Source organism: Bradyrhizobium sp., from assembly GCF_047605465.1.
Taxonomy (GTDB): domain Bacteria; phylum Pseudomonadota; class Alphaproteobacteria; order Rhizobiales; family Xanthobacteraceae; genus Bradyrhizobium.
Map to the genome: position 1 here is coordinate 1 of NZ_JASGFS010000055.1, position 47,017 is coordinate 47,017.

Here is a 47,017-nt window from a genome sequence, read left to right on the forward strand (position 1 = left end):
GCGCAGATAGTCGAAGCCGTATTCGTTGTTGGTGCCGTAGGTGATGTCGCAGGCATAGGCCGCCTTGCGCTCGGCGTCGTCGAGGCCGTGCACGATCACGCCAGTGGTCATGCCGAGGAAGCCGTAGATCTGGCCCATCCAGCCGGAGTCGCGGCGGGCGAGGTAGTCGTTGACGGTGACGACGTGGACGCCCTTGCCGGCCAGCGCGTTGAGGTAGACCGCGAGCGTCGCCACCAGCGTCTTGCCTTCGCCGGTCTTCATCTCGGCGATGTCACCCTCGTGCAGCACCATGCCGCCGATGAGCTGGACGTCGAAATGCCGCTGGCCGAGCGTACGCTTGGCGGCCTCGCGCACGGTCGCGAAGGCGGGCACGAGGATGTCGTCGAGCGTCTTGCCTTCGGCGAGCTGCTTCTTGAAGTCGGCGGTGCGGGCCTTGAGCGCCTCGTCGGAGAGCTTGGAGAGCTCGGGCTCCAGCGCGTTGATCGCATGGACCCGGGATTGATATCCCTTCACCCGCCGGTCGTTGGCGGAGCCGAAAAACTTGCGGGCGAGCGCGCCGATCATGCCAAATTCCTGTGTTCGCGATTACCGCGTTGCAGCCGAGAGGTTGTCACCCGCTTGCCTATCAACTCACCGTGACGCCTCGTGGAGCCGGTCCCGGCCTGCGGGAGCGATCCGCCATATGGGTGGGAATTGAGCAAGTCTGGGTTCAACGGCCAAAAACGCAGTAAAATAAACGCCATCGCCATTGACGCGACCGGGCAGAGATATGGCCCGGTCGGGGGCTTGTCAACGGCGCCAGCCTTGCGGCTAATTCATCATTTTGACAGACTTTTCGCGTTGCCAAGGCCCCCCGATTGGGCGAGTGTCCGCCCCGCTCGAGCAGCCCCTGCTTCAACATAAGGATTTTGCATGACCACCTCGTTCCCGGCACCCACCGGCCAGCGTTTTCGCCACGCGTCCGCCCTCGCTGGCTGCTTCGCCCTGGCGCTGATCCTGGCGGTCGCGGGCCCCGTCCGGGCCGCCGACGACCCGGTGCTGGCCAAGGTCAATGGCTCGGAAATCCGCAAGAGCGACGTGGCCATGGCCGAAGAGGAACTCGGGCCGAGCCTCGCCCAGATGGACCCGGCGACCAAGGACGAGAACGTCCTGTCGTTCCTGATCGACATGAAGATCGTCTCCAAGGCGGCCGAGGACAAGAAGGTCGGCGACAACGAGGAGTTCAAGAAGCGCCTCGCGTTTGCCCGCAACCGCCTGCTGATGGACAGCCTGCTGGCCAGCGAAGGCAAGGCCGCGACCACCGACGACGCCATGAAGAAGGTCTATGAAGAGGCCTCCAAGCAGATCACCGGCGAGCAGGAGGTGCGCGCCCGCCACATCCTGGTCGAGACCGAGGACGAAGCCAAGGCGGTGAAGGCCGAGCTCGACAAGGGCGCCGATTTCGCCGAACTCGCCAAGAAGAAGTCCAAGGATCCGGGCTCCGCCGACGGCGGCGATCTCGGCTTCTTCACCAAGGAGCAGATGGTGCCGGAGTTCTCCGCCGTCGCCTTCGCGCTCGAGCCCGGCAAGATCTCCGACCCCGTGAAGTCGCAGTTCGGCTGGCACATCATCAAGGTCGAGGAAAAGCGCAACCGCAAGGCGCCGGACTTCGCCCAAGTCAAGCCACAGATCGAGAACTACGTCACCCGCAAGGCCCAGGCCGACTACGTCGCCAAGCTGCGCGCCGAGGCGAAGGTCGAGCGGCTGGACCAGCCGGCAGCGGACGCCGCCAAGCCCGACGCGAAGTTGGACGCCAAGCCGGCCGACGCGGCCAAGCCGTCCGACAGCAAGATGGCGCCGCCCGCGAAGAAGTAAGAATTCGCTGTCACTTCGCTGACGCCAAGAGTATCTAAATCATCGCAATGGCCGGGCATCGCCCGGCCATCTGCATATCCAGACCCCACCAAGGCGCCCCGCGATGTCCTCAACCGTCTCCCCGCTCGCCCCCAAAACCGTGCCCGACCTGCCCGTGATCGCGGGCGTCCGTCTCGCGACCGCCGAAGCCGGCATCCGCTACAAGAACCGCACCGACGTGCTGCTGGCGGTGATGGACAAGGGCACTGCGGTCGCAGGCGTCTTCACCAGGTCGAAGTGCCCGTCCGCGCCGGTCGAGTGGTGCCGCGCCAAGCTGAAAGGCGGCAAGGCCCGCGCACTGGTGGTCAATTCCGGCAATGCCAACGCCTTCACGGGCAAGACCGGCCGCTCCTCCACCGCGCTGACCGCGAAGATCGCGGCCAAGGCCGTCGGCTGCAGCGAGGGCGAAATCTTCCTGGCCTCCACCGGCGTCATCGGCGAGCCGCTGGACGCGACCAAGTTCGACGGTGTGCTGGGCCGGCTGGCCGAGACCGCCGAGCCCGGCGACTATCTCGCCGCCGCCAAGGCGATCATGACCACCGACACCTTCCCCAAGGTCGCGACCGCGACCGTCAGGCTCGGCAAGGCCAAGGTCACCATCAACGGCATGGCCAAGGGTGCCGGCATGATCGCGCCCGACATGGCGACGATGCTGTCCTTCGTCTTCACCGACGCGCCGATCGCGCCCGCGGCCCTGCAGGCGCTGCTCAAGAGCGGCGTCGAGGACACGTTCAACGCGGTGACGATCGACGGTGACACCTCGACCTCCGACACCCTGCTCGCCTTCGCGACGGGCGCGGCCGCCGCGCACGGCGCACCGAAGATCACCCGGGCCAGCGACCCCCGGCTGAAAGCGTTCGTCAAGGCGTTCAACCAGGTGCTCGCCAACCTTGCCGAGCAGGTCGCCCGCGACGGCGAAGGCGCGCGCAAGCTGATCGAGATCACCGTCGACGGCGCCAAGAGCAAGGCGTCGGCGCGCAAGATCGCGATGTCGATCGCCAACTCGCCGCTGGTGAAGACCGCGATCGCGGGCGAGGACGCCAATTGGGGCCGCGTGGTGATGGCGGTCGGCAAGGCCGGCGAGCCGGCCGATCGCGACAAGCTGTCGATCTCGTTCAACGGCATCCGCGTCGCCAAGAGCGGTGCGCGGGACCCATCCTACGACGAGGCGCAGGTGTCGGAAGCGATGAAGGCGCCGGAGATCGCGATCAAGGTCTCACTCGGCCTCGGCAAGGGCCGCGACCGCGTGCTGACCTGCGACCTCACCAAGGAATACGTCGCGATCAACGGCGACTACCGGTCCTGAGTCTGCGGCCTCTCTCCGTTCCTGCGGAGAGAGGCGAGACCAGCCTCATCCCGAAATCCGCGCGTCGGCGACGGCTTTCTTGAACAGCGCGTTCATCGCGTCCGAGATGCCTTGCGTCGGGCTGACCTCGAAATAGAGCCCCGACGAGGCGCAGCTCTGCATGTTCTGCGCGATCTCGCTGTTCGGCGACGGCCCGAACGGCCCCTTGTTGAAGGGATCGATCCAGCTCATGTACCAGGAGTTGGTGGGCAGCTGCAGATAGGTGGTGTAGAGCACCGCGATCTTGATGCCGCGATTCTTCAACGTGGTGCAGAGCGCCGGATTGATCGGCGACTGGCAGCGGGTACCGTTCGTCTTCGGCTTCAGGCAGCTGGCATTGCTCTCGTCGGCGACGCCGTCGGAAACGAAGAAGACGTATTTCAGCGGCGCGCTGGAGGTGCCGGCACCGGGCGCCGCGACGGCGTTGTTGATCTGCGGGAAGATCGCGCTGAACTGCGAGTCCTGATCGGCGGTGTAGGCGTCGTTGTTGCCGTACACGCCCATCAGGTCGATGCCGCCGGCAGCCGTCTTGGCGCTCGACAGGCTCGCCGACAGCGAGAACAGCGCGCGCAGGCCGATGGTCTTGGACGACGCGCCGAAATCGTAGATCGCCATGCGGAACTGGTTCGAATAGGTCTGGGTGGCCGCGGCCGTGTCCATCAGCGACTGCGTCGCACTGCGCAGCACGTCGATCCGCGTCGTCACGCCGAGCTTCTTCGCCAAATTATAGTAGTTGTTGGCGTCGTTATAGTCGTGGCACGCGAAGGCGCATTTGTCGGACGTGTTGTTGACCATGGTGGCGACGTCCGTCGGCGTCGCCGCCACGCCCATCGACGGCGAATTGTCCAGCAGCAGGTAGAAGTCGATGTAGAGCGGCATGTTCGCGGTCGAGGTCGACGTGCCGGTGACGGTCAGCGCGGCCTTGCCGATCAGGCCGAGAAACATCGTGTCGATGTCGGCACTGAAGGTGACGGTGGACGTGACGGTCGAACCGTTCTTGACCACGACCGGCGTGACGCTGTTGAGCCTGTATCCGGTCAGATTGGCCCGGTTCGCATCGAAGATGTTCTGCGCATCGGTGGCGCCGGCCGGGATCGTCCCGTCCGAAAGCATGGCGCCGGCGGCGGCGAAGGCGGGCGAGTTCTTGGCGATCGAGCCGACGCTGGCCGCGTCGGCCGCGGCCTGGAGCTTGGTGCGGGTCTGCGTCGCGCGCGAATAGTCGATCGCGCAGCCGACCGCCGTGATCAGCGGGATGCAGGTGACGGCGAAGATGACAGCGACATTGCCGCGGCGGTCGCGAACGAAGTGCCGAAGAAGGGAGCGAAGCGCGCTGCGCATAAGTCGGGCCCGGAATGGTTTAAGCATTTCCATTCTGGGATCCGCGAATTAAATTTGACTTGCTGCGGTTCCAGAATAACGGACCCCAACGCAGTTAACGGATCGTTGCGCGACACCGACGACAACAATGGACTTTTCCCGGGCATGGCCGAGCTTAAACTGACACTGGTGGTGGCGTGCGCGCTGGTCGATGCTGACAAGCGCGTCCTGATCGCGCAGCGCCCCGAAGGCAAGTCGCTGGCGGGCCTCTGGGAATTTCCGGGCGGCAAGCTCGAGCCCGGCGAGCGCCCGGAGCAGAGCCTGATCCGCGAGCTCCACGAGGAGCTCGGCATCACGGTCGCCGAGCCGTGCCTGGCGCCACTGACCTTCGCAAGCTACGGCTACGAGACCTTCCACCTGCTGATGCCGCTCTACATCTGCCGGCGCTGGGAAGGCCACGTCACGGCGCGCGAAGGCCAGACCCTCGCCTGGGTCCGCGCCAACAAGCTGCGCGACTATCCGATGCCGCCGGCCGACATTCCGCTGATCCCGCATCTGATCGACTTGCTGATGTGAGACGCGCGCCGCTCGCTCGGCGTCATGCCCGGGCTGGTCCCGGGCATCCACGATCTTCGCGCCGCGTCGACAGGCAGGAATGGCCGGGTCAAGCCGGACCATGACGGAGACAATCTACGTCTCTCTCGCCTTCTTCACCGCCTCGGCGAGGCTCGCTTTCGCGGATCCCGGCTTCAGCGGCTGCTGCTGGCTCACATGCGGGGCCCAGCCGGATAGCCAGATGATGTCGAAGGTGGCGCGGATGCGGCCATCCGGATCGGCAAAGCGTTCGGCGTAGATTTCCGCCATGCGCAGCAGCGTCGCGCGCCGGCTCGGGGCGCGCCGCCGTTCGATCAGCACGTTGGCCGCGCCCATGCGACGCAGATCCTGCATCAGCGCGAACGCATTGGCATAGCGCACCACGACGCGGTCGACATCGGTGACCGGCAGCGCGAAGCCCGCCCGCTGCAGTAGCGCGCCGATATCGCGCAGGTCGGCGAAGGGTGCCACCCGCGGCGACACACCGCCCTCGCATTCAGCCTCGGCGGCGGCGAAGGACTGGCGCAGTTCAGTGAGGCTGTCGCCGCCGATCATCGCCGCCAGCAGCAGGCCGTCCGGCTTCAGCGCGCGGCGGATTTGCGCGAGCACGCCCGGCAGATCGTTGACGAATTGCAGCGCCAGCGCGGAGACGACGAGATCGAGCGATTCCGGTGCGAAGGGCAATCGCTCCGCGCCCGCCGCATCGAGCGTGATCCGCTGGATCGAAGGCAGCAGCGCACGCAGGCCCGCAAGCCCCTCGCCGGGGGTCCAGAGATCGGCCGGCGCGTGAAACGCACGCATCACCGCGGCCAGCCGGTCCGACATGTCTTCCGCGACCCGATCCAGCAGGAAGGTCACCTCGCCCTGCGACCGCGCGCGCCGCTGTCGCGCATGCAGCAAAGCGCGATCGAACAAGGCGGGCGGGGTTTGCGGGTTCTGGGCCATGCCGCTGGTTACGCCGATCATGCCGGCCGTGGCAATCGCTCTCGCGTCCGGGCATGCGGGCGGAGCCGCTTGAGCGCCGGCGCATGCGGCGCTAGCCTCCTCGCCATGGACGCCAACGCCGCCGCCCGCACCCGTTCCATCGCCGCACCGATCCGTGCCGCATGGACGGCCGGCCGCGATGCGGTCGCGCGCGTGGGGCGGCTCGCGCTCGACATCGCGCTGCCGACCTTGTGCGTGTCCTGCCGCGAGCCCGTGGACGGCGAGGGCGTCTGCGCGGCATGCTGGGCGAAGCTGTCGTTCATCGAACGGCCCTACTGCCCGCGGCTCGGCACCCCCTTCGTCTACGATCCCGGCCCCGACATGCTGTCGATGGAGGCGATCGCCAGCCCGCCCGCCTACCAGCGGGCGCGGGCGGCGGTGCGCTATGACGACGTCGCGCGCACCCTCGTGCACGCGCTGAAATACCAGGATCGCACCGACCTCGCCCCTGCCATGGGCCGCTGGATGGCGCGCGCTGGCGGCGAATTGCTCGCGGGGGCCGACATGCTCGTGCCCGTTCCCCTGCATTGGCGCAGGGCCTGGCGCCGCCGCTACAACCAGTCCGGGGCGCTGGCGCGGATCGTCGAGCGGCAGAGCGGGGTCAGGGTGAGGAGCGAGGTGCTGCGCCGGGTGCGCGCGACCGAACAGCAGATCGGCCTGTCGCGGGCACAGCGCGCCACCAATGTACAGGGAGCATTCCAGGTATCCCCCGACCGTCAGGCCGACATCCAGGGACGCCGGATCATCCTCGTCGACGACGTCCTGACATCCGGCGCGACGCTGGATGCCTGCGCCCGCGCCCTGCTCCGGGCCAAGGCTGCCCAGGTCGACGTGCTGGTCTTCGCCCGGGTTGTCGAGAGCGGCCCCCGTCCCATATAATTCAATGACTTCATGACATGAAAGCGCTGGACGACATGACCGCTGCTGTCGAGATCTACACGAGGCCGGGGTGCGGCTATTGTTCCGCCGCCAAATCGCTGCTCACCCGGAAGAAGGCGACCTTTTCGGAATTCGACGTCGCCAAGAACCCGTCGTGGCGTGAAGAGATGTACGACCGCGCCGGCGACGGCGCGACCTTTCCGCAGATCTGGATCGGCGGAACCCACATCGGCGGCTGCGACGACCTCTACGCGCTCGATCGCGAGGGCAAGCTCGACGCCATGCTCGAAAGCGTGAAGGCAGTGTCATGAGCGAGGACAGGACCTTCACCGCCGCCATGGTGCAGATGCGCACCGGCCTGATGCCGGAGCCGAGCCTGGCGCAGGCGACGAAGCTGATCCGCGAAGCCGCGGCGAACGGCGCCCGCTACGTGCAGACCCCCGAAGTCAGCAACATGATGCAGCTCAACCGCAAGGCGCTGTTCGAGCATCTGCAGAGCGAAGAGGACGACGCGTCGCTGAAGGCCTACCGGGCGCTCGCGGCGGAGCTCGGGATTCACATTCATGTCGGCTCGCTGGCGCTGCGCTTCTCGCCGGAGAAGGCGGTCAACCGTTCCTTCCTGATCGGGCCCGACGGCAATGTGCTCGCGAGCTACGACAAGATCCACATGTTCGACATCGAGCTGCCGGACGGCGAGAGCTACCGCGAGTCCGCCAACTACCAGCCGGGCGAGACCGCCGTGATCTCCGATCTGCCCTGGGGCCGGCTCGGGCTGACGATCTGCTACGACGTGCGCTTCCCTGCGCTCTACCGGGCGCTCGCCGAGAGCGGCGCGTCCTTCCTCGCGGTGCCGTCGGCCTTCACCCGCAAGACCGGCGAGGCGCACTGGCACATCCTGCTGCGCGCGCGCGCGATCGAGACCGGCTGCTTCGTGTTCGCCGCGGCGCAGGCCGGGCTGCACGAGAACAAGCGCGAGACCTATGGCCACTCGCTCATCATCGATCCCTGGGGCGAGATCCTCGCCGAGGGCGGCGTCGAGCCCGGCATCATCATGGCCAAGATCGACCCGGCCAAGGTCGAGACGGCAAGGAAGGCGATCCCCTCGCTCCAGCACGGCCGCCGCTTCGGCGTCTCCGATCCCAAGGCGGGACCGGACCACCTGCATCTGGTGCGGGGATCGGCATGATCCGCTACGCGCTCCGTTGCGACCGGGACCACACCTTCGAGAGCTGGTTCCAGAGCTCGTCGGCGTATGATTCGCAGGTCAAGCGCAAGCTCGTGGCCTGTCCGATCTGCGGATCGGCCAAGGTCGACAAGGCGATCATGGCTCCGCGCATCGTCGGCAAGAAGGGCCGCGGTGCCGCGACACCGCCGCCGGAGCCCGCCGCCACGACCGCCGCGCCCGAGGCTCCACCATCCGCGCCGACTTCGCTGCTGATGTCCCAGGAGCGCGAGCTCCGCACCAAGCTCAAGGAACTGCGCGATCACATCGTGAAGAACGCCGACAATGTCGGCGAGCGCTTCGCCAACGAAGCCCGCGCGATGCATTACGGCGACAAGGAGCATCGTCCGATCTACGGCGAAGCCTCGCCGGACGAGGCCAAGTCGCTGATCGACGAGGGTATCGAGGTCTCACCGTTGCCGACGTTGCCGGAAGACAGAAACTGACGCGTGAAGCGCGTCATCCCGGAATGGTCCGAAGGACCAGATCCGGGAGTTCGATTCCGGGCTCGCGTCTTCGACGCGCGCCGGAATGACGGCAAGACCAGCTAGGCTCCCACCAGCAGCGCCACGCCGACCACGATCAGCACGATGCCGACGATCTCGCGCGCCGCGATCGGCTGCTTGAACGAATAATACGCCACGCCCTGCGCGAACAGCACCTCGATCAGAGCGAGCGTGCGGACATTGGCGGCGGCCGTCAGCGCGAATGCCAGGAACCAGAATTGCGAGGCGAAGGCGCCCATGAAGCCCGCGAGCAACGAGGGCCGCCACATGCCCAGGATCGATCGCAGGATCTTCGGCGCGCGCCAGAGCAGGTAGATCGTGAGCACCAGTGTCTGCACGAACAGGCCCAGTACCAGCGTGAACGACGAGGCCGTCACGAATGACACGTCTGGCACCGCGATGATGGCGCCGCGGAATCCGACCGCGGAGAGCGCGAAGGCCGCCGCGGCGACGAGGCCGGTGATGGTCGGCCTCAGTTCGGCAAAGCTCTTCTCGCCGCCCGTCCGCAGCGCCGTGATGACGACGCCGACGGTCGCGATCACGATCGCGATCACCTTGAGCGAGGTCAGGTGGTCGCCGAGGAAGACGAATCCGAAGATCGCGGTCTGGATCGCCTCGGTCTTCAGATAGGCCGTCGTCACCACGAAGGAGCGGTCGTTCATGGCGAGCAGCATCAGCCCGGTGGCGACGATCTGGCTCAGCGCGCCCAGCAGCAGCCACGGCCAGAACGCGGCGGGCGGCATGCTGAGATGATCGCCGGAGACGATCAGCACCAGGCCCAGGAACACCAGCGAAAACGGGAAGCCGAACAGGAAACGGATATTGGTCGCGCCCCAGGTGCCGAGCGGCTTCGTCAGCGACCGCTGCATGGCATTGCGCGCGACCTGTCCGAGCGCGGCGACGACGGTGAAGGGAATCCAGAGGCTGGTGACGGTGAGCATGGTTGAGGAGCGGGATGCAGGAGGTTGTCAGGGTCGCCGCAAACTGCCGACGGAGCGGCGGCAGGTCAATCACGCCCACGTCATAGGAGCGATGCTCCCGCCTGCTTTCCGTGTCGTCCCGGCGCCGGTCGGGAGCCATACCTACGGGAAGGCGTTTGGCGAAGACTCGTGGCGGGCGCCGTCATGCCACAACCTCTACCTGGGGTCATGGGTCCCGGCCTGCGCCGGGACGACACCTTTATTGCGACTGCAGCTATTGCGACCGCAGCGCGCCTCTTGCGAACGCTTCAAACCGCTCCACAAGCACTCACACCATGCCTTCCGCCACGACCATGTAGTTCACGTCCATGTCGGACGAGAGGGTCCATTTGTCGGCGAAGGGGCTGTAGACGACGCCGGTCTGCTCGGTGATGACGAGGCGGTTGTCGAGCAGGTATTTCGCCAGCTCGTCGGGGGTGACGAACTTGTTCCATTCGTGGGTGCCGCGCGGCAGCCAGCGCAGGACGTATTCGGCGCCGACGATGGCGAGCGCGAAGCTCTTCCAGTTCCGGTTCAGCGTCGAGACCACCATCAGCCCGTTCGGCTTCAGCATCGAGGCGCAGCGCTTCAGGAACATGCCGACGTCGGTGACGTGCTCGACGACTTCCATCGCCAGCACGATGTCGAAGCGCTCCCGCGGGTCGATCTCCTCGACCGTGGTGCAGCGATAGTCGATCGACAGATGCCCCTTGTCGGCATGCAGCTTCGCCGCGGCGATGTTGCTCTGCGACGGGTCGACGCCGATGACCTGAGCGCCCAGCCGCGACAGCGGCTCGCACAGCAGGCCCGCGCCGCAGCCGATGTCGAGCAGGCGCAGGCCGCCGAGGCAGTTGAGGCTGCGCACGTTGCGCTCGAACTTGCGGCACGCGGCGTCGCGGATGTAGCCGAGCCGCAGCGGATTGATCCGGTGCAGCGGCGCCATCTTGCCCTTGGGATCCCACCACTCCGCGGAGAGTTTGGAGAATTTCGCGATCTCGGCGGCGTCGACGGTCGAGCCCGGCTGGGCGGCGGAAGTTGCGGAAGTATCTTGCTGCATGCTCATGAACAGGCGCGGTCCTACCGCGTGGTGATCGAACTACGGAAGGCGAGCGGCGAGGCGATGGTCCTGATCTTCTCGATTCCCTCGCCGACCCCGCGAATCGTCACGTCGCCATAGTTGAGAATACGTCCAAGAATCGACTGGTTCACGTCGACGCTCTCGACCTTGTCGAGCGCCATTTCGAAGGTCCGGCGCTTGATGAACCCGGTCTTGTGCACGACCCGCAGATTGGTCACGTCGGTCTCGGTGGTGAACCGATGGAACCAGCCCTTCAAGGTCCAGTACAGGGCCGCCAGCGCCACCAGGCCGGAGCCGAACAGGCATACGATCGACACGCTGTAGATATCGACCTGACGGGACACCACGAACAGGACCAAGGCCACGATCCAGGCCGCAATGGCCGGAAAATAGAGGATCCAGTGCGCATTGGTCGAATACAGCACCCGCTCACCCGGCTGCAGGATCTCGTCGATATAACGCGCCATGATCTCGGTTAACCCATTACCCCCGAAGCTGACCTCGCGCCTGCCCCCGCAGGAACCCGCTTGCCCCCGGCCCCGCCCCTCTGTATACGCGCGGACGGTCCCCGCAGGCATCCGTCAGCGCGGGTCACCATACTTATCCTTATGAGGGAATGCACGCGTCGTCATGAGCCGCCTCGTGATGAAATTCGGCGGCACGTCCGTCGCCAACATCGAACGTATCCGCAACGTCGCACGCCATGTGAAGCGTGAGGTCGACGCCGGCCACGAAGTGGCCGTGGTCGTCTCCGCGATGTCCGGCAAGACCAACGAACTGGTCGCCTGGTGCACCGAGGCCTCGCCGATGCACGACGCGCGCGAGTATGACGCCGTCGTCGCCTCCGGCGAACAGGTCACATCGGGCCTGCTCGCCATCGCGCTTCAGGGCATGGGCATCCAGGCCCGCTCGTGGCAGGGCTGGCAGATCCCGATCAAGACCAGCGACGCCCATGCCTCGGCCCGGATCGAGGACATCGACGGCAGCGAGATCATCAAGCGCTTCCAGGAGCGCAAGGAGGTCGCCGTCATCGCCGGCTTCCAGGGCATCAATCCCGAGACCAATCGCATCACCACGCTCGGCCGCGGCGGCTCGGACACGTCCGCCGTCGCCGTCGCCGCCGCCGTCAAGGCGGACCGCTGCGACATCTACACCGACGTCGACGGTGTCTACACCACCGACCCGCGAATCGTGCCGAAGGCGCGCCGCCTCGACAAGATCGCGTTCGAAGACATGCTGGAACTGGCTTCCCAGGGCGCCAAGGTGCTCCAGGTTCGCTCGGTGGAACTCGGCATGGTCCACAACATGCCGATCTTCGTCCGCTCGAGCTTCGATAAGCCCGAGGATATCGACCCGCATGCCAACCAGCCGCCCGGCACGCTGATCTGCAGCGAGGAGGAGATCATGGAAAGCCACGTCGTCACCGGTATCGCATTCTCCAAGGACGAGGCGCAGATCTCGGTGCGCCAGATCGAGGACAAGCCGGGCGTCGCCGCGTCGATCTTCGGCCCGCTCGCCGATGCCAACATCAACGTCGACATGATCGTCCAGAACGTGTCCGAGGACGGCAAGACCACCGATCTCACCTTCACTGTGCCGGCCGCCGACTACGCCCGCGCCAAGGAGACGATCACCGCGGCCAAGGACACGATCCGCTACGTCCGGCTCGACAGCGCCACCGACGTCGCCAAGATATCGGTCATCGGCAGCGGCATGCGCAGCCATGCCGGTGTCGCGGCCAAGGCGTTCTCGGCCCTCGCCGGACGGAATATCAACATCCGGGCGATCACAACCTCCGAGATCAAGTTCTCGGTCTTGATCGACACGGCCTATACCGAGCTTGCGGTGCGGACCCTGCACACGCTCTACGGTCTCGATCAGGCCTAGACGAATTTTCTCTTAGCGGCCGCAGCAAACGCGAAGGTGTCCACACATTCGCGTTTGGCAGGCGTTTTGCTTGGCAAAACAAGCCCCAATTCGCTATACGGCGAACAGGGTGGGCTGCCGCAGACTGTGTCCCAGTTCAGGCGGCGCTGATTCGGCGCAAGCGCTAAATCCAGACAGATTTGGACTTGTGCCTGCGCCGGACAAACATTTGTTTGTTTTTCTGGAGTTTTGGGCCAGCCGCCGGCCGATATCGCCGGGCCAGGCAGACGGAGGAGATTGACGGCACATGCGGAGCGCGTCGGGAGGTCCCCGCGTCTTGTTGAGACGGCTCCGCGAAACCATGGCGGAGCAGGTCTCGGCCCAGGAGCGGCTGGACAAGATCGTGGTGCTGATCGCCGCCAACATGGTGGCGGAGGTGTGCTCGGTCTATGTGCTGCGCATCGACAACACGCTCGAGCTCTACGCCACCGAGGGTCTCAACCGCGAGGCGGTGCACCACACCGTGCTGAGCGCCCATGAGGGCCTGGTCGGCCTCGTCGCCAGCGAGGCGACGCCGCTCAACCTGAACGACGCGCAGAGCCATCCGGCCTTCTCGTTCCGCCCGGAAACCGGCGAAGAAATCTACCACTCCTTCCTCGGCGTGCCGATCCTGCGCGCCGGCAACACGCTCGGCGTGCTGGTGGTGCAGAACCGCGCCAAGCGCACCTATGTCGAGGAAGAGCTGGAGGCACTGCAGACCACCGCGATGGTGCTGGCCGAGCTGATCGCCTCGGGCGAGCTGTCCGCGCTCGCCCAGCCCGGCCTCGAGCCTGCGGCCCGCCACTCGACGCAGAAGGTCGGCGCGATCCTGTCGGAAGGCATCGCGCTCGGCCACGTCGTGCTGCACGAGCCGCGCGTCGTCATCAAGGACTACATCGCCGAGGACCTCCCGAAGGAAATCAAGCGGCTCGACACCGCCCTCGCCAAGTTGCGCGCCGATCTCGACCGCATGCTGGAGCGCGGCGACGTCGCCGACGGCGGCGAGCACCGCGAGGTGCTGGAAGCCTACCGCATGTTCGCCAACGACCAGGGCTGGTCGCACAAGCTGCACGAGGCCGTCGCCACCGGCCTCACGGCGGAGGCCGCCGTCGAGCGCGTCCAGTCGGACACCCGTGCGCGCATGCTGCGCTCGACCGATCCCTATCTGCGCGACCGGCTGCACGATCTGGAAGATCTCGGCTATCGCCTGATGCGGCAGCTCGTCGGCCAGGATCACGCGCCCTCGCGCGAGCAACTGCCCGACAACGCCATCGTCATCGCGCGCGCGATGGGCCCGGCGGCTCTGCTCGATTACGACCGCAAGCGCCTGCGCGGCATCGTGCTGGAGGAAGGCACCGCCAATTCCCACGTCTCGATCGTGGCGCGCGCACTCGGCATTCCCGCGGTGGGCGAGGTGCCGAACGCGCCGGGCATCGCCGATCCCGGCGACGCCATCATCGTCGACGGCACGTCTGGCTCGATCTACGTGCGCCCCTCGCAGGAAGTCGAGGCGGCATTCGCCGAGCGCGTGCGTTTCCGCGCCCGCCGCCAGGCCCAGTACCTTGCGTTGCGCGACCGCCCCTGCGTCACCAGGGACGGTCAGCAGGTGGAGCTGATGATCAACGCGGGTCTGGCCATCGACCTGCCGCATATCGACGACACCGGCAGCGCCGGCATCGGCCTGTTCCGCACCGAGCTGCAATTCATGGTCGGCCAGAGCCTGCCGCGCACCAGCGACCAGCTCGCGCTGTACCGGACCGTGCTGGACGCGGCGGGCAGCAAGCCAGTCACGTTCCGCACCCTCGACATCGGCGGCGACAAGGCGCTGCCCTACATGGAAGCCGTCATCGAGGAAAACCCCGCGCTCGGCTGGCGCGCGATCCGGCTCGGACTCGATCGGCCCGGCCTGCTGCGCGGCCAGATCCGCGCGCTACTGCGCGCCGGCGGCGGGCGCGCCCTGCGCATCATGTTCCCGATGATCTCGGAGGTCGCCGAGTTCGATTCCGCCAAGGCGCTGGTCGAGCGTGAGCTGACCTATCTGCGCCAGCACGGGCATACGCTGCCGGAACGCATCGACATCGGGACCATGGTCGAGGTGCCGGCGCTGCTCTATCAGCTCGACGAGCTGCTGAAGAAGGTCGACTTCATCTCGGTCGGCTCCAACGATTTGTTCCAGTTCCTGTTCGCGGTCGACCGCGGCAACGCCAAGGTCTCCGAGCGCTTCGACACCATGTCGGCGCCGATCCTGCGTGCACTCCGCGAGATCGCACGCAAGGCGCAGGCGGCGAAGAAATCGCTCTCGCTGTGCGGCGAGATGGCCTCGAAGCCGATCGGCGCGCTGGCCCTGATCGCGATGGGCTATCGCTCGCTGTCGCTCTCGGCCACCGCGCTCGGCCCGGTCAAGGCGATGGTGATCGACCTCGACGCGCAGAAGGCCGAGGCGATGCTCGGCCCCTTGCTGGACGCGCCTGCCGGCACGGTCGCGATCCGTCAGAAGCTGATGGAATTCGCCGAGGCCGAAGGGCTGTCGTTGTAGCGGGCCTGTCCGCGCCTGCCCGCTTCGCCCGCCTGTCCGCCATTTGAGACCGAACCGATGTCGTCACTCCCCGAAGCCAAACTCGACGTTCTGCTCGCGCATCACGCCTCGCTCGAGGCCGAGTCGCTCGGCCAGCTCGCCTCGGAGCGCTACGTGCAGATCACGCGCGAGCTTGCCGAGATCACCCCGCTGATCGAGGCGGTGAAGGCCTATCGCTCCGCCGTCAAGGAACTCGCCGACACCGAGGCGCTGATCGCCGACCCCGCGACGGATGCCGAGATGCGCAGCATGGCGGAGGCCGAACGCGGCGAACTGGCGCCCAGGATCGAGGAGCTGGTTCAGCAGATCCGCGTCGCGCTGTTGCCCAAGGACGCCATGGACGACCGCAACGTGGTGCTGGAAATCCGCGCCGGCACCGGCGGCGACGAGGCCTCGCTGTTCGCCGGCGACCTGTTCCGGATGTACGAGCGCTTCGCCAGCCTCCAGGGCTGGAAGGTCGAGGTGATCTCGGCGAGCGAAGGCACGGTCGGCGGCTACAAGGAAATCATCGCGGAAGTCCAGGGCCGCGGCGCGTTCTCGAAGCTGAAATTCGAGTCCGGCGTGCACCGGGTGCAGCGCGTGCCCGACACCGAGACGCAAGGGCGCATCCACACCTCCGCGGCCACGGTCGCCGTGCTGCCGGAAGTGGAGGATGTCGACGTCGACATCAAGAACGACGATCTGCGCATCGAGACCATGCGCGCGCAGGGCGCCGGCGGCCAGCACGTCAACAAGACGGAATCGGCGATCCGCATCACCCACATTCCCACCGGCATCGTCGTGATGATGCAGGACAGCCGCTCGCAGCACAAGAATCGTGCCTCTGCGATGAACATCCTGCGCTCGCGCATCTACGATGCCGAACGGCAGCGGCTGGAAGCGGCGCGCTCGGCCGACCGCAAGGAGAAGGTCGGCTCCGGCGACCGCAGCGAGCGCATCCGCACCTACAACTTCCCGCAAGGTCGCGTCACCGACCACCGCATCAACCTGACGCTCTACAAGCTGCCGCAGGTGGTCGCGGGCGAAGCGCTCGGCGAATTGATCGACGCGCTGACGACCGAGCACCAGGCCGCCCAACTTGCCGCCCAGGGCGCGGCGGCTTGAGCCGCGGCTGCCCGGACTGCTCGCGAAAGCTCTTCGTGGTCAGCTGCCGAGTGCCGCGATCATCCGCCCGGCATGATCGGCCAGCACGGCCACGTCTTCCTTGCGCGTCTGCGCCGGCAGCAGTTCGACGCCGGCCCTGACCGGCATCACGTGCATATGCAGGTGAAACACGACCTGCCCGCTGGCCGGCTCGCTGAATTGCTGCAGGATGATACCGTCGGCGGCGAAAGCCTTCATCGCGGCGACCGCAATCCGCCTGGCGGTGCGAGCGACCGCGGCGAGATCGTCATCCGCGATGTCGAGGATGCCGCGCGCCGGAGCTCTCGGAATGACCAGCGTATGTCCCGGCGAGCGCGGCATGATGTCGAGGAACGCGAAACTGCGGTCATCCCTGAAAACCTCGAAGCAGGGAATCTCGCCGCGCAGGATCCGTGCGAAGACGTTCTGGTCGTCGTAGGCCGGCATGATCCCTCCGTCGCTGCGTGGCGCGATCAGACGCGCTGCTTTCCGTTGACGCAAGCGCGGCTGCCGATCTATCCACGATGCCAGGCAGGATGAATCCCTTGGCGACAGATTCCGATTCCGGGCACAGCATCGAGCACGCGCGGCGGGCGCTCGCGGCGCGGTTGCAATCGGCCGGCATCGAGGATGCCGGACTGGACGCGCGGCTGCTCGTCGGCGCAGCGACCGGGCTCGACCTGACCGGCATGATCGCTCAGGCAGCGCGACCGCTGACGAGCGAAGAGCTTGCACGCCTCGAAGACTATGCGCAGCGCAGGCTCACCTATGAGCCGGTCGCCCGCATTCTCGGCACCCGCGAATTCTGGGGACTGCCGTTCCGGCTGTCCGAGGCGACGCTGGTGCCTCGGCCGGACACCGAGACCGTGGTCGAGCTCGCGCTCGAGATTTTTCGCGGACTGACGATATCGGGACGCCGCCCGCGCATCGCGGATATCGGCGTCGGATCGGGCGCCATCCTGCTCGCATTGCTGCACGAGATTCCCGAGGCATTCGGCATCGGCACCGACGTCAGCCCGACGGCGCTCGAGACGGCGCGCGACAATGCGGCTGCCCTCGGCCTCGCCGATCGCACCGCGTTCGTCGCCTGCTCCTATGCGGCTGCGCTGCACGGCCCGTTCGATCTCATCGTATCGAATCCGCCCTACATCCCCTCCGGGGAAATTCCGAAACTCAGCATCGACGTCCGCGACCACGATCCGCATCTGGCGCTCGACGGCGGCAATGACGGATATGACGCCTATCGCGCCCTGATCCCGCAGGCGGCCGAGCGGCTGGCGCCCGCCGGAGCCTTGATCGTCGAGGCGGGACAGGGCCAGGCCAGGGATATTGAAACCCTGATGACGGCCGCTGCGTTGACGGTGGACAGGCCTCCCAGGGCTGATCTGGCGGGCATTCTGCGAGCCGTTTCGGCCCGGAAAATGCCCCCATAAAAGCCGGATTGGGTTGCAAAAAACCTCTTGGAATATCCCTTGGGAACGACTACGTTCCGGTCAACACATCGGTGCCGGCCCCGTAGACCTACGGGCGACAAGCCGGGCTCTCAGGGCGAGAGCTTTACTGATTAAAGGTTCCAAGCCGCAGGTCCTGTTAAGCGCGATGGCCCGTGGAGCTGCGCTGCTTTCCGACCGCAAAGTGAACGAAAGCCTGATATTGCGCTTGAAGACTTACGCAACACAGCTGGGCCTGTTTCGGCAGGCAAGATGAATGGGTTCGCTGGCGATGAATGCTGGCGGGTGGGGAACGCGTCTTTGTTGAACGCGACGGTCGACGAACATCGGCAGGGCTTGAGCCACTTGCGCGTGCGGCGCGCGCAAGGCGCATGAGCTGACGCCCAACGGATCACTCTCAACCTTCGATATGCGTGCAACTTTCAGGGCTGGAATTAAAGGCAGGACATGAGAAACGGTCAAAACAAGCAGCGGATGCGCAACCGGAACAACAATAACAACAACAACAACCGGCGCGGCCAGAACCCGATGACCCGGGTTTACGAATCGAACGGACCCGACATCAAGATCCGCGGCACCGCCTCGCACATCGCCGAGAAATATCTCCAGCTCGCGCGCGACGCACGCTCCTCCGGCGACCCCGTTGCAGCCGAAAACTACTACCAGCATGCCGAACACTATTTCCGCCTGATCGCCGCGGCCCAGGAGCAGTTCCGGCAGAACCAGCAGCAGCCTCGCGGCGAAGAGGTCGTCAGCGACGACAACGAGGACGACGGCGAGAATTTTTCGAATTTCGGCCAAGAGCCGGGCTTCGTCCCGCAGCCGCAGCAGCAGTCCTTCCAGCGCGATCGCGACGGCCAGCGCGATCATCAGCGTGACCATCAGCAGCGCGACAGCCAGCAGCCCTATCAGCGCGACCAGCAACAGCCGCGCGAGCACCGCGAACGCGACCAGCGTCCGCAGCCGCAATATCAGCCGCAGCCGCAGAACCAGCCGCAGCCCGTCATCGCCGATGGCGGCAGCGTCGATCGCCTGCCCTCCTTCATCACCGGCGCGCAGCCGCAAGTGAATGGCGCCCAGGGCGGCAATTTCGAAGGCGGCAACGGTGGCGGCGAGCGCTATCCGCGGCGGCGCCGTCGGCCGCACGGTCCGCGCGCCGATCGCGAGGCTGCTCCGGCCGCATCGAGCGACGAAGTGGCCTCGGGCGAATAGCCCAACGCTTCCCTGGAGTGCACGAATCACAATCGTCCCGGCGCCGCCGGGACGATTTTTTTGTGCGAGACGCCGAGCACCGCCAGCAGCTTCACTGCAACGGAATTCGAGTGGAGCTCTCTCCCGATCGTGACGCGTTCTGCCCGCGCGCGACGGTGTCCGTCACGCGCGAGACGTTCTAGCCGCGCGTCACGGTCGTCGAGGACGGCACCAGCACCGGCTTCGTCAGCGCGGGAATCAGACGCGCCCGTTCGCGCTTGGCGGGGATTGCGCGATAGACCTGCTTGGTGGCCTCGACGATGTGGACGCCGGCAAAGGGCAGCGACAGCGCCGCGCCGGCGCGCTCCCACATCTGCGCCGATTTCAGCACCCAGCCGCCGGCATAGGGCGGCATGAACAGCGCCTCGCCCCAGGCGGTCGGCGTGAACCATGTCTGCCGCAGCAGATCGGTGATCTGCGAACGCGAATAGGGGCGGCCGTGACCGAACGGCGTGCTGTCGGTGCGGGTCCACACACCACGCCGGTTCGGAATCACCGCGATCACGCGGCCGGACGGCGACAGTACCCGCCACACTTCGCGCAGCAGAGCGGCCGGATCGTCCGACATCTCCAGCGCGTGGACCAGGAGGATGCGGTCGACGGCGGCGTCGGCGAGCGGCAGCGAGAATTCATCGACCAGCGAAGCCAGCGCGGGCCGCCCGGTCGGCCATTTCAGTACGCCCTGGGCCGCCGGCATGAAGGCGATGCAGCGCTCTGCGTCCTCGCGAAACAACCCCAGATAGGGCGTGGGATAGCCGATGCCGAGCACGCGCTGGCCCTCGGCGCCCGGCCAGCGCTCCCTGATGCCGCGATTGATCATCTGCCGCGCCACGATTCCGAGGCGGCGCGAATAAAACTCGCGGAGGTCGACGACGTCGATGCTCATGACGGCAATGTAACATGCACGAGGCGGCCGCCGCGCGCGGAATATTGCATTGCCTGGGCAACGTTAACGCCATATTTGTCTGGCGGGGCTGAGCTCGATGGAGATGTCATGGCTGCCGAAATTCGCACTTTCACCTGTTTAAACGATAATTTCGGCTATCTGATCCACGATGTGGAAACCAAGGCAACCGCGTCGATCGACGCGCCGGAAGCCGGTCCCGTCATCGCCGCGCTGGAGCGCGAGGGCTGGCAGCTCACCGACATCCTGATCACCCATCATCATGGCGATCATGTCGGCGGGGTCGCCGAACTCAAGCAGAAATACAATTGCCGCGTCGTCGCGCCGCACGACAAGACGACCAAGATCGCCGATGTCGACCTGCGCGTCGCCAATGGCGACATTGTCAAGATCGGCAGCTTGCTGGGGCGTGTCGTCGAGACGCCGGGCCACACGCTCGATCACATATCCTACGTGTTCGACACCGAGAAGACGCTGTTCGCCGCCGACACGCTGTTCTCGATCGGCTGCGGCCGCGTGTTCGAGGGCACCTATCCGATGATGTGGGATTCGCTGTTGAAGCTGCGAGCCCTGCCCGACGACTTCAAGCTGTATTGCGGCCACGAATATACCGCCTCCAACGTCAAGTTCGCCCTCACCGTCGAGCCCGACAATGCAGCGCTGCAGGCGCGCGCGGCGGAGGTCACGAAACTGCGGGCCGAGAACAAGCCGACCGTGCCCTCACTGCTTGGTGATGAGAAGCGAGCAAACGTGTTCCTGCGCGCTGATGAACCCTCGGTCGCGGCCAAGCTACACATGAAGGGCGCGGACGCCGCCGCTGTGTTCGGCGAATTGCGCGAGCGCAAGAACAAGTCGTGATGGGGATCTATGCCGACCGCAGCCGAGATCATCGCACGCCTTGAGCTGCGGCCGCATCCTGAAGGCGGGCACTATCGCGAGACGTTTCGCGACCAGACCACGGACGCCAATGGTCGCTCGCGTTCGACGCTGATCTACTTCCTGCTGGCGCGCGGCGAGCGCTCGCATTGGCATCGCATCGATGCGGTCGAGAGCTGGCACTATTACGCCGGCAGCCCGCTGACGCTGCGCATCGCGCATGAAGGCTGCACCCGTCACGAGGTGCGGCTCGGCACCGACCTCATGGCCGGCGAGCGGCCGCAGGCGATCGTGCCGGCGCATGCATGGCAGATGGCGGAAAGCACGGGCGAGTGGACGCTGGTCGGATGCACGGTGGCACCGGCGTTCGAGTTCGCGAAATTCGAGCTCGCGCCGACCGGATGGGAGCCCTAGGCCGACCGTCATTCCGGGCTGCGCAAACGCGCGAGCCGGACGGCCGGATCCTCTCGATCATCCCGCGATCGCGGACAGCAGCCCGTACAGGGAACGTCAGCGCATGATGCCCGGGACAGACCCGGGCATCGCGACCTCGCCAATTTCAAGATGCATGATGCGGGCGCATCACGTCATGTACTGGCCGCCATTGACCGTGAGCGTCGAGCCGGTGATGGCACCGGCTTCGTCCGCGGCGAGGAACACGACCGCGCGCGCGATCTCCTCGGGTTCGCCGAGGCGGCCGATGGGGATGAGCGGCAGGATGGCCTTTTCGAGCACGTCCTTCGGCACCGCCTGCACCATCTCGGTGTTGATGTAGCCCGGGCAGATCGCGTTCACGGTGACGCCGGCCTTGGCGTTCTCCAGCGCGAGTGCCTTGGTGAAACCGATCTCGCCGGCCTTCGCCGCGGAATAGTTCACCTGGCCGAACTGGCCCTTCTGGCCGTTGATCGACGAGATGTTGATGATGCGGCCGAACTTGCGACCGCGCATGCCCTCGATGACCTGGCGCGACATGTTGAACAGCGAGCCGAGATTGGTGCCGATCACGGCATTCCACTGCTCCAGGCTCATCTTGTGGAACGCGCCGTCCTTGGTGATGCCGGCATTGTTGACGAGCACGTCGATCGGTCCGACCTCGGCCTCGGCCTTCTTCACGCCTTCCGCGCACGCATCGAAATTGCTGACGTCCCATTTGAAGACGGCGATCCCGGTCTCGGCCTTGAACTTCTCCGCCGCAGCGTCATTGCCCGCATAGCTCGCCGCGACCTTGTAGCCGGCCGCCTTCAGCGCCTTGCTGATCGCGGCTCCGATGCCCCGCGTACCACCCGTGACCAATGCAACACGTGCCATGTCGAATTCCTTCCCTTGGACTCTTCGGACGTTTCTGAGTGATCTTTTTAACTGCGGATTATGCGGTACGTTTGACGGACATCAAGAACAAAACGCCCGGCATCGAGCCGGGCGTTTCTCTTTAGTGGAGGCGTGCGCGCTTGCGAAGAATATTTGATTCGCAACCGCCGCCTTTTTAGTCGGGTGCAACGCACTCAGTGGCGTGTGCAGCGCACGCGTCAGTCGCGGGCGATACACATGGCGATACCCATGCCGCCGCCGATGCACAGCGTCGCGAGACCCTTCTTCGAGTCGCGCTTCTGCATCTCGTGCAGCAAGGTCACCAGCACGCGCGCGCCGGAGGCGCCAACCGGATGGCCGATCGCGATCGCGCCGCCATTGACGTTGACCTTCGACGTATCCCATCCGAGATCCTTGTTGACGGCACAGGCCTGCGCCGCGAAGGCCTCGTTGGCCTCGATCAGATCGAGATCGCCGACGCTCCAGCCGGCCTTCTTCAGTGCGGCGCGCGAGGCCGGGATCGGGCCCGAGCCCATGATCTTCGGATCGACGCCGGCCTGCGCCCAGGACACGATGCGGGCGATCGGCTTCTTGCCTTCCTTGGCGGCCTGCTTGGCGGTCATCAGCACCACGGCGGCAGCGCCGTCATTGATGCCCGAGGCCGAGCCGGCGGTGACGGTGCCCTCCTTCTCGAAAGCAGGCTTGAGCTTGGCCATCGCCTCGAGGGTTGCGCCGTGACGCGGATATTCGTCAGCGCTGACGACGACGTCGCCCTTGCGGGTCTTGATCGTGACGGGAACGATCTCGTCGCTGAACCTGCCGGCTTTCTGCGCCGCCTCGGCCTTCTGCTGCGAAGCGACCGCGAACTCGTCCTGCTGGGCGCGGGTGATCTGCCACTGCCGCGCCACGTTCTCGGCGGTGTTGCCCATGTGGTAGCCGTTGAAGGCATCCCACAGACCGTCCTTGATCATGGTGTCGACGAACTCGACCGCACCCATCTTGACGCCGCCGCGCAGATACTGGGCGTGCGGAGCCATGCTCATGGATTCCTGGCCGCCGGCGACAACGATCTCGGAATCGCCATTGAGCAGAGCCTGGTAGCCGAGCGCGACCGTGCGCAGGCCCGAGCCGCAAAGCTGGTTCACGCCCCAGGCCGGGCTTTCCACCGGAATGCCGGCGCCGATCGAGGCCTGGCGGGCGGGATTCTGGCCCTGGGCGGCGGTCAGGATCTGCCCCATGATGACTTCCGAGACCCGGCCGGGCTCGATGCCACCGCGCTCCAGCGCGGCCTTGATGGCAACGGCGCCGAGCTCATGGGCGGGAAGGGTCGCGAACGCTCCGTTGAAGCTTCCGACCGGGGTGCGGGCGGCGCTGACGATGACGACATCGTCTGACATGGGCATCTCCTGGGGTTGAAGGGGGGCAGCCGGGGCTGGGAAAAGGGTTCGCCAGTCTCGGATGGCATCCTGTTAACGTCGTTGAGGCATGTCAATCGGACGATGACCGAATCCATGCCGCAGCGCATTCAAAATAGCGTTCTTGGCGCTTTCGCAAGCAAGATTTTGCTCCGCAATTAACCGTGGCGCACAAAACGGTAGCGTGCCCCCTTTGAAAATGCTTACTTTGTTGCGTTGCGTACTCTTCCCGCCCTGCGGCATTGCCCGGCAGGTTCCCGTTCTCAGCGTTTTCAAGTGAGAGCCCATGGCGAAATCAGACCAACCCACCACCATTAAAAAATACGCGAATCGCCGGCTCTACAACACCGGAACGAGCACCTACGTGACGCTGGAAGACCTCGCGGCCATGGTTAAGGACGGCGAGGATTTCCTGGTCTATGACGCCAAGACCGGCGACGACATCACCCGCTCCGTGCTCGCCCAGATCATTTTCGAGCAGGAGAACAAGGCCGGCCAGAACCTGTTGCCCACGACCTTCCTCCGCCAGCTCATCCGCTTCTACGGCGACAGCATGCAGATGGTGGTGCCGAAATATCTGGAGCAGTCGATCGCGACCCTGACCCAAGAGCAGGAGAAGTTTCGCAAGCAGCTCGCCAACACGCTCTCCGGCACGCCCTTCGCGCCGCTGGAGGAGCAGGTTCGCCGCAACATGGAGCTGTTCCAGCAGACCTTCTCCATGTTCAAGCCCTTCGCCCCTCCCCGCACCGCGACCACGGCGGAGCCCGAGCCGGAAGGATCCGCCGAGGCGCCGAAGGAGAGCAACATCGACGATCTGCGCCAGCAGATGAAGGACATGCAGGAACGCCTCGAGCGGATGTCCAAGAAGGACGAGTAGCGAAGCTCGGGGGCGGGTTCGCGCTGGCCCGATACGCCGCGAAATCTATCGTGCGCCGCGGCGTTCGGCGCAGCCGGTTCAGATCAGCCGATCCAGAAAACGCAAATCAGCTCCGTCATGGCCGGGCTTGTCCCGGCCATTCGCGCGACGGCACCAGCGAAGAAAACGTGGATGCCCGGGGCGAGCCCGGGCATGACGACGGAAAGCTCGGATCAAGCCGCCAGCTTCACCGCGTGCGCAAAATCCCAGTAGAGCTTGCGCGCGCGGGTGTAGAGCGGCCCGAGCTTCAGCTCGCGCTCATCGATGCGGATCACGGGCGCGACCTTCGCGAAATTGCCGGTCGAGAAGATCTCGTCGGCGGCCAGGAAATCGGCATAACGCAACGTCTTCTCGATCACGGTGACCCCATCGCCGCGCAGCAGGCTGATGACGCGCTGACGCGTGATGCCGTTCAGGAACGTGCCGTTGGGCACCGGCGTGTAGACGACGCCGTCCCTGGCCATGAAGACGTTCGAATTGCCGAACTCGGCAACGTTGCCGAGCATGTCGAGCATCAGCGCATTCTGGAAGCCGCGGGATGCGGCTTCCGCGAGCGCGCGCGAATTGTTCGGGTAGAGGCAGGCCGCCTTCGCCTCGACCGGCGCGCATTCCGCCGTGGGCCTGCGGAACGGCGAGAGCGTGATCGCGTTGCCGACCGGCTTGGGCATCGGCGCCTCGTAGATGCACAGGCACCAATTGGTGGTCTCGGGATCGAACAGCACGCCGCCGCCCGATCCGTTCTGCGCCCAGTACATCGGGCGGACATAGAGCTCCGCACGCGGCGCGAAACGCGCGATGCCCTCGCTCGCAAGGTCGAGCCAGGTGCCGGCATCGACCACCGGCTTCAGACCGAAATTGATCGCGGATTGATTGGCGCGGGCAACGTGGCGATCGAGATCGGGAGCGACACCTTCGAACGCGCGGGCACCGTCGAATACGACAGAGCCGAGCCAGGCTCCATGCGTGCGCGGCCCCATGATGGGCACGTTGCCGTCATGCCACTTGCCCTCGAAGAAGGTCCAGCTCGGTGAATATGCGATGGGCTTGCTGATTCCAGCCATGACCGGCCCCCTTGGCACGATGCCGCAATGTCCCGGCACTATTGTCCCAATTTCTAAACGATTTGCTGCGTTCTACGGCGAGCGTCGGCACGAGGCACCACAGGGATCCAAACCGGCTATAATATCGGCATCGTTACGGAGTGCCCCATGCCGCTCGATCCGCTCGCAAAGCGTTTGTTGACCATGATGGCCGCGGCCGCGCCGCAGGCGCGCAGCCGGCCCAGTGTCGAAGCGCGGCGCCAGTCGCTGGCGAAGCTGATGCAGTTCGCGCGAGCCGAAGCGCCCGACGTGACCACCGCCGACGGCAGCCTTCCCGGTCCCGGCGGCGAGCTTCCCTATCGCCTCTACACGCCCACGAGCGCCGGTGCGCCTTCGCCGGGCTTCGTGTTCTTTCACGGCGGCGGGCTCGTCGCGGGCAGCATCGCGACGCATGAGCGCATCGCGGCGGCACTGGCGCATGCCACCGGCTGCCGCCTCGTGTCGATCGACTACCGGCTCGCGCCCGAACACAAATTTCCCGCCGCCATCGACGACGCGACCGCAGCCACCGAGTGGGTCGCGCGCGAGGCCACCTCGCTCGGTATAGACGCCGGGCGGCTGGTGGTCGGCGGTGACTCCGCCGGCGCCACGTTGGCCGCGATCGTGTGCCAGAACGCGTTGCAGAACGCGGGCCTCTCGATCGTCGCACAATGCCTGATATGCCCTGTGCTGGATTTCGAGGAGACCTCGCCCTCGCGCGAAACGTTCGCAGAAGGTCACCTGATCGATCGTGCCACGATCGAAGCCGATCTCGCCGACTATCTGCCCGACGGCATCGATGCCGGCGACCCGCGCATCTCGCCGTTGCGCTCAACGCGGCTCGCAGGACTGCCCACGGCGATCATTCATACCGCCGAATTTGATCCGATGCGCGACGAAGGCAATGCCTACGCGCGCAAACTGCTCGCGGCGGGCGTCACGGTGGAGCATGTCTGCCACGACGGCATGGTTCACAACTTCCACGCCATGGGCGCGATCCTGCCGCAGGCGCAGCTCGTGCTGTCACAGATCGGCGAGCAGGTGCGTCGCGCGGTTCAGACGTGAGACACCTCTCTGCCCGCTTCTCTTGCGGGAAAAAGCGGAATCCTCACGCCCGCGCGTCGAGCACGGCTCTCGCGGCCGCGACATATTCGCGCCAATGCATGTCCGCGTAGCGTTCGGCCCTTTGTGCGCACGAAACATCCGGCGCATGGGCGGCCGCGATCATGCGCGCAAAGCGCTCTTCGGCCACCGAAGCCGCTTCGACCGCCTGTGTCGCGGCGAGGGTCGGTGCCGCAACCGGAGTCACGGCGAGTCCCGCCATCGCGGTCAGCAAGATGCGGCGTGATGTGTTCATGCGTCGTTCTCCATTGTCCGAACAGTCGTCAGTCACCTCGCACGGTTCCCGCGAGGGAACCCAGAGGCAGTGTATAGAAACAATTTGCAACAAAGCAGCAAAACCGCCCCATGCAATCGTGATGCGACCCTTTCGCACGACAAATGAGGGTTGAGGCGGCTTCGCACTTCTCAAACTGCTTGATAGCTTTTATGGTTCGCCGGCAAGGAGACCCGAAATGTCAGTTCAGAACAACCAGACCTCCACCGCGTCCCGCCTCGACCACCAGAAGCTGCTCGGCTTCCGCAATCTGCAGGGACTTCAGACGTCCGACACCAGCCTCGCCAAGAGTTCGGATCTCGCCTTCAACAAGATCGGCTCCGAGCTGCCCCCGGGTCTGGCGCGCTGATTCCGGAACGGTCGGTCAGGGCCGGCCGGATTATCGAGGCTGTTCGTGTTCATTCCGGGTTCGACCGAAGCGGCATCGCTCGATGCCAGGATGCGGCGATCTCTCGCGGATAGTCTCGCCCACATTCACGACGTGGCAGGTCGCGAACTGGACGTTTCCAGTTCGGCGGCGTCGAGAGCCTGCGAAGGCATCTCGAACCACCGTATCGAGCCGGGCATCTTCGGCCGCTACTACAAATTGGTACCAGCGATCGAGCGCGGCGATGCGGCTGAAGCGAGCCGCCTCTTCCGCGCAATCGCCGATGCCGCCGAAACCGAGCCGACCTTCGCGGTCGTGCCTTTCTCCGAAGCTGCGCTCGGGCAGGAACAATCCCTCTATCGCGAACTCGTCGAAGCGCGTCCGGACGGCAGCCACTGGCTCACGGCCCCGGCTCTCGATCGATGGAACGGCTTCGATCGCAAGGTCGATCGCGCGCTGGATATCATCGAGCGGGTCGACGCGCCCCTCGCAAGGGAATTGCGCGGCCTGATCGTACGCATCGCCGGTGCATCCGCGGTCGAGGGCCATGTCTTCGGCGGTGCCTCGTCGTTCATGCTCTGGGGGCTCCTGATCCTCAGCGTCGAGACCTATGGCGAAGTCTCGCTGCTGACCGAAGGGCTGGTTCACGAGGCTGCACACCAGCTTCTTTTCGCCTACTCCATCGATGAGCCGCTCGTGAGCAACCCGCTTGCCGAGTGCTATCCGTCTCCGCTGCGGCGGGACGCGCGCCCGATGGATGGAATTTATCACGCCACGTTCGTCACGGCCCGGCTGCATTATTGGTACCGGAAGCTGCGCGAGGCCGCGCCCGAGCACCATTCGATTCCGATCGACATGATCGACGGAAAGCTCTCCACCTACCGCGATCTCTACTGGGGCGGGAGCGAAACCATCGAGAAGTTCGGCATGCTGACCGACACCGGGCGGCGGATTCTCGATGAGACGAACGATTACATGAAAGCCGCGTAATTGACCGGCCCGGGCAAGCCGTCGCTCGCGATCGCCAGCGGCGGTGGTTTGCCGGAGGCCGGGACCGTACCGGCGAGCGCAGCCGAGGGCATCTTCCGTCGCGTCTCCGCCCTGCCGCAGGGTCTCATGCGATCCTATCGTCCCGGCGGACGACACCGATCCGCGAGCTACGCGACGCTCTGGTCCCGTTCCAGCCAGGCTCTGGCCCTGCTCAAGCGGGCCGGAGCGGTGCCGGGGCAAGCCGTCGTTCTGCTCGCCGACGACATCATCGACTTTACGCCCGGCTTCTGGGCCTGCCTCCGTGGCGGCTTCATGGTGGTCGCATTGATGGATGCCGCGCGTCAGGCCGTGCGCCGGCAGGACGAGGTGTTCGGCGAACTGATCGAGACATTCGAGCGGCCGCTGTTCCTCGCCGACGACCACTTCGCCGACCTGTCGAGCGAACATCCGCGGCACTTCCCGGGGACGGTCATTCGCCTGTCGGATGCGGGGCAGCCGGATGTATCGGACGACGAGATATCCGCGTGCGAACATGCATGCCTGATCGCGACATCAGGCTCGACAGGACAGCCGAAGCTTGCCGTCCTGTCGAACGCGACGCTGGTCGCGCGCAACTTCCAGAGCATCCATTCGGGACCGGCGGGGCTTCCGTCCACCGTCGGGATGTTTCCTCTCGATACGATGTCGGGCCAGTCCCCCTTGTATCTGCACTACGAATCCTGGGTGCAGGTTCGGTCCCAGGACCTGATCATACGGCCATCGGTCATTCTCGATGCGGTCGAGGAACTCGGCCTCGCCCGCGCGAGCCTCACCAGTTCGCTGCTCGGACGAATCCTCGACCACGAACGGCAGATACCCAGGACGCGAAACCTCGCTTCGCTCCGACGCGTCGGGCTTGGCTCGGAGCCTGTTTCCACGCGCATCATGCAGGAACTCTCCGAACTCCTGCGGCGGTCCGGCGCCGAAGCCGCCAGCATTCTGGCCGGCTATGGGACGACCGAGACCGGAGTTCTCGTTGCCGGCTCGCAAGGCGGCATGCTGAGCGACCCGGCACGGCCGCCGCCGCTCGGACATGCATCGGCCGGAGTCGAGATGCGGATCACCGGCGACAGCGGCGCGATCCTCGGAGAGGGCGAACTCGGCGAGGTCCAGGTCCGGTGTCCCGAGAAGATGTTCTCGGGCTATTGGCGTGAACCCGATCTCTCGATTGAGAGGTACGCCGAGGACGGCTGGTGGCGAACCGGGGATCTCGGAGAGTTACGCGAGGGCGAACTGACCCTGCACGGTCGTATCAAGGACGTGCTGATCGTCAACGGCAGGAAGTTCTCTCTGGCCGCGATCGACCACGAATTGCAGACGGCCCTCGACGCCCGCGAGCAGGCTTACTGCTACGTCGCCCGTGACGCGTCAGGACGCGAGCAACTCGGAATTGCCGTACGAAGCGATGCCGCGGATCGAATGTCTCTCGTCGCCGAAAAAATGCGGGCGGTCCTGTTGCGACGGTTCGGCATTCCCGTCGCGTCCGTCGCGCCGATCCAGGCCTTTCCCATGACGCGCAACGGCAAGCTGCGGCGCGACGAGCTTGGCCGGATGGTTGCGGGCCCGGCGCAAGAGCGAAGCGAGCCGCCCCCACCTGCCCAGGCCTGGGAAGACTCGACGGAATTCGTCCTGCTCATGACGAGGATCTGGTGCGACGTGCTCGGCCTCAACCCGCCGGTCGATCAGTCCGCGGATTTCTTTGCGCTGGGCGGTGACTCGCTCCGTGCGCTCGGGCTCTACACCCGCTTGTCCGAAGAGCTCGGGGTTCACATCGCGAGTGACGCGTTCTTCACGACTCCCACGCTCGCGCATCTGCTCGTTCTCGTGGAGTCGGCGCTCGTGGCCACCAGCACCGCCGAGCCCTCAACATTCTGGCCGATGTCGCACGAGTTGCACCGGAAGGCGCTGGCGCCCCTGGAAACCTGGCCCGGCGCGCGCCCGACGCAAAGCCGGCTGCTGCTCGGCCATCATATGGACGTCCAGGCACCACCGATCTTCTGGGTGTTGAACACCGGAGCGGAAGTCCATCAGCTTCTGGCGGCCCTCGGCGACACGCGGCCGGTCTACGCGTTTCGGTCGGTTCTCGAGGGACGAGACGCGACCGAGGCTAACATCCAGGCACTCGCCTTGCGCTACATCGAGGAGATCGAAAGCGTCTGCCCGGAGGGACCGTTCTTCATCGGCGGACATTGCCTCGGAGGCATGATCGCGCTCGCGCTGGCCCAGCACGCGCTACGCCGCGGACGGCATGTCCCCCTGCTCATCCTGATGGACTGGTCGTTCCCGCTACAGTCCTATGCCGGCCGCGTGCTGCTGGTGTCCGGGCGCCAGAACGCCGTCCAGAATCCCCGGCTTCGCTTCGCGCTGCCGGACCGCGCCTGGCAACGCGCCTTCGCCGGCTACGAGCATGTCGAGATCGGCGGCAGCTTTTCGCTCGACGATGCCAGCGTCGGCGAGCTCGGCGCGAAGCTGAAGTCCGCGATGGACGCGGCGCTGCAGGCGCCGACGCTGCTGATGCCGCGCGATGCCTACCGGGTCTCCATCACCGTGAACGGCCTGGAGGGCTCGATGGGTCCGGGCGAACGGCGGCGGATCAGGCTCGATATCCGCAACGACAGCGACCAGGACTGGCTGGGCTGGGAGCAATCGGGACTGAGTGTCGGCGCGCGCTGGTCTGACGTCGACGGGCTGCTGCTCCGGCGACATGAGGTGCATGTTCCGCTTTCGCGACTCGGCGCGCACATGAGCACCTCGGTCGAACTCGACGTCGTTGCACCCAGCGAGCAGGGCCAGTTTCGACTGCATCTGGACCTCTGCGAGCAGGGACATCGCTGGTTTCACCCTGACCCGGCCGGGGCTTTCACAACTCTCGTCTCCGTCCTGCGGGAAACGCAACAGGACCATCCCGTCGGCCTGCTGAGCCGCATCAGCACGAAGTTGCGCGTCCCCGCACCGTATCGCTTCAGCCTCGAATCGGGGGCGCTGCATCTGCTCCAGTCCGGATGGTCCACGCCGGAGGATTGGGGCGTCTGGAGCACGGGCGACGCCGCGACGCTGCTTCTCCCTCTCGCCGAACTGAAGGGAAGCTGGCGCGCGATCATCGCCTTGAAGGCATTCGGGCCGACCAACGGCGAGGCCCGGGTCGACATCCGGGTCGGCTATTCCGGCCGCACGTTCTCGCTCAAGCTGCCGACCAACGTCGTCGTCCGGCAGGACGTCGATCTGCCCGTCACCGGCGACGACGTCACCATCCGATTTGTCACGCCGGATGCAATCTCGCCGTTCGAACTCGGCGCCAGCCCCGACCGCCGCAAATTGGCGGTGGGGCTGATCGAGGTCGCGCTCAGGCGGGGAAGCCGGCTCGCACCATTCGGCTAGGGCGCGATTGGACCGACGCGCGTTCTAGTCCGGCACCGGAACGTCGAAGGTGTTGAGCGTGACCGAGACCATGCAGTACACGCCGACGAGATAGGACAGTTCGGCCGCACCGTGCTCGCCGAATTCCTTCACCGCGGCACGCCAGGTGAGTTCCGGCAGGACGCCGCCACTGACCAACGCGGAGGCCATGTCATAGGCGACCGCTTCCTGCTTGGTCAGGTCGACCGGCCGCTGTCCCGCGACGATGGTCGCAAGCTTTTCGTCGGAGAGGCCACGCTGCTCGGCGACCAGAACATGGGCATAGAGTTCATAGCCGGAGCGGAAATGCGATCCGGTGACGAGGATCGCGACCTCACGCACCGGTGCCGGCAATAGCGGGTTCGAGGCGATCGCCTTCACCAGCTCCCACACCGGCCCGCCGAAGCGCGGCTCGCGGATCCAGGGATTCCAGGGGCCGAGCAATGCGCCGTCCTCGCGCATGTTCACGAAGCCCTTGAAGTGGTCCTTGATGCCCGCTCGCATGTCGTCATAGAGCGGCTTCTGTTCTTCGGTCAGATCTTTCGGATCGAGAATGGGAAGGCGCACGGTGAGATCTCCTCGTTGAGAAGACACGAGGCTCACCCGCGCGCACGCGCAAGGCAAGTGAAGTTGCCGTGACATCCGGGACACCGCGACAGCCGTGAGGCCATCCGGCCATGGCGCTCAAGGGCTCGGCGCGCTCTGCGGATTGACCACATCGTCGACGGCAAGCGTCAGAGGCTCGCCGGTTTCGAGGAACGACGACAACGCGGCGTCGACAGGCGCGGGGTCGAGCCCGCGCGCCTCAAGCCATGCGGGCTCGTAATAGGTTTGCCGGTAGCGCTCGCCGGAATCGCAGATCAGCGTCACCAGCGCGCCCGTCATGTTCGCCTTCCGCATCTCCGACGCGAGCCGGCACAGGGCGAAGAAATTGGTGCCGGTGGATCCGCCGACGGCCCGCCGCAGCCGTCGCGACAGCACGTTCATCGCGGCGATCGTCGCCGCATCCGGGATCTTCATCATGCGGTCGACCACGCCCGGGACGAATGACGGCTCGCAACGCGGGCGCCCGACGCCTTCGATCAGCGAAGGTCGCTCGCAGACCCGCGTGCGGTCCTGGCTGCGGAAACAATCGAAAAATGCGGAATGCTCGACATCGGCGACGCAGAGCCGCGTCGGATATTGGCGATAGCGCAGATACCGTCCGATCGTCGCCGACGTGCCGCCGGTCCCGGCGCCCATCACGATCCAGTCCGGGATCGGCCGCGGCTCGCCCTTCAACTGGGTGAAGATCGATTCGGCGATGTTGTTGTTGCCGCGCCAGTCGGTGGCACGCTCGGCGAACGTGAACTGGTCCATGTAGTGGCCGTTCAGACGCGCGGCGAGCGCTGCGGCTTCGGCATAGAGTGCGCGGCCATCGTCGATCAGATGGCAATTGCCGCCATAATGCTCGATCGCGGCGATCTTCTCCGCGGACGTCGTCCGCGGCATCACGGCATAGAACGGCACGCCGATCATCTGCGCGAAATAGGCCTCCGACACCGCGGTCGATCCCGACGAAGCCTCGATCACCGGCGTACCCTGGCGGATGTGTCCATTGCAGAGCGCGTAGAGGAACAGCGAGCGCGCGAGGCGATGCTTCAGGCTTCCGGTCGGGTGCGTGGATTCGTCCTTGAGATAGAGGTCGATCCCGGCGAGCGCCGGCACGATCAGCCGAATGAGATGGGTGTCGGCGCTGCGGCACTGGTCCGCTTCGATCGCGGCGATCGCTTCATCGACCCAGCCTCGCCGGTAGGCCGGGGCGACGGGATCCTGCTGGCGGAACGGGCGTGGCTGCATCAGGCAAATCTCTCATGATGCGTATCGCGCATCAATGGTTCCAGCTCAGAACTCGAGCGGCGCGTTGTCGACGACTTCCTTCATGACGAAGAAGGTGCGGGTCTGGCGCACCCCGGGCAGCGCGATGAGCTGCTCGCCATGGATACGGTTGAAATCCTCCATGTCGCCGACGCGAATCTTAAGGAAGTAGTCGAAGTCGCCCGCGACGAGATGGCAGTCGAGCACGAATTTCAGCCTGGCGATCGCCTGCTCGAAGGTCGCGAAGCTCTCCGGCGTCGAACGATCGAGCACGACGCCGACCATGACCAGCGTGCCCTTGGCGACCTTCTTCGGCGCCACCATGGCGCGGACGGCGGCGATGAAACCGTCGGCGAACAGCCGCTGGGTGCGGCGATGGCAGGTGGCGGGGCTGATCGCAACGGATTCCGCCAGCTCGGCGTTGCTGAGCCGACCGTTATTCTGCAGCAGTCTCAACATCTTGAGGTCGATGCGATCAAGTCGAGCCGCCATGGAAGAAGCTTCCGCATAGGATGACTTTTCTGGAAGAAATATTAGCCAACTGTGCCATCTGCGCAAGATAGCAGACAATATGCGGGCGGCATTTGAGAGCACATTCGTGCGCGCCGATGGTAGCCACATCGCAGGACCTCAACCGCCAATCGGGACATCTGACGATGCTGGAGAAATTCGCGCGCTATCCGCTGACCTTCGGCCCTTCTCCCATCGAGAAGCTGGAGCGCCTGTCGAAGCATCTCGGCGGTCAAGTCGAGATCTACGCCAAGCGCGAGGACTGCAATTCCGGGCTCGCCTATGGCGGCAACAAGCTGCGCAAGCTCGAATACATCATCCCTGATGCGATCGCCTCCAACGCCGACACGCTGGTCTCGATCGGCGGCGTGCAGTCCAACCACACCCGCATGGTGGCCGCCGTCGCGGCCAAGATCGGCATGAAGTGCCGCCTGGTGCAGGAAGCCTGGGTGCCGCACGAGGACGCCGTCTACGACCGCGTCGGCAACATCATGCTCTCGCGCATCATGGGCGCGGACGTACGTCTCGTCGACGACGGCTTCGACATCGGCATCCGCAAAAGCTGGGAGCAAGCGATCAAGGAAGTGAAGGCGGCAGGCGGCAAGCCCTACGCAATTCCCGCCGGCGCTTCCGTGCACAAATATGGCGGGCTCGGCTATGTCGGCTTCGCCGAGGAAGTCCGCAAGCAGGAGGCCGAGCTCGGCTTCAAGTTCGACTACATCATCGTCTGCACCGTCACCGGCTCGACCCACGCCGGCATGCTGGTTGGCTTCGCCGCGGACGGCCGTGCACGCAAAGTGATCGGCATCGATGCCTCCTTCACGCCGGCCCAGACCAAGACGCAGGTGCTCTCGATCGCGCGCAACACCGCCGAACTCGTCGAACTCGGCAAGGACATCGTCGCCGACGACGTCGTGCTGATCGAGGACTACGCCTACCCCGCCTATGGCGTCCCGTCGGAGGAGACCAAGGAAGCGATCCGCCTCACCGCGCGCCTCGAAGGCATGATCACCGACCCCGTCTACGAGGGCAAATCGATGCAGGGCCTGATCGACCTGGCGCAGAAGGGCCATTTCGAGAAGGGCGCGAAGATTCTCTATGCCCATCTCGGCGGCGCGCCGGCACTGAACGGATATGCCTACGCGTTCCGGAACGGGTGAGGTCAGGCGCTGAGGTGGCGGATCTATCGGCGCCCCTACCGCGTCTTGATGATCCGCAGCAGCTCGTCGCCGTAATGTTCGAGCTTCTTGTCGCCGATGCCCGGCACATCGCGCAGTTCGTCCAGCGTGGTCGGCCACGCCCGCACGATGCCGTCGATGGTGGCGTCATGCAGCACCACATAGGCCGGCACACCCCGCTCGCGCGCGACGTCGGAGCGCCATGACCGCAGCCGCGACCGCAATTCGGGATCGACGTCGCCCTGGGCGGCGTGAGCCGCGGGCGCGAGATCGCCGCGGCGGGATTTCGTGCGGCTGGCCCGGACACGGGTGCCCGGCGCTTCCTCACGCAGCCACACCTCGGTCTCGCCCCGCAGCACGCCCCGCGAGGAGTCCGTCAGCTTCAGCGCGCCGAAGGCTTCGCTGTCGCTCTGCAAATGCCCCATCGCAACCAGCTGCCGCAGCACCGTGCGCCACTGCTTTTCGTTGAGCTCGCGCCCGATGCCGAACACCGACAGCTTGTCGTGGCCGAACTGCGTCACCTTTTCGGTCAGGCGGCCGATCAGCACGTCGACCAGGTGCATCGCGCCGAAGCGCTGGCCGGTGCGGTACGCGCAGGACAACAGCTTCTGCGCCAGCACCTTGCCGTCGCGCATCTTCGGCGGCGTCAGGCAATTGTCGCAATTGCCGCAATTCGCCGCGGTCGCCTCCTCGCCGAAATAGGCGAGCAGTCGCTTGCGCCGGCACTGCGCGGACTCGGCAAGTCCGACCAGCGCGTCAAGCTTGCCGATCGACACGCGTTTGAAATCGTCGGAACCGGTGGATTCATCGATCATGCGGCGCTGCTGCACGATGTCCGAAAGCCCGTAGGCCATCCAGGCCGCCGACGGCTTGCCGTCACGGCCCGCACGCCCGGTTTCCTGATAATAGGCCTCGATGCTCTTGGGCAGATCGAGATGGGCGACGAAACGCACGTCGGGCTTGTCGATGCCCATGCCGAAGGCGATGGTCGCGACGATCACGATGCCGTCCTCGTTGAGGAAGCGGTCCTGGTTTCGCGAGCGCACCTGGCTGTCGAGGCCGGCGTGATAGGGCAAAGCGGCAATGCCGGCCTCGTCGAGGGCCGCGGCGACCTCCTCGACGCGGTTGCGGGACAGGCAATAGACCACGCCGGCATCGCCCGCGTGCCGCTCCCGGATGAACTCCTTGAGCTGCGAGACAGCGCTGCGCTTGTCGACGATCTCGTAACGGATGTTCGGCCGGTCGAAGCTGGAGACGAATTGCGGACTGTCCGCCAGCCGCAGCCGCTCGACGATCTCCTTGCGGGTCAGCTCGTCCGCGGTCGCCGTGAGCGCGATGCGCGGCACGTCGGGAAAGCGCTCGGCGATGATGGAGAGGCCGACATATTCGGGCCGGAAGTCATGCCCCCATTGCGAGACGCAATGCGCTTCGTCGATCGCGAACAGCGCCACCTTCGCCTGCGCCAGCAGCGACAGGCAGCGCGGCGTCACGAGGCGTTCGGGCGCGATGTAGAGCAGGTCGAGATCGCCCGAGATCAGGCGCCGTTCGACCTCGGACGCCTCCTGCAGCGTCAGCGAGGAATTCAGCGCAGCGGCGTTGACGCCGGCCTCGATCAGGCCCGCGACCTGGTCGCGCATCAGCGCGATCAGGGGCGACACCACGATCCCGCAGCCCTCACGCAGCAGCGACGGAAGCTGGTAGCACAGCGACTTGCCGCCGCCGGTCGGCATCAGCACCAGGCAGTTGCCGCCATCCGTGACGTGCCGGATGATCTCGCCCTGCGCCCCCCGGAAGCCGGGCAGACCGAACACCGAATGCAGCACCGACAGCGCATCGCGGCCGTTGGCGGGCGCGGGCAGCGGGGCGGTGGCGGAAGCGGGCATGGCGTGTCGAGGCAAAGCCGTGAGATTCGTCCCAAGGCCAGTCGCATGACGCCGCGGACGTGGCAAGGCCGTTTGCAGGGCAGCCGAGGCTTCCCAAGCTCGCGCTTGTGGAGAGAGCGATTTGCGGCGAAAAACCGGGCCAGCCGAGAGGTAGCAATCCGAGAATCGGTTCCCGCGTCAGCGCGGGCGGTCGACACTACGCGCCGATTCGCCGCAAGGCCTCTGCGATCGTCACGATCGGCATGCCGCGCTTTTCGGCGGCCTGAAGCGCATGGCGAAGCATGGCCGGGGTGCAGCCATACGGGCTCGGCGGATCGGCGACGTCGTGACCGTAGAAGATGAGCCAGCCGCCGCTCGCGACGGCCTCGTCGAAATAGCGATCGATACCGTTCGTATCGATTTCGCACGCGACCAGCGGCGAGGCGCGCAGGAAATGGAGATCGATGACGTCGCGGTTCACGCCGGGCAGGATGCCACGTGCCGAGCGGAAGCTCTTGGCGAGCTGCGGCTTGCGCCAGACCGAGGCGAGTCCGTAGGGATAGGCGAAGTTCTCCAGCGTGATCGACGAATCTATGCCGCGAAAATAGCTGCGGTTCCGTTCGATCTCGCGCGCCATGCCGGCCGCGTCGAGATCGACTGCGCGCAGGTGCGAGAAGGTGTGACAGGCGATCTCATGGCCGGCGCGATGCAGCCGCAGGGCCGCTTCGGCGGACAGGCCCTGCCAATGATCGGACGGTTGATCGATCAGGCTCCCGGACAGATAGAACGTGCCGCGGCCGCCATGCTCTTCCAGCAGCGAGGCGCCTAGCCCGGCCGCGCTGTCGGGAGCATCATCGAAGGTGAAGCTCACCATCGGAGCATTTGCGGGCAATCGATGTCGGGCGGCACGAAAATGCCGTGCCAGCCGATTGCTCACACGTCCTTGGAGGGCCGACCACACGATTGCATTCCCTGTACGTCCGTAGACATCGACTGAAACATCCGCCCGCCGTGCGAGGCAAGCCCTACGCCCGATTAATGATAACGAGGAACCCGCGCCCGTTGCCTAGCGTACGAGCAGCCCCGCCTCGGCGTCCGCAGCGAGGTCGTGCAGCCAATTGCGAAAAAGCACCGCCGCGGCACTTCCGGCAGCGATATCGGCGCGCAAATTCAGGGCCGGCAGCTCATTGGTGAGCGCCGGATGGCGCTGGTGCCTTGCCCGCTTCTCGAACCGGGCGAGCTTCTCCTCGGTCGCTGCGTCAAAGTACCTCACGGGCAGCGCAGGATAGTGCTCGCGCTCCCGCGCGAGATACCGGCCGATGTCGCGCAGATATTCACGCTGCAACGACAGCGCGTCATATTCGGGATGGCCCTGGAAGAACACGAAGCGGCTGGCATATTGCCGGACGAAGATGTCCACGCCGGCCTCTCGCGAGCGCGTCACGATCTGGTAGCCGGCCCGCACCAGGTCGTTCTCGGCGACTTCGTTCAGGCGCGAATGAGACACCTTGAGCGGCCCGGGCGTTCCACGCGTCAGCGTATCGCCGGCCACCGCCTCGCAATCGAAGATGCCATGGCATTTGGCCGGCAGCGGCCGGCGCTCGATGCGGTCGAGATGCAGCACCGCGGCATGTGCGGCAAGGCATGACCAGATCGTCGAGCGCGTGTTGACCTTGGCCCAGTCGACGAGTGCAATGAGGTCGCGCCAATACGGCTCCTGGTCGAGCCCGGGCGCGACAGGTTCCGCGCCGGTCACGATCAACCCGTCCAGCTTCATGCGCTCGAGATCCGAAAGGTCGGAATATTCGCTTTCGACGTGCCACTGCGCCTCCGGCGAGCGCTTGACCGACGGCAGCGAGAAGCAATGGAAGCGGATGCGGCGCGGCCCGGCGGCCGCCTGCAGCAGCTTCATGAACTGCCGCTCCGTCGCCTTCAGCGCCGGGTCCGGCATGTTGTTGACCAGACCGATGGTCAGATCAGTGCCGGCGTGATCGCGCGCGAGGTCGTCTTCTCCCGGCACCAGCGCCGGGCTCGATATGCCTTGATCCCTGTCGATCAGGATCGTCATCGGCCCCGGCGCCTACTCCGCGGCCTGGAGGCGACCCGACCGGCAGGCCTTGTCCAGGGCCTGGTCGATATCCTCGATGATGTCGGCGGAATGCTCGATGCCGATCGAGAGGCGAATCGTCTCCGGCAGCACGCCGGCCGAACGTTGCTGTTCCGGCGACATCTGCCGGTGCGTGGTCGAAGCCGGATGACAGGCCAGCGACTTGGCGTCGCCGATATTGACCAGGCGCGTGATCAGCTTGAGCGCATCGTAGAAGGCCTTGCCGGCCTCCATGCCTCCCTTGATGCCGAAGGTGAACAGCGAGGACGCATTGCCGTTCAGATATTTCTGGACGAGCGGGTAATAGGGGCTGTCCGGAAAGCCGGTGTAGTTGACCCATTCGACGCGCGGATCCCTGCGCAGGAATTCGGCGACCTTGCGGGCGTTCTCGACATGACGCTCCATGCGCAGCGCGACGGTCTCGATGCCCTGGAGCAGCAGGAAGGCATTGAACGGCGACAGCACCGAGCCCATGGTGCGCTGATAGACACTGCGCGCCCGTTCGATATAGGCGGTCTTGCCGAAGCGCTCGGCATAAACGAGCCCGTGATACGAGGCATCCGGCTTGTTGTAGGCCGGGAAGCGGTCGGCGTGCTTCGCCCAGGGAAAATTTCCGGAATCGACGATGGCGCCGCCGAGCGTGGTGCCATGGCCGCCCAGGAACTTGGTCAGCGAATGCACGGCGATGTCCGCGCCGTAGTCGAACGGCTTGAGCAGGATCGGGGTCGCGACGGTGTTGTCGACGATCAGCGGCACGCCATGCGCATGCGCCACTTTCGCCAGCGCTTCGACGTCGCAGACATTGCCGGCGGGATTGCCGATGGTCTCGGCGAACACCGCGCGGGTGTTTTCGTCGATCAGTTTTGCGATCGCATCCGGCGCGTCGCTTTCGGCAAAGCGGCCGGTGATGCCCTGACGCGGCAGGATATGGGATAATAGCGTATGCGTGGTGCCGTAGAGTTGCGGCACGGAGACGATGTTGCCGCCGTGATCTGCGACATTGACGAAAGCGAAATGCAGCGCGGCCTGTCCGGTCGCGACCGCGAGCGCGCCGACGCCGCCTTCGAGCTGCGCGATGCGCTTTTCCAGCACGGCGCTGGTCGGATTGGCGATGCGACTGTAGCGAAAGCCTTCGGCTTCGAGGTTGAAGAGCGCGGCGCCATGATCGGCGCTGTCGAACGCGTAGGCCGCGGTCTGGTAGATCGGCACGGCGACCGCATGCGTGGTGGCTTCGGGTTCGTAGCCCGCGTGAATAGCGATCGTTTCGTTCCGCATCGTCCACCTCCGCGTGGAGCGGGCCGCACTTATTGGCCTGGATGGGCGTGTGCGTTGTCCGCCGTCCCGTGTTAGTGGCGGCTGGTAAAGCGAGCAATAATTCGCCTAGAGATCGAGCAAGTAACCCTAACGTTTGTTGGTGAATTGGCTAAAATTTGAATCAAACTGAATTAACGAGTTGCTGTCATCCAGCCGGTGTCACCAGGAAGCCCGCGCGGGGGAAATGAACCACGACATCTCCGGCGATGTCGTCGTGGCGGCGGATGGCGATGCCGTGCGCCGAGAGCGAGACGATCCGCCCGCGCACGGCGATCTTGCCGTAATCGTCCGGCCTGACGTCGACGAGATCGCCGACCTTGCGGCCGTTGGCATCATGGGGATCGCCCGCCTCTTGCGTCCGCGGGGACGAATTCCGGCCGACCTCCAGCGCCTCGGCGGTCGACATTTCGGTCCGCGCGCCGTGACCGATCGCGCGGACGCGCGCCTCCCAGGCGCGCACTCTGGGAAACTCGGCCAGCAATTCGTCGGCGATCGGCAGATTTGAACGGACGTACCAAAGGTTCATGTAAGCATTGATGTCGACCAGGCTCACCTCGTTGCCGCCGAGCCACGAACGGCCGTCCGCGAGCTGCGTCTCTACCCATCCGACATGTGCGCGATACTGGTCGCGCATTTGCGGGATCGCCGCCGTCATCGCCGCAATGTCGAACTTCGCGCCGCGCAGTTTTTCGCGATCCTCGATGAAGCTCTGCGGCACCTTGTCGGCAAGGGAGCCGAACACGAGGTTGACCGTGTTCTGGAAGAACGATTTGTCGGTCCACATCGCGCTCGCCAGGGCGAGCCCTTCGTTGCCGCCGGGAAACAGGGTCGGTGTCGGGAAGCATCGCTCCAGCTCGCGGATGATGCACTGGGTGTCGCAATAGATGTCGGCGCCGATCTGCATCACCGGCGTGCGCCGATAGCCTCCCGTGAGCGGCATCAGATCCGGGCGCGGCATGATCCGGGAGATCAGTACGGACGTCCAGGCGATCTTCTTCAGGCCGAAGACGAGACGAATCTTCTCGGAGAATGGCGACTCGTCGAAATGGTGCAGGATGACGGGAAGATCGCCCGGCATGGTTCGTCCCTCCTGTTCCGCCCGTCCCCTCTCCCGCGCGGGAGAAGGGACGTCGCCGATGTTATCACCCTACGCCATCGTCTCCCAGAGACGATGCGTGAGCACGCCGGCGCGCTTCTCGATCGCGGCCGCCGCATCGAGGGCGAGGTCTTCACGATAGCGGCCTGCGATGAGCTGCACGCCGATCGGCTTGCCGTCATGCACGGCGACGGGCACCACGGCGCCGGGCAATCCGAGCACGTTGATCGCGGAGATGAAGCGCATGCCGCCCCAGAACACCTCCTGCACGCGCTCGGCGCTGACGGTGTCGTCGCGCGGTCCCGGCGTCGGCTTCACCGTGGTCGGCGCCAGCACGACTGGGTATTCCTCGAAGAACAATTGCCAGGCGCGGATGTGGCCGTTGCGCGCGGCGGTCGCCTGCATCCAAGCCTTGAGATCGAGCACGCTGGCCTTGGTCTTCATGCCGTTCCAGGCCTTGTGGAAGTCCTCGGAGGTGACTTTGAGCATGCCGGCCTCCTGCATCACCATCGTCTCGTTGGTGATGATGTCGCACCAGGTCTGCCAGACGCCGTTGATGTCGGGAACCTCGACCTCACCGACACGGTAGCCGCCGCGCTCCAGATGATCGGCCGCCTGACGCAGCGCCGCCGCGACGTGCGGATCGACGTCCATGTCGCCGGGGATCTTGGCCAGAGCGACCTTGAGCGGCCCCTTCGGCTTCGGCCCGACCAAAGGCGCCGGCACCCACCAGGGATCGCGCGGATCGCGCTGGCTCATCACCTCGAGCGCCAGACGGACGTCGGCGACATGCCGGGCAAGCGGCCCCTGTGCCGACATCAGGTGCGCCAGCATCGGCCGCTCGGCGGTTGCGCTGCCGTTGAAAGCTGGAATGCGGCCCTGCGTCGGCTTGATGGTCGCAACGCCGTTGCAATGCGCCGGCCAGCGCAGCGAGCCGCCGATGTCGTTGCCATGGGCGATGGTGCCGATGCCGGCGGCGACCGCGGAGCCCGCACCGCCCGAGGAGCCGCCGCAGGTAATGTCCGGATCCCAGGGATTGAGCGTCAGCCCGTGCAGCGGATTGTCGGTAAAGCCGCGGAACGAAAATTCCGGTGTGTTGGTGAGCCCGATGACGATGGCGCCGGCCTTCTTCAGATTGCGCACGACCGGAGAGTCCGACGGCGCGATCAGGTCCTTGTTGGCCGGCACGCCGTTGAAATTGGGGCGGCCCTCATAGTCCACGTTTTCCTTGATCGTGATCGGGACACCGTGCAGGAGGCCGAGATCACCGCCCTTGGCCCGCCGCTTGTCCGCCGCATGCGCGGCCTTGAGCGCCTCCTCGCCGAGGTCGACGACGACGGCGTTCAGCCTGGGATTGACCGCGCGCATCCGATCGAGATGCGCCTCGACGGTCTCGACCGCGGAGACGGCCCCGGAGCGAATCGCGGCCGCCGTGTCCACCGCCGACCATTGCCAGATCGGCCCCTTCGGACGGCGGGCGGCGGCGGGTTTCGGGGACGCGGCCTTCTTGGCTGACGTCTTGACGGTCTTCCGGGCCGTCTTCGCCGCTCCGCCCTTGCGGGCGCCGCTCGCCTTGCTCGAGGTCTTCGCTGACTTCTCCGAAGCAGTCTTCTTCTTCGTCGCCGTCTTCTTTGCCACGTCGCATCTCCTGAAATTGCGACGTGGAGGTTATGGAGGTCCCACGACCCTGTACAGGTGTGTTTCTGCATGACGCGTTGGCGGGAGCGGCCAATGCGACGAAATGCCTGCAGCCTATTCCGCCGGGCACGCGGTGGCTGCGGCCGGCGCTCGGTCGAGCCGCAGGCTCCACAGCGCCAGCACGAGGCCAACCGCCGTGACGCCCGCCGCCACCAGCGGGAGCGCGGAAAGCCCGAGCCCGCGCTCGATCGCGACGCCGCCGGCCCAGGCGCCGAGCGCGTTGCCGAGATTGAACGCCGCGATGTTGAGGCTGGAGGCGAGTGTGCGGCCACTGGGACCGGCGGCCTCCAGCACGCGAAGCTGCAGCGGCGCCACGGTCGCGAAAGCGGCCATGCCGAGCAGCAGGATCAGCGCGACGGCGAGGATCTTGATCGACAGCACGGCGGCGAGACCAAGCAGCACGATGGCGAGTGCGGCGAGCGTTCCGATCAGGGCGCGCGCGAGGCCGCGATCGGCAAGCTTGCCGCCCGCGACATTGCCGATCGCAAGACCGACACCGAACACCAGCAGGACCGGCGAGACCGCAGCCTCCGGAAAGCCGGTGAAGCGCGTCAGGATCGGCTGGATGTACGTGAAGACGACGAACAGGCCGGCAAAGCCGAACACGGTCATGGCGAGGCCAAGAAGCACCTGCGGGCGGCCGAGCACCGCGACCTCCTCGGCGAGCGAGATCGGCTTGTCGCCCTCGCCGACGTGACCGGGCACGAGCACAGCCACCACCGCGAACGCGACGATGCCGATCACCGTCACCGCCCAGAACGCTGCGCGCCAGCCGAGCATCAGGCCGAACCAGGCGCCGAAGGGTACGCCGAGCAGGGTTGCCACGGTCAGGCCGATGAACATGGTGGCGATGGCGGAGGCGCGCTTGTCCTCGGCGACGAGGCCGGTCGCCACCACCGAGCCGACGCCGAAGAAGGTGCCGTGGGCGAGCGAGGTCAGAACGCGCGCGGCCATCAGCAATTCGTAGTTGGGCGCGAGCGCGCAGGCCGCGTTGCCGAGGGTGAAGATCGCCATCAGCGCAAGCAACACGGTTTTCCGCGGCATGCGCCGCGTCGCCAGCGTCAGGACCGGCGCGCCGACGAACACGCCGAGCGCGTAGCCGGAGATCAACAGGCCGGCAACCGGCACGGTGACGTGCATGTCGGCCGCGACCTGCAGCAGCAGGCCCATGATGATGAATTCGGTGGTGCCGATGCCGAAGGCACCGGCGGTGAGCGCGAGGACGGCGGGAGGCATGGGAGGCTCCGATGCGAGGGACGAGCCACGCAGATAGCCGCGCCGCGGCAAAGGGATTAGAATGTCCGCAATCCAATCATTTGTGACGTGAATTCAACATGGCCCGTTTCGACACCAACCGCTCCGCCGAGATGGAGGTCTTCGTCCGTGTCGTCGATCTCGGCGGTTTCACCCAGGCCGCGCGAAAACTGCGCCTGACGCCATCCGGCGTCAGCAAGCTGATCTCGCGTCTGGAGGCACGGCTCGGCTCGCGGCTGATCAACCGCACCACGCGCAAGCTCACCCTGACGGAAGAGGGCCAGGCCTTCTACCAGCGCGCCGTGCGCATCCTTGCCGAAATGGAGGAGGCCGAGCGGGAGGCGGCATCGGGCGCCACGCCGCGCGGCCGCCTCGCGGTCAACAGCAACATTCCCTTCGGCATGCTGCACCTGATGCCGCTGATCCCGCGCTTCCTCGCGGAGCATCCCGACGTGACGCTGGACCTCGTACTGACCGACACGCTGATCGACCTGATGCAGGAGCGCGCCGACGTCGCCATCCGCGTCGGTCCTTTGCGCGCTTCGCGGCTCGTCGCGCGAAAGCTCGGCACCAGCCGCATGGTGGTGGTCGGCGCGCCGCATTATCTCGCGCGCCACGGCACGCCGAAGACGCCTGCGGATCTCGCCGACCATCGCGGCATCGGCTGGACCTTTCCGCGCGCGATCCGCGGATGGCCGTTCAAGCGTGGCGACCGCACCGAGGAGGCCATGCCGCTGCCGGCCGCGCGCGCCAGCGACGGCGAAGCCGCCCGCCGCCTCGCACTCGGCGGTGTCGGCCTCGCGCGCCTCGCCCTCTTCCACATCGGTCCCGATATCGACTCCGGCCGCCTCGTGCCGGTGCTGCAAAATTACAATCCCGGCGACCGCGAGGACATCCATGCCGTCTATGTCGGCCACACCGCCCCGCTCCCCGCCCGCGTGCGCGCGTTCATCGACTTCCTCGCGGAACACGTGCAGGTGAGCGATCCCGCACTCAAGCGCGCGGCCGACGGCAGGTGGAGGATGGCTGAGGGACGATGACCGGAGAGCCGATGGACGGCTGTATGGCGGAGAGAGTGTCAGTCAATCCCTTTTGAAAGATTATGTATTTTTGCTTTTCCGGGGCGCAAACCAACGAATCAAACTACGCATTTTTGTGCCATCGACCGTGGAAAACCAATCGTGCGGCGGCGAAGAGCCGCGTACCACAGAGTAAGCCGACGGGGCGCGCGCTCGCCGGCGTCCAGCGTCGATGACTGCTCGCGGTCCGAGAGGCGAGAGCTTTGCCCTACGAAGGCAAAGGTCACACGTTCGAATCGTGTCGGGTGCGCCAGTAGAATCAGCTACTTAGGCTAATTTCGAAATTCCCACGCTCTGCCGGGTAAGCACTGGGTAAGCAGCGTATTGGCTCTTCGCTTGTGACGTCGAACTCCACCCATGGCTCGCAAATCTACGCTTACTCTCCCACCACAGCCCCCGCTCAAGACCGCCCAACAAATCCGACAAGGTATCGGGCGGCTTCAGCGTCGGATCGCTGACATCGAGGCATTCCAACCAGAGTCCGTCAAGGAGCGATGGGCACCGGAGACCAAAGCTATCGAGGCTTCGATTGCCGATACATTGGATTCGGTCTTTGGACACGGCACGCAAAGGCACTCGCTATTCAGCAGTGCTGCTGATCTCGACAGGGCTGGTCTTGTCCTTGGCGGTGGTCCGGACCCGCTTTTCAAGGTTCATCAGTGGTTGATCGAGGTTTAGTGGAAAACAACGGTCGACGTTCTGGAGTCAAGCCTAGTTCCATTGGTTCCGGACCTCTAGCGGCTTGGAACACAACGGAAAGAATGCCCGCCGGCTTTCGTAGGCCCTTACGGGCTGCGGGGGCGGCTGACGTTCAAAAGTGAACATAAGCGATGGAACGCCCGCGGCGCCGCAGTAGTTTTGCCACCATGACAGAGCAGACTTGGCCTTCCGGCGCTCCACTGACCCCGGCCCCTCGTGACAACGAATATTCGCTTGTCTCGCTCGATTTATCGAACAATCAAATGGCGATAGATCTCGCGAGGAAGCTCGCGGAACACACTGGTCACGCGGTGACGGTTCGCGACGCGGATGGAGCTGTCCTTGTCACCATTGCCGCGGCGACCAAGAACTGAGTATCCCCAGCCCTTGGTCTTCCTCGCAGAACATGATGGCCGGTAGATATTGACGCGACATAGATATCAGTGCCGCCAGCGATCCTGATCCCGGCACGGGCGGCGCCTTGTCGTCGGCGGCGCGTAAGGCGGGGAGTTATTTGGCGGGCTGCGATCTGGCCCAGTCGTCGAACCGGTTCGCCACTTCGACCTGCTGGGCCTTCTTGATGAGCGCGTCTCTTT

General features: G+C 65.6%; 42 protein-coding genes and 1 pseudogene. 21 read left to right on the plus strand and 22 right to left on the minus strand.

From position 1 onward, the window contains the following. Positions 1 to 564, minus strand: a pseudogene (locus QM712_RS28390) (preprotein translocase subunit SecA); the annotation flags it as partial. A 348-nt stretch (positions 565 to 912) separates the two neighbouring features. Here QM712_RS28390 and QM712_RS28395 point away from each other — a divergent pair. Both QM712_RS28395 and argJ read left to right on the plus strand, forming a co-directional pair. After that, positions 913 to 1,854: a peptidylprolyl isomerase gene (locus QM712_RS28395; RefSeq protein ID WP_415026468.1), complete on the plus strand. Its 942-nt coding sequence runs from the start codon at positions 913 to 915 to the stop codon at positions 1,852 to 1,854. Between the two features lie 103 nt (positions 1,855 to 1,957). After that, a complete protein-coding gene (gene argJ / locus QM712_RS28400; RefSeq protein WP_415026469.1) occupies positions 1,958 to 3,199 on the plus strand; it encodes a bifunctional glutamate N-acetyltransferase/amino-acid acetyltransferase ArgJ in 1,242 nt (413 codons plus the stop codon). 45 nt (positions 3,200 to 3,244) lie between these two features. On the opposite strand, the gene QM712_RS28405 is transcribed toward argJ, so the two are convergent. Next, on the minus strand, positions 3,245 to 4,576 hold the full coding sequence (locus QM712_RS28405) for a TadE/TadG family type IV pilus assembly protein (RefSeq protein ID WP_415026470.1): 1,332 nt from the start codon (positions 4,574 to 4,576) through the stop codon (positions 3,245 to 3,247). Positions 4,577 to 4,720: 144 nt separating this feature from the next. Here QM712_RS28405 and mutT point away from each other — a divergent pair, with 144 nt between their 5' ends. Further along, positions 4,721 to 5,131 (plus strand): 8-oxo-dGTP diphosphatase MutT, encoded by a 411-nt coding sequence (gene mutT, locus QM712_RS28410; protein ID WP_415026471.1) that lies wholly within the window; start codon positions 4,721 to 4,723, stop codon positions 5,129 to 5,131. 114 nt (positions 5,132 to 5,245) lie between these two features. Here mutT and QM712_RS28415 read toward each other — a convergent pair whose 3' ends face one another. Beyond that, positions 5,246 to 6,115, minus strand: a complete 870-nt coding sequence (locus QM712_RS28415; RefSeq protein ID WP_415026472.1) for a methyltransferase domain-containing protein — start codon at positions 6,113 to 6,115, stop codon at positions 5,246 to 5,248. Between the two features lie 84 nt (positions 6,116 to 6,199). Here QM712_RS28415 and QM712_RS28420 point away from each other — a divergent pair, with 84 nt between their 5' ends. From QM712_RS28420 to QM712_RS28435, 4 genes are read left to right on the plus strand one after another with little or no spacing between them, the layout of a single operon-like run. Continuing rightward, on the plus strand, positions 6,200 to 7,012 hold the full coding sequence (locus tag QM712_RS28420) for a ComF family protein (protein ID WP_415026473.1): 813 nt from the start codon (positions 6,200 to 6,202) through the stop codon (positions 7,010 to 7,012). A 35-nt stretch (positions 7,013 to 7,047) separates the two neighbouring features. Next, a complete protein-coding gene (gene grxC / locus QM712_RS28425) occupies positions 7,048 to 7,323 on the plus strand; it encodes a glutaredoxin 3 (RefSeq protein ID WP_415026508.1) in 276 nt (91 codons plus the stop codon). Continuing rightward, a complete protein-coding gene (locus QM712_RS28430; RefSeq protein WP_415026474.1) occupies positions 7,320 to 8,198 on the plus strand; it encodes a carbon-nitrogen hydrolase family protein in 879 nt (292 codons plus the stop codon). Before grxC ends, QM712_RS28430 begins: the two co-directional genes overlap by 4 nt. Beyond that, on the plus strand, positions 8,195 to 8,680 hold the full coding sequence (locus tag QM712_RS28435; RefSeq protein WP_415026475.1) for a DUF1178 family protein: 486 nt from the start codon (positions 8,195 to 8,197) through the stop codon (positions 8,678 to 8,680). The genes QM712_RS28430 and QM712_RS28435 overlap by 4 nt, the downstream gene beginning before the upstream one ends. Positions 8,681 to 8,781: 101 nt before the next feature. Here QM712_RS28435 and QM712_RS28440 read toward each other — a convergent pair whose 3' ends face one another. The 3 genes from QM712_RS28440 to QM712_RS28450 form a co-directional block, all read right to left on the minus strand. After that, a complete protein-coding gene (locus QM712_RS28440) occupies positions 8,782 to 9,681 on the minus strand; it encodes an EamA family transporter (protein WP_415026476.1) in 900 nt (299 codons plus the stop codon). Positions 9,682 to 9,988: 307 nt separating this feature from the next. Continuing rightward, the gene (gene ubiG / locus QM712_RS28445) at positions 9,989 to 10,762 is read right to left on the minus strand and encodes a bifunctional 2-polyprenyl-6-hydroxyphenol methylase/3-demethylubiquinol 3-O-methyltransferase UbiG (RefSeq protein ID WP_415026477.1); all 774 of its coding nucleotides are present in this window, start codon (positions 10,760 to 10,762) and stop codon (positions 9,989 to 9,991) included. A 14-nt stretch (positions 10,763 to 10,776) separates the two neighbouring features. After that, entirely contained in the window at positions 10,777 to 11,244 is a 468-nt protein-coding gene (locus tag QM712_RS28450; RefSeq protein WP_415026478.1) for a PH domain-containing protein, read from the minus strand. A 163-nt stretch (positions 11,245 to 11,407) separates the two neighbouring features. Here QM712_RS28450 and QM712_RS28455 point away from each other — a divergent pair, with 163 nt between their 5' ends. The 3 genes from QM712_RS28455 to prfA all read left to right on the plus strand — a co-directional run bounded on the left by QM712_RS28455 (position 11,408) and on the right by prfA (position 16,361). Beyond that, positions 11,408 to 12,664, plus strand: coding sequence for an aspartate kinase (locus QM712_RS28455; protein WP_415026479.1), 1,257 nt, complete (start codon positions 11,408 to 11,410; stop codon positions 12,662 to 12,664). A 286-nt stretch (positions 12,665 to 12,950) separates the two neighbouring features. After that, on the plus strand, positions 12,951 to 15,218 hold the full coding sequence (gene ptsP / locus QM712_RS28460) for a phosphoenolpyruvate--protein phosphotransferase (RefSeq protein ID WP_415026480.1): 2,268 nt from the start codon (positions 12,951 to 12,953) through the stop codon (positions 15,216 to 15,218). A 57-nt stretch (positions 15,219 to 15,275) separates the two neighbouring features. After that, positions 15,276 to 16,361 (plus strand): peptide chain release factor 1, encoded by a 1,086-nt coding sequence (prfA, locus tag QM712_RS28465; RefSeq protein WP_415026481.1) that lies wholly within the window; start codon positions 15,276 to 15,278, stop codon positions 16,359 to 16,361. 39 nt (positions 16,362 to 16,400) lie between these two features. Here prfA and QM712_RS28470 read toward each other — a convergent pair whose 3' ends face one another. Then, positions 16,401 to 16,826, minus strand: a complete 426-nt coding sequence (locus QM712_RS28470) for an HIT domain-containing protein (RefSeq protein WP_415026482.1) — start codon at positions 16,824 to 16,826, stop codon at positions 16,401 to 16,403. A gap of 89 nt (positions 16,827 to 16,915) precedes the next feature. Between QM712_RS28470 and prmC the strand changes: the two genes are divergently transcribed. Together prmC and QM712_RS28480 are read left to right on the plus strand one after the other, a co-directional pair. Further along, complete coding sequence (prmC, locus tag QM712_RS28475; protein ID WP_415026483.1) at positions 16,916 to 17,812, plus strand: peptide chain release factor N(5)-glutamine methyltransferase; 897 nt, start codon at positions 16,916 to 16,918, stop codon at positions 17,810 to 17,812. A gap of 465 nt (positions 17,813 to 18,277) precedes the next feature. Beyond that, a complete protein-coding gene (locus tag QM712_RS28480; RefSeq protein WP_415026484.1) occupies positions 18,278 to 19,042 on the plus strand; it encodes a DUF4167 domain-containing protein in 765 nt (254 codons plus the stop codon). Between the two features lie 178 nt (positions 19,043 to 19,220). Here the strand turns inward: QM712_RS28480 and QM712_RS28485 are convergent, their stop codons facing one another. Beyond that, entirely contained in the window at positions 19,221 to 19,967 is a 747-nt protein-coding gene (locus tag QM712_RS28485) for a class I SAM-dependent methyltransferase (protein ID WP_415026485.1), read from the minus strand. Between the two features lie 108 nt (positions 19,968 to 20,075). On the opposite strand from QM712_RS28485, the gene gloB reads away from it, so the two are divergent. Together gloB and QM712_RS28495 are read left to right on the plus strand one after the other, a co-directional pair. Continuing rightward, complete coding sequence (gloB, locus tag QM712_RS28490) at positions 20,076 to 20,843, plus strand: hydroxyacylglutathione hydrolase (RefSeq protein WP_415026486.1); 768 nt, start codon at positions 20,076 to 20,078, stop codon at positions 20,841 to 20,843. Positions 20,844 to 20,852: 9 nt separating this feature from the next. Further along, entirely contained in the window at positions 20,853 to 21,275 is a 423-nt protein-coding gene (locus tag QM712_RS28495; protein ID WP_415026487.1) for a cupin domain-containing protein, read from the plus strand. Between the two features lie 168 nt (positions 21,276 to 21,443). Here QM712_RS28495 and phbB read toward each other — a convergent pair whose 3' ends face one another. Continuing rightward, entirely contained in the window at positions 21,444 to 22,169 is a 726-nt protein-coding gene (gene phbB / locus QM712_RS28500) for an acetoacetyl-CoA reductase (RefSeq protein WP_415026488.1), read from the minus strand. 218 nt (positions 22,170 to 22,387) lie between these two features. Further along, the gene (locus tag QM712_RS28505) at positions 22,388 to 23,566 is read right to left on the minus strand and encodes an acetyl-CoA C-acetyltransferase (RefSeq protein WP_415026489.1); all 1,179 of its coding nucleotides are present in this window, start codon (positions 23,564 to 23,566) and stop codon (positions 22,388 to 22,390) included. A 304-nt stretch (positions 23,567 to 23,870) separates the two neighbouring features. On the opposite strand from QM712_RS28505, the gene phaR reads away from it, so the two are divergent. Then, on the plus strand, positions 23,871 to 24,461 hold the full coding sequence (phaR, locus tag QM712_RS28510) for a polyhydroxyalkanoate synthesis repressor PhaR (protein WP_415026490.1): 591 nt from the start codon (positions 23,871 to 23,873) through the stop codon (positions 24,459 to 24,461). A 212-nt stretch (positions 24,462 to 24,673) separates the two neighbouring features. Here the strand turns inward: phaR and QM712_RS28515 are convergent, their stop codons facing one another. Further along, positions 24,674 to 25,561 carry a branched-chain amino acid aminotransferase gene (locus QM712_RS28515; RefSeq protein WP_415026491.1) on the minus strand — a complete coding sequence of 296 codons (888 nt, stop codon included), beginning with the start codon at positions 25,559 to 25,561 and terminating at the stop codon, positions 24,674 to 24,676. A gap of 147 nt (positions 25,562 to 25,708) precedes the next feature. On the opposite strand from QM712_RS28515, the gene QM712_RS28520 reads away from it, so the two are divergent. Then, on the plus strand, positions 25,709 to 26,644 hold the full coding sequence (locus tag QM712_RS28520) for an alpha/beta hydrolase (protein ID WP_415026492.1): 936 nt from the start codon (positions 25,709 to 25,711) through the stop codon (positions 26,642 to 26,644). Between the two features lie 43 nt (positions 26,645 to 26,687). Here QM712_RS28520 and QM712_RS28525 read toward each other — a convergent pair whose 3' ends face one another. Continuing rightward, positions 26,688 to 26,936, minus strand: a complete 249-nt coding sequence (locus tag QM712_RS28525; RefSeq protein WP_415026493.1) for a hypothetical protein — start codon at positions 26,934 to 26,936, stop codon at positions 26,688 to 26,690. Between the two features lie 217 nt (positions 26,937 to 27,153). Between QM712_RS28525 and QM712_RS28530 the strand changes: the two genes are divergently transcribed. The 3 genes from QM712_RS28530 to QM712_RS28540 are packed head-to-tail and all read left to right on the plus strand — an operon-like array spanning position 27,154 to position 31,749. Then, positions 27,154 to 27,324 carry a hypothetical protein gene (locus QM712_RS28530; RefSeq protein WP_415026494.1) on the plus strand — a complete coding sequence of 57 codons (171 nt, stop codon included), beginning with the start codon at positions 27,154 to 27,156 and terminating at the stop codon, positions 27,322 to 27,324. A gap of 45 nt (positions 27,325 to 27,369) precedes the next feature. Further along, positions 27,370 to 28,332 carry an aKG-HExxH-type peptide beta-hydroxylase gene (locus QM712_RS28535; protein WP_415026495.1) on the plus strand — a complete coding sequence of 321 codons (963 nt, stop codon included), beginning with the start codon at positions 27,370 to 27,372 and terminating at the stop codon, positions 28,330 to 28,332. Next, positions 28,333 to 31,749: an AMP-binding protein gene (locus QM712_RS28540; protein ID WP_415026496.1), complete on the plus strand. Its 3,417-nt coding sequence runs from the start codon at positions 28,333 to 28,335 to the stop codon at positions 31,747 to 31,749. Between the two features lie 24 nt (positions 31,750 to 31,773). On the opposite strand, the gene QM712_RS28545 is transcribed toward QM712_RS28540, so the two are convergent. The 3 genes from QM712_RS28545 to QM712_RS28555 all read right to left on the minus strand — a co-directional run bounded on the left by QM712_RS28545 (position 31,774) and on the right by QM712_RS28555 (position 34,116). Next, positions 31,774 to 32,334: a carboxymuconolactone decarboxylase family protein gene (locus tag QM712_RS28545; protein ID WP_415026497.1), complete on the minus strand. Its 561-nt coding sequence runs from the start codon at positions 32,332 to 32,334 to the stop codon at positions 31,774 to 31,776. A 117-nt stretch (positions 32,335 to 32,451) separates the two neighbouring features. Then, positions 32,452 to 33,606 (minus strand): PLP-dependent cysteine synthase family protein, encoded by a 1,155-nt coding sequence (locus QM712_RS28550; RefSeq protein ID WP_415026498.1) that lies wholly within the window; start codon positions 33,604 to 33,606, stop codon positions 32,452 to 32,454. 45 nt (positions 33,607 to 33,651) lie between these two features. After that, on the minus strand, positions 33,652 to 34,116 hold the full coding sequence (locus tag QM712_RS28555) for an Lrp/AsnC family transcriptional regulator (RefSeq protein WP_415026499.1): 465 nt from the start codon (positions 34,114 to 34,116) through the stop codon (positions 33,652 to 33,654). A gap of 164 nt (positions 34,117 to 34,280) precedes the next feature. On the opposite strand from QM712_RS28555, the gene QM712_RS28560 reads away from it, so the two are divergent. After that, positions 34,281 to 35,294, plus strand: coding sequence for a 1-aminocyclopropane-1-carboxylate deaminase (locus QM712_RS28560; protein ID WP_415026509.1), 1,014 nt, complete (start codon positions 34,281 to 34,283; stop codon positions 35,292 to 35,294). 35 nt (positions 35,295 to 35,329) lie between these two features. On the opposite strand, the gene recQ is transcribed toward QM712_RS28560, so the two are convergent. The 7 genes from recQ to QM712_RS28595 all read right to left on the minus strand — a co-directional run bounded on the left by recQ (position 35,330) and on the right by QM712_RS28595 (position 44,625). Next, on the minus strand, positions 35,330 to 37,195 hold the full coding sequence (gene recQ, locus QM712_RS28565; RefSeq protein WP_415026500.1) for a DNA helicase RecQ: 1,866 nt from the start codon (positions 37,193 to 37,195) through the stop codon (positions 35,330 to 35,332). 196 nt (positions 37,196 to 37,391) lie between these two features. Further along, on the minus strand, positions 37,392 to 38,135 hold the full coding sequence (locus tag QM712_RS28570; protein WP_415026501.1) for a polysaccharide deacetylase family protein: 744 nt from the start codon (positions 38,133 to 38,135) through the stop codon (positions 37,392 to 37,394). Positions 38,136 to 38,240: 105 nt separating this feature from the next. Continuing rightward, positions 38,241 to 39,242, minus strand: coding sequence for a homoserine O-succinyltransferase MetA (gene metA, locus QM712_RS28575; RefSeq protein ID WP_415026502.1), 1,002 nt, complete (start codon positions 39,240 to 39,242; stop codon positions 38,241 to 38,243). 12 nt (positions 39,243 to 39,254) lie between these two features. Further along, a complete protein-coding gene (locus QM712_RS28580; protein WP_415026503.1) occupies positions 39,255 to 40,556 on the minus strand; it encodes an O-acetylhomoserine aminocarboxypropyltransferase/cysteine synthase family protein in 1,302 nt (433 codons plus the stop codon). 184 nt (positions 40,557 to 40,740) lie between these two features. Further along, positions 40,741 to 41,673, minus strand: a complete 933-nt coding sequence (locus QM712_RS28585; RefSeq protein WP_415026504.1) for a glutathione S-transferase family protein — start codon at positions 41,671 to 41,673, stop codon at positions 40,741 to 40,743. 69 nt (positions 41,674 to 41,742) lie between these two features. Then, positions 41,743 to 43,329, minus strand: a complete 1,587-nt coding sequence (locus QM712_RS28590) for an amidase family protein (protein ID WP_415026505.1) — start codon at positions 43,327 to 43,329, stop codon at positions 41,743 to 41,745. 114 nt (positions 43,330 to 43,443) lie between these two features. Continuing rightward, the gene (locus tag QM712_RS28595) at positions 43,444 to 44,625 is read right to left on the minus strand and encodes an MFS transporter (protein ID WP_415026506.1); all 1,182 of its coding nucleotides are present in this window, start codon (positions 44,623 to 44,625) and stop codon (positions 43,444 to 43,446) included. Positions 44,626 to 44,723: 98 nt separating this feature from the next. Between QM712_RS28595 and QM712_RS28600 the strand changes: the two genes are divergently transcribed. Further along, positions 44,724 to 45,683, plus strand: coding sequence for a LysR family transcriptional regulator (locus QM712_RS28600; RefSeq protein WP_415026507.1), 960 nt, complete (start codon positions 44,724 to 44,726; stop codon positions 45,681 to 45,683). The last annotated feature ends 1,334 nt before the right edge of the window (positions 45,684 to 47,017 follow it).

Bases quoted from the DNA above. Each gene is read 5' to 3' on its own strand.
- QM712_RS28480 (WP_415026484.1), top strand. From the start codon at position 18,278: ATGAGAAACGGTCAAAACAAGCAGCGGATGCGCAACCGGAACAACAAT.
- QM712_RS28560 (WP_415026509.1), top strand. From the start codon at position 34,281: ATGCTGGAGAAATTCGCGCGCTATCCGCTGACCTTCGGCCCTTCTCCC.
- argJ (WP_415026469.1), top strand. From the start codon at position 1,958: ATGTCCTCAACCGTCTCCCCGCTCGCCCCCAAAACCGTGCCCGACCTG.
- QM712_RS28520 (WP_415026492.1), top strand. From the start codon at position 25,709: ATGCCGCTCGATCCGCTCGCAAAGCGTTTGTTGACCATGATGGCCGCG.
- metA (WP_415026502.1), bottom strand. From the start codon at position 39,242: ATGACGATCCTGATCGACAGGGATCAAGGCATATCGAGCCCGGCGCTG.
- prmC (WP_415026483.1), top strand. From the start codon at position 16,916: ATGAATCCCTTGGCGACAGATTCCGATTCCGGGCACAGCATCGAGCAC.
- gloB (WP_415026486.1), top strand. From the start codon at position 20,076: ATGGCTGCCGAAATTCGCACTTTCACCTGTTTAAACGATAATTTCGGC.
- phbB (WP_415026488.1), bottom strand. From the start codon at position 22,169: ATGGCACGTGTTGCATTGGTCACGGGTGGTACGCGGGGCATCGGAGCC.
- prfA (WP_415026481.1), top strand. From the start codon at position 15,276: ATGTCGTCACTCCCCGAAGCCAAACTCGACGTTCTGCTCGCGCATCAC.
- QM712_RS28415 (WP_415026472.1), bottom strand. From the start codon at position 6,115: ATGATCGGCGTAACCAGCGGCATGGCCCAGAACCCGCAAACCCCGCCC.
- mutT (WP_415026471.1), top strand. From the start codon at position 4,721: ATGGCCGAGCTTAAACTGACACTGGTGGTGGCGTGCGCGCTGGTCGAT.
- QM712_RS28405 (WP_415026470.1), bottom strand. From the start codon at position 4,576: ATGCGCAGCGCGCTTCGCTCCCTTCTTCGGCACTTCGTTCGCGACCGC.
- QM712_RS28600 (WP_415026507.1), top strand. From the start codon at position 44,724: ATGGCCCGTTTCGACACCAACCGCTCCGCCGAGATGGAGGTCTTCGTC.
- QM712_RS28435 (WP_415026475.1), top strand. From the start codon at position 8,195: ATGATCCGCTACGCGCTCCGTTGCGACCGGGACCACACCTTCGAGAGC.
- QM712_RS28430 (WP_415026474.1), top strand. From the start codon at position 7,320: ATGAGCGAGGACAGGACCTTCACCGCCGCCATGGTGCAGATGCGCACC.
- QM712_RS28450 (WP_415026478.1), bottom strand. From the start codon at position 11,244: ATGGCGCGTTATATCGACGAGATCCTGCAGCCGGGTGAGCGGGTGCTG.
- ptsP (WP_415026480.1), top strand. From the start codon at position 12,951: ATGCGGAGCGCGTCGGGAGGTCCCCGCGTCTTGTTGAGACGGCTCCGC.
- QM712_RS28595 (WP_415026506.1), bottom strand. From the start codon at position 44,625: ATGCCTCCCGCCGTCCTCGCGCTCACCGCCGGTGCCTTCGGCATCGGC.
- grxC (WP_415026508.1), top strand. From the start codon at position 7,048: ATGACCGCTGCTGTCGAGATCTACACGAGGCCGGGGTGCGGCTATTGT.
- QM712_RS28470 (WP_415026482.1), bottom strand. From the start codon at position 16,826: ATGCCGGCCTACGACGACCAGAACGTCTTCGCACGGATCCTGCGCGGC.
- QM712_RS28495 (WP_415026487.1), top strand. From the start codon at position 20,853: ATGCCGACCGCAGCCGAGATCATCGCACGCCTTGAGCTGCGGCCGCAT.
- QM712_RS28580 (WP_415026503.1), bottom strand. From the start codon at position 40,556: ATGCGGAACGAAACGATCGCTATTCACGCGGGCTACGAACCCGAAGCC.
- QM712_RS28455 (WP_415026479.1), top strand. From the start codon at position 11,408: ATGAGCCGCCTCGTGATGAAATTCGGCGGCACGTCCGTCGCCAACATC.
- ubiG (WP_415026477.1), bottom strand. From the start codon at position 10,762: ATGAGCATGCAGCAAGATACTTCCGCAACTTCCGCCGCCCAGCCGGGC.
- QM712_RS28515 (WP_415026491.1), bottom strand. From the start codon at position 25,561: ATGGCTGGAATCAGCAAGCCCATCGCATATTCACCGAGCTGGACCTTC.
- phaR (WP_415026490.1), top strand. From the start codon at position 23,871: ATGGCGAAATCAGACCAACCCACCACCATTAAAAAATACGCGAATCGC.
- QM712_RS28395 (WP_415026468.1), top strand. From the start codon at position 913: ATGACCACCTCGTTCCCGGCACCCACCGGCCAGCGTTTTCGCCACGCG.
- recQ (WP_415026500.1), bottom strand. From the start codon at position 37,195: ATGCCCGCTTCCGCCACCGCCCCGCTGCCCGCGCCCGCCAACGGCCGC.
- QM712_RS28505 (WP_415026489.1), bottom strand. From the start codon at position 23,566: ATGTCAGACGATGTCGTCATCGTCAGCGCCGCCCGCACCCCGGTCGGA.
- QM712_RS28440 (WP_415026476.1), bottom strand. From the start codon at position 9,681: ATGCTCACCGTCACCAGCCTCTGGATTCCCTTCACCGTCGTCGCCGCG.
- QM712_RS28420 (WP_415026473.1), top strand. From the start codon at position 6,200: ATGGACGCCAACGCCGCCGCCCGCACCCGTTCCATCGCCGCACCGATC.
- QM712_RS28525 (WP_415026493.1), bottom strand. From the start codon at position 26,936: ATGAACACATCACGCCGCATCTTGCTGACCGCGATGGCGGGACTCGCC.
- QM712_RS28485 (WP_415026485.1), bottom strand. From the start codon at position 19,967: ATGAGCATCGACGTCGTCGACCTCCGCGAGTTTTATTCGCGCCGCCTC.
- QM712_RS28550 (WP_415026498.1), bottom strand. From the start codon at position 33,606: ATGCAGCCACGCCCGTTCCGCCAGCAGGATCCCGTCGCCCCGGCCTAC.
- QM712_RS28530 (WP_415026494.1), top strand. From the start codon at position 27,154: ATGTCAGTTCAGAACAACCAGACCTCCACCGCGTCCCGCCTCGACCAC.
- QM712_RS28585 (WP_415026504.1), bottom strand. From the start codon at position 41,673: ATGCCGGGCGATCTTCCCGTCATCCTGCACCATTTCGACGAGTCGCCA.
- QM712_RS28555 (WP_415026499.1), bottom strand. From the start codon at position 34,116: ATGGCGGCTCGACTTGATCGCATCGACCTCAAGATGTTGAGACTGCTG.